The following is a 56379-nucleotide window of genomic DNA, read 5'->3' on the forward strand; positions in this document are numbered from 1 at the left end:
TTTGGAGCTGGGAGCAAACGCTGCGGTCATCGTCGATTCCGACGCGCAACTGGACGAGGTAATCCCGCGCTGCCTGTTTGGCGCGTTTGCCTATTCCGGTCAGGTCTGCACGTCGGTTCAGCGCATGTACGTCGCAGACCGCTTGTACGACGAGTTTCTCAGCCGCTTTGTGGCGCAGACGAAGGCGCTCTGCGGCGGCGACTCGCTTGAGGAGCACGTCGATTTTTCCGCAATGATTCATCCGCGAGAGACCGAGCGGGTACTGGAATGGATTGGCGAGGCGGTGCAACAGGGAGCGCGGCTTGCCTGTGGCGGCGAAGTGGTGGAACGGATGCTGCTGCCGACCGTATTGACCCATGTGCCGCCGGAAGCGAAAATTTCTCGCGAGGAAGTGCTGGGTCCGGTCGTGCTCATTCATCCGGTCGCGTCCATGCAAGAGGCGATTCGGCTGGTCAATGATTCGCGCTACGGTTTGCAGGCAGGGGTGTATACAAATAATCTGGCCTCTGCGCTGGAAGCGGCGGATGAACTGCGGGTTGGCGGCGTCATCATCAACGACATTCCCACTTTTCGGGTCGATCATATGCCGTATGGGGGCGTCAAGGAAAGCGGTCTGGGAAGAGAAGGGGTCAAATATGCCACTGACGAGCTGAGCGAGCTGAAGCTCGTGGTGGTCAAGCGCTGAGTCAGCCCGGCGGCCTCGTTTGGAGGCGCTTGCAAGTACGCTTGGGGCTGTGCTATAGTGGATTTGAATGAAGTAGCAACGCGGAGGGATACCGAAGTGGTCATAACGGGGCGGTCTTGAAAACCGTTAGAGTGCAAGCTCACGCGGGTTCGAATCCTGCTCCCTCCGCCATCTTTTGTCAAGCAGTCTATAAGCGAAGCGGGCACGATCTCTTTTTTGCGGAAGAGGTCTTTTTCTTTTTCAACAGGAAACGGCCAAAAGTCGGGTCCAACAGCACATGACGGCTGCTGGACAGACCAGCCGTTTTTTTCCTGAAAATCCAGAAGAACCAATATCGAAGCTTGGCGCGAGATGAGATATGCTGAACACAAGGACTCGACTGTTTCTTGGGGCCTGCGGCAGCTTCAATAAGGCAGAAGGGGCTGCCGCTTTTTTTATGCGATAAAAAATCAGAAAATAAACAGTAGAGAGAAAATTGCGATATAATAAAAGGAAACGAGGTTGAGGGAGGGGATCATGATGAACGAAGCCCAGCGAGCCAGAAGAAATACGCTTGGTGACATCCTGCGAAGAAGTCGAATGCGTTACCCGGACAAGATCGCCTTGCAGTTCGAAGAGGAAGCGCTTACATACGGTGAACTGGACCAGCTTGTCAATCAGGCGACTCACACCTTCCTCGCCCATGGTCTGCAAAAAGGCGAGAGAGTGGCGGTGCTGTCCAGAAACTCGATGGACTTTGTCATTCTCAATTTCGCGCTGGCCAAAGCGGGGCTGATTCTGGTGCCGATCAACTTCATGCTGACGACTGACGATGTGGCGTTTATTCTGGGGCATGCCGAGGTGAGCGCCTGCTTTGTGGCGCCGGAGTTTCTCGCCGTGGCGCAAGCGGCCATCGGCCAGGCCAAGCTTTCGCCGAAGCTGCTGTCGCTTATCTCCAGACCGGCGAAGCCGGAAGGGGAGTGGGTGCCGTTTCGCACGTTGATTCAGGATGCGCGCACGGACGAGCCGGAGCAGGAGCTTTTCGACGACGATGTCGCCCACATTTTGTACACGAGCGGTACGGAGTCGCGGCCAAAAGGGGTCATGCTGACGCACGGCAGCATTTTGTCCGAGTACGTGAGCACGATTATTGACGGGAACATGTCCCACGACGACGTGGCGATCCACGCGCTTCCGTTGTTCCACAGCGCACAGCTGCACTGCTTCCTCGGCCCCTATATTTATTTGGGCGGTACCGGCATTATTTTGGAGCAGGCGACTCCCGGCCTGATGCTGGAAATGGTCGAGACGCATAAGGCGACGCAGCTGTTTTGTCCGCCGACGGTTTGGATTGCCTTGCTGCGCTCGCCCGATTTTGCCTCCCGCGATCTTTCCTCCCTCCAAAAGTGTTACTACGGAGCGGCGATTATGCCTGTGGAAGTGCTGAAGGAGCTGGGGACGCGTCTGCCGAACGCACAGTTCTACAACTTTTACGGACAGACAGAGGTAGCCCCGCTGGCGACCGTGTTGCCGCCGAGAGACCAGATCCGCAAAGCAGGCTCGGCAGGCAAGCCGGCGCTGAACGTGGAGACAAAGATTGTCGATGAGGAGGGCATCGAGGTGCCAAGAGGCAGCATCGGTGAGATTGTGCACCGGACCAGCCACGCCATGATCGGCTACTTCCGCGACGAAGAGAAGACGCGCGCTGCCTTCCAGGGAGGCTGGTTTCACAGCGGTGATCTGGGGATCATGGACGAGGAAGGGTACATCACGGTCGTTGACCGCAAAAAGGACATGATTAAATCGGGGGGCGAAAACGTAGCGAGCAGGGAAGTGGAAGAGTTGATCTATCAGCATCCAAGCGTATCGGAAGTGGCCGTAATCGGCATTCCGCACCCGTACTGGATCGAGGCGGTAACGGCGGTCGTGGTGCCGAAGGAGGGCGAGACCGTGACGTCAGAGGAACTGCTTGCATTTTGCAAGGAACGGCTCGCCCCGTTCAAAGCGCCGAAGTACGTCTTTATCACCGACACCCTGCCGCGCAACCCTAGCGGGAAAATACTAAAACGCGAACTGCGCCTTCGCTACGACACGCTTCCGACCACCTAGCTGAAAAACCCGCCCGACCCCGGATGAACCGGTTCGTCGAGCGGGTTTTTCCTGTTTATCCTACTTCACATGGGAGACCGTTGGATGGTCAGGGCTGATGGCTGCGAAGCGATAGCCTTTTGCCTGTAAAAAGGCGATGACTTCCGGAAGGGCTTGTGCAGTAGGCGATTTGGTGCTGGCATCGTGCATCAGCACGACAATTTCTTTCTGCGATTTCACCTGCTGCTTGATGTTGGCGAGCGCCTGTTGGGCCGTGTAATGGTTGCTGCGGGCGTCTCCGTTGGTGACATTCCAGTCGATGAACGTATAGCCTTTCTTGTTCGCTTCGGCTTTAATGGCGCTCATGACTGTTTTTTGGTTGTTGTACCGTTTCGGATCCTGGTATTTGAGACTGACGGTATTGGTGCTGCCGCCCGGATAGCGGAACAGCACGGGCTTCGTCCCGATCGCTTTTTCAATCAGCTGGTTGCCTTTTTCCAAGTCGGCGAAAAAGGCCTCGGTGCTTTTGTAAACCACCTGGTAATCGTGCGAGTACGTATGTCCGCCGATGGCGTGGCCTTCTGCAACCGCCCGTTTCAGGATCGCTTCGTTTCCGGGGACATGCCTGCCCACGATAAAGAAGGTGGCTTTCACCTGGTATTTTTTCAGCGTATCGAGTATATGCGGCGTGACAGGTGAAGGACCGTCGTCAAACGTCAAGTAAGCGATTTTCTCGCCCGGCTTCGGCGCTGGCGAAGCTGGCGGCTTGGGAGCCGGAGCAGTCGTGCCAGGCGGTTGGGTAGTCCCGGGCTTGGGAGCCGGAGCGGTCGTGCCGGGCGGCTGGGCAGTCCCGGGCTTGGGAGCCGGAGCGGTCGTGCCGGGCGGCTGGGCAGTCCCGGGCTTGGGAGCCGGAGCGGCCGTGCCGGGCGGCTGGGCAGTCCCGGGCTTGGGAGCCGGAGTAGCCGTGCCGGGCGGTTGGGCAGTTCCGGGCTTGGGAGCCGGAGTAGCCGTGTCAGGCGGTTGGGCAGTTCCGGGCTTGGGAGCCGGAGTAGCCGTGTCAGGCGGTTGGGCAGTTCCGGGCTTGGGAGCTGGAGTAGCCGTGTCAGGCGTCTGCGTTGTTCCGGGCACCGCAGGCTGGCTGTGGATAGCTGCGACAGGAACGAACGGTACGTCGTTATAGATCAAAAAGCGTTTGCGCAGCTCCGTGAATTTGTTCAGGGCGTCTGCATAGGAGTCAACGATTTCGTGCGGGCTCTTCCCTTGCGCAAGCAGCTGGCCGATTTTGTTGGTGCCCATCATCTGCTCGAACAGTGTCATTTCCTTGTCTGTGCCGAGCGGTACGGGAAACGGCTGGAGCTGTCTCGCATAGGCGAGCGCGTACATCCCGGTTTGGACCGGACGGAAGCTGCGCGGGTCGTAAATATGCAGCCGTACGCCGCCTGCCTTCTCCTTTTTCTCCGGGAGAAACAATACGCCAGGCAGCAAGCTTCCGTTCATGAGATCGGCGTATTGCACAGAATCGATGCCTTCTGCGCCCACCCAGGTGAAATAGTCTCTCGGGGTAACAGGCGTGCCTGCCCCAAGTCCTGTTGCCATATAGCCATAGACAGAAGTCAGATCAGGAAGGGGCGGGGAGGGCGGAACCCAGTTCAGCCCGGTTTCCGGGTAGAGCATCGTCCGGGTGTAGCCTTGCATCGGAACAACGTACAGGTCAACGCCAATGGAACGGTTGAAAAACAGAGCCAACTCGCCGATGGTCATTCCATGAGCCAAAGGCAGCTCGTCTACGCCGATGGAGGACTGATACGGCTTTTCCAACACGGGCCCTTCCACGATGGTGCCGCCTAGCGGATTGGGACGGTCAAGGATGATGACTTGCTTTCCCTGCTCCTTGGCAGCCGTCATGGCGTATTGCAGCGCCGATAGGTAGGGAGAGGTTCGAGCGCCTATGTCTTGCAAATCGACGAGAAGCGTATCAACCTGCCGCCACATGTCCGCAGTCGGCTGACGGGTCGGGTCATCCAGGCTGAAAACCGGAATGCCGTACACCGGGTGAAGGAACGTATCGGTGTGCGTTCCCCCTTGCGCCCTGCCATCCAACCCGTACGGGGGAGCGAACAAGGCGGTGAGGGTGACGGAGCGATCCCGGCGCAAAAGGTCGATCGTGCTCGTTCCCTGACTGTTGACGCCGGTTTGATTGGTCAGCAATCCGACTTTTTTCCCCTCGATGAGTGGATGAAAGCGGTCGAACAGCACGTCGCTACCCAATTGAATGGCAGCGGTGTTGGCAGAGCTGCCCCCAGGGGGAAGCAAGGTCAAGATGAGTGCCAGAATCAGGAAGGGAATCAACTTTTTCATCAGCATTGCCTCTTTCGAAGAAAAGTACTGTCGTTTCTTGTTCATTGTAACGGTTTTTGCCAGCAATTTGGTTGTATTTTTGTAACAATTTGAAATTGGGTCTAAAGGCAGAGGAACCCCGTACTTTTCTAACCGATTTCCAGCTGATTCCTGCTTGTCCAAGCGGCTTGCTTCCTTCTACAATGACAGTGCGATCCTGGCAGGCCATTGCAGGAATGGCTTGAAACGGCCCCAAGCCTATAGTAGATTAGGAATCGTGTGAATCTTATTCGGAAACGGAGTGAACCTTTTTGCTGAAAAAACTCGCATCATTCGTGCTGGCACTTGCTTTGGTGCCGATGGCCGCCTTCTCTGCCGCGGCAGCGCCCGTCGCTGCGCAGACGGCTGTCAAGGTGACGTACAATAAAAAAGCGATTGTATTTCCCGATCAAAAGCCTTTGATCCGCGACAGCCGGACATTGGTGCCGATTCGTCCCATTGCGGAAACATTGGGCTTCCAAGTCGACTGGAACGAAAAAACGAGAACCGTGACGATTGACAAAGGAAACGACAATATCCGCCTGGTCATCTCGCAAAAAATTGCCAAGCGCAATGGACAAACCATCCATCTGGATGTGCCTGCGCAAATCGTCAACCAGCGCACCGTCGTGCCTGTACGCTTCATTGCCGAGGCGCTGAACTACAAGGTCGACTGGGACCCGGCTACGCAAACGGTTTTGATTGCGGATCAAGCCGCTTCGAACCCAAATGGGACAGAAGGAAAACCTCAGGAGCAGACCAAGCCTGCGGAAGAGGGCAAACAGCAGGATACGGTGAGTCTGATCGACAAGGAAAGCGTCCGAGGCCAATATTTTCTCTTGTCGCCAATGGGGATCTATAAAGTAGCAGGGAAAGTAGACCCGAAGGCAGAGGTTGTCGTGGAATTGGAAGGAACCTCCTATTCTGTCGATGTGAACGCAGACGGAACCTTTGAGTTTTTCCAAACGACGCACGATGGCATTCGCCAGTTCACGGTGAAGGCAGAAGTAGCCGGTAAAGCGGATACGTTTGAAGGCGAATTCCAGCCCGTAAACTAAGCCAGCCACTTCCTGAGTAAGAACACCTCCCGCGCACCACACTATGCGCAAGGAGGTGTTTTTTGTTGAAGCGAATAGGTGTAAGCGTATGCGCGTCGATTTTGCTTGTCGGTCTGATGACAGGCTGCTCGCCAAACAAAGAACAAGGCACCGAGGATCGCAACGGAAGCCCGGCCAAATTCGATGCGTACGGGATTAATGTTCGCAATGACAACGTAGGAAGGGACAAAGGTCCCGCCGCGATGATGAGCCAGAAAATGGTCCATAACCGCGAGCCGCATCTCGTCGCCCTGCTGGAGCGGCATGCGGAAAGGTTGCCGGGCGTAGTCGATATCAAGGTGCTGGCATACAAGGACAATCTGCTGGTCGGTGTATGGCCAACAGATACGCCAAAACCCGATGAAGTCAATCCCCGTCCGTCGATCCCGTATACCCCTGGAAAAATCATTCGCAACGACAATGGCCATACAGATGCGCTGCAAAAGCGCGTGGTCGACCGTCTGCGCAGCAGGTTGCAGAGCGAGTCGCGTTTCAATCTGATGTACGTGTCCACAAACAAGGCGATATACGATCGTCTGGCCGATATGCACCAGCGCATCCTTCGCGGCGAGGAAGTCAGCAACGAGGAGTTCCAGGTGCTGGTCAATGACATCGGCTATACAGTGAAAGGCTACAATCTCGTCGATTGACAAAAGACCACCTGGATGCCCGGGTGGGCTTTTTGTCGAGCGGGGCATGTGGCAGGAGTTTTGCCGAAAATGGGGAAAATAGTCTGGAAGAGTAGGTGAACGGCAAGGAGTGCAACCGATGAGTCAATTCCAGGTACCCATTTCCAAAATCACTCTTCCTTCGCACAAGCCTTACGTGCTGCGGCGTCCTGCGCTGGCGAGGAAGCTGCGGCTCCTGGCGCATGCCCAGCTCTGTCTGATCCACGCCGGAGCGGGCTACGGCAAAACCACATCCTTTGCCACGTTTTTGCACGATGAAGCGCGTCCTGCCTCCTGGTATTTGATTGCCGAGGAAGATGCGACTGTAGGCGATTTTTTACGGTGTCTTCTGGCGAGCATCCGGCGTGTGGTGCCCGGCTTTGGACAGTCGCTGGATGCCGTATTGAAGCCGGGACAGGGGCAGGAGTATCCGGCGGAAGCCAAGCGGCTCGCGGAATGGTTTGCCCAGGAATGCGTCCTGCTTCCGGACGATTTTGTGATCGTCCTGGACAACTATCACCGGATTGCCGCCGGAAGTGCAGCCGACTGTTTCGTTTCCCGGCTGGTTGAACTGTTGCCGCATCGCGTCAAGCTGGCGATCTTGACGCGCGTCCGTCCCGATTGGACTCAGCTGGAGCTGCTCGCCGCGCGCGGCGAATGTCTGGAGCTTGCGGCGGACGACTTGGCGTTTACGCTGGAAGAGAGCGAAGCCTTGTACGCGGATCAGTACGATATCGCGCTTACTGACGATGAATGGAAGCAGGTAGAGGAGGTCACGCGTGGCTGGGTGATCGCGCTGCGCTCGATCGGTGAAAAAATGGCCCGGGGCTTCAAACTCTCTGACAGCCTGCACGAGCTGTCCCGCCTGCTGCATTTGCTGGAAGCGGACGTATGGGTCGGACTGGACGAGGGCATGCAGCAGTTCTTGATGGAGGCGGCAGTATTGGAATCGTTTACGCGCGAAGACTGCCAGCAGGTCTTGGGCGCGGGGGCGGAGGACATGCTGCTGGAGGCGAGGCGGCGCAATCTGTTTTTGTACGTGGATGAACGGGGCATGTACGTTTTCCATCCGCTGTTTCAGCGGCTGCTGTCGAGCAAGCTGGCCTCGCATCAGGACATGTACCGGCGGGTCAACAAGGGGGCGGCCGTCTGGTACCGCCGCAATGGCGACGAGGAGCGGGCCTTTGAGCGGCTACGCCTGATCGAGCAGTGGGATGTGCTCGGCGCGTGGCTTTGTCTGGCTGCGGAGCGGTTCTTGCGTGCAGGCGTGCTGGACGGTCTGTACAAATGGCTGTCGCTGCTGCCGGATTCGATCAAGGCGCAGGAGCACTGGCTTTGGTTCTATCAAGGAGAGGTGGAGCGATACCGCTGTCTGTACGCCAAGGCATTCGCCTCCTACGAGCAGTTTCTTGCTTTTTGCGAGGAAAAGCAGGATCGGATCGGCCTGTGCCGGGGGCTGGAAGGCAAAGCGAGAGTCCATCTCGACAGCGTGCAGGGCGTCCGGGCGGAGGAACTGCTCAAGCGGGCGATTCAGCTGCTGCCGCCGCAAGAGCAGGAAAGCGAGATGGCGCCAAGGCTGTATCGCTTGCTGGCCGAAATTTATACGAATCGGGGAGACTCCAGGCAGGCGGCGGCCTGGTATGAGAAAAGTCAGGAGCTGGAGCAGCAGACAGAGGTAGAATTGGAGTCGCGGCTTTTGTTTCGCACGGGGCGGCTGAAGTCCTCTATCCAGCTTTTGGAGAACAAATGGCAGCTGGAGCAGACCAGGCATCCGACGTTGACGCGCTCGTATCGGGAAACGTCGCTGCTCTTGTCCTTTGTCTACGCGCTGAACGGCGAGTGGGAGCGCGGGCTGGAGGCGGCGGAGACGGCCATTCAGCTGGGGCGTGCGGCGCATTCCCCGTTCGTGGAGGCGAATGGCTACGTCCGCAAAGCGCATGCGGCGCTCATCAGCCAGGGACTGCCTGTCGATGAAATTCGTCAGCTGTACGAAAAAGGCTTGCAGATGATGGAGGAATTGCAGTCCACGCGCGGAAAATCGGAGACGCTGCTCGGTCTGACGTTGTTCCACGCCAGTCAAAAGGCACTCGATCAGGCGCTCTCCCACGGCAAGCGAGGCATCCACGAGACGGAAGCCATGCGCGACGACTGGCTGGGCAGCCTGGTGCGGATGGCGATGGGAATTGCCTACGCCAAATGCGGCAAAGACGAAGAGGCGCTGGAGACGTTTCGCGAATGCTCGGAGCGGCTGAGTCATTGCGGCGACAGCTATCATGTGGCGATTTGCCAGCTGTGGCAAAGCTTTCTCGCGTATCGCAGCAAGCGGTGGGAGCTGTTCGTCCCCGCGGTGACGCAGGCGCTGTCGCTGATGCAGACAGGGGAATACTCCTTTTTGCTGCAGCGTCCGACCTTGCTTACCCCTTACGACGTCCAGCAGCTGATGCCGATTCTGCTGGAAGCGGAGCGGCGAAAAGTATCGCCGGAGTACGTTTCCCAGCTGTTGAACGACCTCGGCCTGCAAAATGTCACGTTTCATCCCGGCTATACGCTGCGTATCCAGACGCTGGGGGCGTTTCGCGTCTGGCTGGGGGAGCGTGAGCTGAGTGAGAAGGCATGGCAGCGCGGAACCGCCAAGCTGCTCTTCCAGCTGCTGCTGACGAAGCGCCACCACCTGCTGACTCGGGAGGAAATCATGCATCGCTTGTGGCCGGACAGCGTCGAGGAGGCGGCGATCCGCGATTTCAAGGTCGCGCTCAATGCCTTGAACAAAGCGCTGGAGCCGGACAGGGCAGCGAGGACCGACACCTTTTTTATCCAGCGGCACGGAAGCTCCTACGGATTCAATCTCGCATCGGGCTATCACCTGGATGTCGAGGAGTTTGAGAAGCTGGTCACCTTGGGATTGGCCGAACAGGACGAACGCCAGGCCGCGCTGTTGCTGGAAAAAGGTCTCAGTTACTACCAGGGCGAGTACATGCCCGAGTGCCGCTACGAGGAGTGGTGCGTGGACGAACGGGAGCGAGTCCAGGCGCTGTTTTTGCGGGGAGCGGAGAGGCTGGCGAAAATCCGGCTGGAGCAGCGAGAGCTGGAAAAGGCAATTCGCTGGTGCGAGGCGATTTTGCGGGTGGACGATTGCTGGGAGGAAGCGTATCGGCTGCTGATGACGGCTTACTACGAGCAAAACAACCGGACGCAGGCGATTCGCTGGTACAAAAAATGCGTCGCCAAGCTGCAGGAACAGCTCGGGGTCGCGCCGATGCCAGCGACAGAGGAGACGTACAACCGCATCCGGGAAAAATGAAAGACCGTGTAAAAGCGGTCTTTTTTTTCTGCCCAGCACAAGGGCAGCGAAAAGGCTCCGCCATCGCCCAGGGCCAACGATTGGCTGTGTTGCCTGACAAAAAAACGCCAGCGGATGATGCGCAGACGGTTGACAAAACGAGGATGGTTTCGTACACTGATTTTTGTACTGACCAGTCAGTTCAAAACAGGTAAGGGGGACGGGAGTGATGGCACCATCCAAAAAAGATCAAATTGCCCAAGGAGCGCTTACCGCGTTCGCCCAGCTGGGGTATAGCGAAACGACGATGGACGCGATTGCGGAGATGGCACAGGTAGCAAAAGGAACGCTGTACTATCATTTCTCGACAAAAGAGGAGCTATTTTTGTACGTGATTGAAAAAGGCGTGAAGATGCTGATTTATCATGTGGATCGTGTGATGCAGAACGAAGAGCTGTCGTTGGAGGATCGCATGCTGCATGTGCTGGATGAGCATCTTCGCTTCTTTTCCGAAAATCGTGAGCTTTGCTTCCTCCTGCTCAGCGTCTTTACGGGCGACGAACAGCGCGATTTGACGGTCGCCAAGCTGCTGACGGGGTATTTTACGATGATGGAAGGCTATCTGAAACACATGCAGGAGCAAGGCTACATACGCCCGGATATCGAAATCGGGACACTTGCTTCGGGATTGTTCGGCATGGTCGGGTTTACGGCGATCCGCAAGCAATATCGCAAGGAGCCGTTGGACACAAGGGAAAACCGGCATACGCTGCGCTGCTTTTTGGCAGGCATGCTGCAAGCGAACCAAGCGAATCAACCAAACCAATCGTAAGGTGCATACAGAAACAACACAGAGGAGAAATCGACAATGAATAAACGTGCATGGATCGGAGTGACCGGTTTTGTGACCGGAATCGCAGTGCTGGGAACCGTTTTGTTCGCATCCGGCGGAAGCAGTCTGGCCGGGCATACATCGACACAACTGACAGGTGTCATCGAAGGAACGGAAGTGGACCTGTCGTTTAAAATGGGTGGCTCCATCGAACAGATCGCGTTTCAGGAAGGTGATGAAGTGAAGGCAGGGCAAGTGGTCGCTACCCTGAACAGCGAAGAGTTGCTGGCGAAAAAGGAACAGGCGGAAGCAGCCTACCGACTGGCGCAGGTGAAGCTCGAGCAGGCGAAAAAAGGCGTGTCGATTGCGGATGACTCAAGCAGTGCCCAGGTAGACCAGGCGCAAGCGGTAGTCAGCTCGGCCGAGGCCCAGCTTGCGGCAAACAAAAACGGGGCGCGCAGCGAAGAAATCGCCCAATTGAAAGCGAAGCTGCACGCGGCCCAAACGTCGAATGAGATTGCGATGGCGAATCTGGAGCGGATGAAAAAGCTGCTGGCAGAGGGAGCCGTTCCCCAGGTAAAGGTGGAGGAAGCGCAATTGCAGGCGGAAAAAGCGCAAGCGGAGCTGAAAGCCGCTGACGAACAGCTGAAAATGGCCCAGTCCGGAGCGCGCCGCGAGCAGGTCGATGCCGCGCAGGCACAACTTGAGCAGGCCAAGGCAGCCTACAAGCAAGCGGTGGCTGCACGCGGCCAGGTAGGCTTGAAGGAGCTGGATGTGAAATCAGCCGAGGCGGGTGTGCGGCAAGCCAAAGGCGCCCTGGATGAAATCGAGGCGTATCTGAACAATACGAAGCTGGTAGCGCCAGTGGACGGCGTGGTCAAATCCGTGGCCGTGCAAAAAGGCGAACTGGTCGCGCAAGGGTTTACCGTCCTTACCCTGCAAGCGAAATCCGACCACTATGTGAAGCTGTACGTCAGCGAATATGCCTTGAGTCAGATCAAGCCAGGCGACACCGTCAAGCTGTTTGTCCCTGCGCTCAAGCGGGAAGTAGAGGCCCGTATTGCCACGATTGCCCCGGCGGCTGATTTTGCCGTCAAAAAGGCAACCCAGGAGCTGGGCGATCGCGACATCCGTTCGTTCCAGGTGAAGCTGCTCGTATCTGATCCGGAGCTTCGGCCAGGCTTGACGGTCGAATGGAAGCTCGAAGGAGCTGTTGAAGGTGAGTGAGTTCCCCCGGCTCTTCTGGAGCGAATGGCAAAATTTGTTTGCCAATAAAACAATTCGCAATGTCCTGTTTATCGTGCCCATCCTTTACTTGACGTTGTTCGGCTTTTTGTACAGCGAAAAGAAAGTGATGAACATCCCGACTGTCATGGTCGATGCGGACCAGTCAGAGCTGAGCCGCGAGCTGTACCGTGCGTTTGAGGTCGATCAGACGTTCCGGATTACGTCTATTGTCGGATCGGAAGAGGAAGCCATGCGTCTGGTGGATCAGGGCGAGGCCCATATCGCTCTGATCATTCCGGCCGAGCTGGAGAAAAATATCAAAGCCGGACGGCCCGCAGAGGTTTTGACGGTCATTGACGGCAGTAACATCATGATCTCGAACACCGCTGTCCGCGCCGCAAGCACCGTAGTCAAATCCGTGTCCGCAGGCGCAACGCTGAAGAAAATGGAAGCGAAGGGCAGCTGGGGAGAGGAAGGGAAAAACCTGTTCACCGGGATTGACTACCGCTACCGCGTCCTGTACAATCCAACGTTCAGCTACATGTCCTTCATGGTCTTCGGCTTGACGGGAACCGTGCTGCAACAAGTTTTGTTCCTCGGCATTGTCCTGTCGGTGGCCCAGCAAAAAGAAGCGGGAACCTGGAAGGAAACATTGGCATCCCACAGCTTTTTCGCCATTACCGCAAGCAAGCTGTTGCCGTACTTTTTGGCGGGCACGCTGAATGTGTTCCTGGGCTTCACCCTGCTGCTGAAAGGGTTCGAAATTCCTTATTACGGCAGCACGGTTGACCTGATGCTGGTCGCAACGGCCTTTAACCTGGCAGTGCTCGCCATCGGCTACGCGATTTCCTTCTTCGCCAAAGACCAGCTGCAAGCTACCCAGACGGCGATGATGATTGCCGTTCCCTCGTTTATGCTCTCCGGCTTCACATGGCCGCTGGCGTCGATGCCGACGGCGGTTGCCGCGATTGGGAAATCGTTGCCATTGACCTACTTCCTGGACAGCGTGCGGGAGATCTTGAGCAAAGGGCATGACCTGTCCTACGTCACCCACGATTTGGCGGTGTTAGGCTTCATGACCGTGTTAGGCCTGTTCTTCGCGTACGTCCTATACTTGTTACAGGCAAGGGAAAAAAAGGAAGTAACTGCTGAAACGACAACGGTTTAGCGAGATTTGCAGAAAAGAAACCCTTGTGTTGTAAAGAATCTATCCTATATACTTACTTAAAAAAGGCAGATTCTTCAACGCAAGGGGGACACTATGTCAGCGACTCATCTGAAACAATTGTGCGAAGAAACGTACACCAAATTGAAAAAGGTAAGCATGGAGTTGGAGCGTTATCTCAATCAGGTTACGTTGCCTAGTCTAGTATCTGCATCGGGCGATCCGGAGGAGTATGAAGCTTATTATCGAACGTACCTTTCCGATCTGCGCCACCTTTTGGTTTACTGTGAAAATGCGTACGACAGGCTGGGGGTATCCCTGCGCCGAGCACGATTTAACGAAGAGTTTGCCGAGGAAGTCCTGTATCAGGTGTACCACACCTGTGTCAATTACTTTTATTATCCCAAAGGCGAGGTTTATGAGGAAGACGGCCGCTATGCCTACACGGGTCAGGACTGCATCATTTTCCGCAAGCAGGTAACGCCCGAGTTGCAACAGCTGACCTTGTCCTTGTCGAAAGTGTTTGAACAAATGCGCGATGAATTGCAATACTACGAAAATGACTATATAGCCAAAAAACGGCGGCATACCGAACAAGCACAGGTGTAAACCCTGTGCTTGTTTTTTTGCGAGACCCGGCCTCATGCCGCATGCGAGCAAGGAAGCTTGCGTCAAGCTGTTGACGCAAGCCCGGTTTTTTTATCCGGGGCTACACGCCGAGCGGCTGATGCACACTCGCAGCGATTTTCTCGACTTCGGCAAGCATCTGTTCGCGATCTGCGCTGTCCACGTAAGGAACGGCGGCGAAATGACGATAAGTGACATCGTAGCCGATCATGGCGAGCGTGCCGTCCACAATCTGTTTCTTCACTACATCGCCCAGCCCGCTCGCCTTCATGTCTGCTTCGGACTCCCGGGTGGTCGTAAGGACGATGGCCTGCTTGTTTGCCAAAAGGCCGACCGGGCCGTCGGAGTCGTAGCGGAAGGCAAAGTTGTTGGTAAACACACGGTCGATATAGCCTTTGAGGATCGCGGGAGCAGACCACCACCAGACAGGGTAAATCATCACCAGCAAATCGGCTTCCGAGATCAGCTCTTGTTCTGTCGCAACATCCTGGGAGGCAGATCCGTTCGACACGTTTTGCATGTCTGCCGCATCGAAGACAGGCTGGAATTTCATCTGATACAAGTCGCGCACGGTAAAGTCTACATGCTGTTTTTGCAGCGAGCGGGTAACGCGTTCAAGAATAGCATGGCAGAAGCTCTCTTTTCCTTCGTGGGCAAATACGATGCAGGCTTTCATCAATCCATCCCTTTCGTCAGTTCGTCGTGTGGTACGCTTATTCGAAGCCAAAGCGCAGGCGCATAAAAAATTTGTTGAGAAGCCCGCCGACCGAATGCGGCGTTTTTTCTGTGCGGGCTGGCTCTGCCGGCTTGATTTGCCGCAACGTCTGACGGACGTCGATCATCCCGTAGCCGTACAGCTGATCGTGCCCGGGAGCGCCGAGGTCTGTGGCCGATTGCCGGATGAGCTCCATCACATCCCGGTTTGACATGGCGGGATGGACGGAACGCACAAGCGAAGCGAGCGCTGCCACGTGCGGGCAAGCCATGGAAGTGCCGGAGAGCGAGGCGTAATCGCTGTAGATGTACGTGCTTGGAATATCGACACCGGGAGCGGCGACATCCACGTAATCGCCAAAGTTGGAAAAATCGGCGCGCTCCTTGCGATGGTCGACAGCGGCGACCGCGAGTACCTCCTCATAGGCAGCGGGGTAGCTCGGCTGGTTGGTGGCGTCGTTTCCGGCTGCCGCAACGAGAACGACGTTTTTCTCATACGCATAGCGGCACGCTTCCCGCAAAGCGGCGGATGAGGTGTAATTGCCGACACTGAGATTAATCACGTCGGCTCCGTGATCGGTCGCCCAGTAGATCCCTTGCGCAATATCGACAGCGGAGCCGGAGCCGTCCGCCCCGATCGCTTTGATCGGCATGAGCTTGCTGTTCCACGACATGCCGGCAATGCCGTCTCGGTTGTTTGTTTTGGCGGCAATCACCCCGGAGACGTGTGTGCCATGCCCGTTGTCGTCCTCTGGATGATGGGAGTCGTCCAGAACGTTGTAGCCTTCCACGAGCTTTCCGGCAAACTCCGGATGTTGGAGATCAATCCCGGTGTCAATGACAGCGACGGTGACGTCACTGCTGCCTTCGCTCACATCCCAGCTCTCTTCCATGCCGATCAGCGGCAAATTCCACTGGTACTCCGCATAGTACGTATCGTTTGGCTTGCGGTTGGGAAGGAGTAGGTAGTTCGGCTCGGCAAATACCGAGTCGGGATGCTCGGCCAGCTTTTTCATCAGCTGCTTCGTCGTCAGGCTGTTGGACTTGATGATGAGGAATTGCTCAAAATCGCGTTTGATCTTGGCATCCATGGAAGCGATGAGCTGATCCATTTTTTTTCGCTCGGGGCGAGGGGAGAAACGAACGACTACTTCATGCTCGACATAATGGCTGCGGTCACGCGGATTGTGGTGCAGCGTCTCGACATGGCTGCTTTTTTCCAGATCCCTGCGCATGTCTTTGACCTGCTCGATATAGTTGATCCGCGGTATGGTCGCCTCGATGGAAGTGACGCGGGGGTGAGGTTCGCGCATTTCCTGCTCAGCGTGTTGCTGATAGCGAAAAGGGATAACGACCAGACCGACCAAGGCAAGAGCGACGATGATCGGGGGCAAGACGCGCAAAAAAAGCTCACTCCCTCCAGTGCTGATACTTATAGCGTGCACAGGGAGGGAGTGATTATGAAGGAAATAGCTTACATTCGGTTGTCAGAAGGGCGAACCGGGACGGCACGAAGCGAGCGGCGCGGCAGCTTCCAGCCTTGATGATAGGAAATCATCCGGCAAACGATGATGACGGAAAACAAGGTGTACAGTTCGCCAACGGTCGTCGCCCACTTGAGACCGACAGCCAGCCCGGCGACCATGGCCCAGACGGCGTAGATTTCTTCTTTGAACACGAGCGGCTTGCGTCCGGCGAGAACATCGCGGATGATTCCGCCGCCGATTCCGGTCAGAACGGCTGCCACGATCGTAGCGCTGACCGGGTAGTTCATCTGGGTGGCGTAAATCGCGCCCTGGATAGCAAAGGCAGAAAGCCCCACTGCGTCAAAAAACATCCCCCAGCGATTCCAGTAGTCCAGGTATTTGTGTGGGAGGACAAAAACGATCAGCATGGAAACGAGCGCAATGGTAAACAGCGTTCCCTGATTCCAAAAAGCGGTGAGCGGAATCCCGAGCAAGATATTGCGCATGATTCCGCCGCCAAAAGCGGTAGCCATTCCGAGAACGATGACTCCCCAGATGTCGTATTCTTCCTCCATGGCAATGATCGCACCGCTGATGACAAACGCTACGGTGCCGATGATGTTAAAATATTCCCAAGACATGTATCCTTCAGCGTCCTTCCTAGTTGATGAGTCCAAGTTGCAGCAAGCCGTGCCGGATGCCATCCTCGTTTACGTGACGGGTAACCATCCGGGCAAAAGGTTTCACTTCTTCATGGGCATTTCCCATGGCGACGCCCATCCCGACGTAGGAGAGCATCTCCCTGTCATTGAGTCCATCTCCGAAGGCGACGGCATCTGCGGGTGTAAGCCCCGCGTGCTTGAGGATGGCCTCAATGCCGCGCGCTTTTGAGCCGCCTTTCGGGAGAATGTCCAGGACGTGCCGATGCCAGCGTACGTACGACACTTGCTCGAAGGCTTGCGTATAGATCGCTTCTTCTTCGGCGGTGCAATACAGAAACGCCTGGTAGATCGGGGCGACCTCCCAATAGCGATGGTGATGGGCAGGCGCGGGCAAGCGCAGAAAGTCGAACGAGTCGAGGACATGCGGGTGATCTTCTGTATTCGCATAGCACTCTTCATGGCTTAAAAACACCATCGGATGCGCGTTCCCTTTTGCCAGCTGTTCCAGTTCGGCCAGGGTCGTTGCGGCAAACGGGGTATGGTGGATGACCCGATTTTCGCTCACGACATACGAGCCGTTGAACCCGACGAACGTATCGATCCCGAGCTGCTCGGCAATCGGCATCAGGTGGTACGGCGCGCGGCCCGTTGCGATCGCAACCCGAATGCCGTTTTGCTTGAGCTTCTGTACGGCGTCGACGGTTGAGGGCGGGATCGTGTGCGCGGTGTTCAAGAGAGTACCGTCAATGTCAAAAAAGACAATTTTGTAGCTCATTTTGTTCTCTCCACTCTTTTCTCTATTTGCATAAAAAAGCAGCGGCAGTACAGAAGCCGCCACGTTTGCGCACAACAGAAAAAGGAATGCCGGAAAAGGCATTCCTTTTCACTTCGCTATTAGAATACAGCCACTTCCGTCTCGCTGTCAAATAGATGACATTTGGAAAGATCCATGGCGAGCTTGACCGCCATGTGCGGCTTCAGATTCTCGCGGGCATCCACGCGGGCGACCATTTGGGTTTGGCCGATATTGTGGAAGTACACGTACAGCTCGGAGCCCATGTTTTCCACCACTTCGATCTGGGCTGTCAGCGTGCTTTCGAACGGATTGGCCTCCATAAAAGCGGCATCGCTGTAGATGTCCTCGGGACGGATGCCGAAGATCGCCGGCTTGTTCACATAGCCGGTGTCGCGCAACACTTTCGCCTTGTCCTCGGGGAAGCGGACGTGGAGATTGTCGGCAGCGAAATACAGGGCGCCGTCCTTTTCCGTAACCTGCCCTTTGATGAAGTTCATCGCAGGGGAGCCGATGAAGCTCGCCACAAACAGATTGACGGGATGGTTGTAAATCTCGCTCGGCGTCGCCACTTGCTGGATCAGGCCGTCCTTCATGACGACAATCCGATCGCCCATGGTCATGGCTTCCGTCTGGTCGTGGGTAACGTAGATGATGGTCGTATTCAGCCGCTGGTGCAGCTTGAGGATTTCCGTCCGCATCTGGACGCGCAGCTTGGCATCGAGGTTGGACAAAGGCTCGTCCATCAAGAAGACCTGCGGCTCCCGCACGATGGCGCGACCAAGGGCCACACGCTGGCGTTGACCGCCGGAAAGCGCCTTGGGCTTTCGATCCAGCAGGTGGGAAATATCGAGGATGCGCGCCGCTTCCTGTATCCGCTTGTCGATATCGCTCTTGGAAAATTTGCGCAGCTTCAAGCCGAACGCCATATTTTCATAGACATTCATATGCGGATAGAGAGCGTAGCTCTGAAACACCATCGCGATGTCCCGATCCTTGGGAGGGACATCGTTGACGCGACGATCACCTATGTACAAATCGCCCTCGGAAATTTCTTCCAGTCCGGCAATCATCCGCAGCGTCGTCGATTTTCCGCAGCCGGATGGCCCAACGAGAACGAGAAACTCCCGGTCCTGAATCTCCAGGTGAAAATCATGGACCGCCGTTATATTGCCGCCATACCGTTTGTATAGATGGTTCAGGGTCACTTTTGCCATGGAAGAGGCACCTCCTAGAATGGTGGGGGCGAATTCTCGGGTGACTTTTTTGCAAGAGTACCAATTTTTAGACAGTATGGCTATGGACGACCTGTACAAAATGTTTTGTTAATGCTGCCGAAACAGCAAGTACAACTGAAGCAAAACGGCGTCAGCGAACTGGCGGGGATCAAGCCCGGTTTGCTCCGTCAGTTTGTCGAGTCGGTACAAGAGTGTGTTGCGGTGCAAAAAAAGCTGGCGTGCCGTCTCGCTGACATTTAGCTGCTGGGCGAACAGCGTTTCCAAGGTTTCAAGCTGCTCCGTGCTGATTTGCGGTACGGACATGTGGGCGGCCAACTCGCGGGCAATCGCTTTCGCCGCTTCCGCAGGCAGCGAGGCGGCCCAGCGCTCCAGCGGGTACATCCAGTCGCCCGCCACCATCACCTGTGCCCGATATTGTTGCAGGGCGCGAGACAGCAGCAGTTGGCCTGCAAGCGTTTGTTCCAGGGAGGACGGCGCGTCCACAGGCGTGCTGACAATGATGCGGACTGGCTCCATCCATTCGGTCGAGATCAGGTCGTGCAGACCGGATGCCCATTCCAGCAAGTCCGCTCGTTCCCTTGCACCGCCCAGGATAGAAACGGGGAGCAGCAGGACAGAATAAGCGTAACCTAACGGAAAAAAGGCGAGGCGGAGATCATGCGGCGCGCAGGCAGTCGTTTCGCGGAAAAACGGGTACAAGCAGCTTTGCAGCGCTTCCCATGTGCCGGTGCCCTCCGTCCGGTTTCGCTCGATCAAAAAGGAGAGGCGTTCTTCCTTCCACGGCCAGAGGGCATCCAGGCGTTCAGGGGGAGCCTGGCGCGGCCCCGTCACCATGGATTGCAGCCACACGGCAATCCGCTCGTACCGTGTCGAAGGCGGCTTTTCTTCCGAACGGGAAAAAAACAGACGCAGCAAGGAACGGGCAGAGGCGGGCCACTGTTTTGCTTCAATCAGCACGAGATAGGCGATATCGCGTTCAGACGCAAACGTAACAAGCTCCCAGCCTTTTTGCTCCCATTCTTGTTGGGTCTGGCTTCTATCGTGTTCCTTTGTTTTGACGCATACGATCGGCAAATGCGTGACCTGCCTGATTTGCTCGATTTCTTTCATCCATTTTTCCACAGTGTAGACCTCCGTCACAAACAGCTCACGTAAGTCTATTATACCTTACTCCAGCGCAAGCGTGGCGGCGCTTTCCTGCAATACCGACGACTCTCTCCTCCTCGCTTCGGCGAGCGCAAGCTGGCTTGCGCCTCCAAGCGTGTGCAGCGTGATTTCCGGACGGGAGCGGAGGCGGACATTCAGTCCGGTTTGCCCCAAGCCTTCGCTGATGTAAAAAGGCCGTCCGTTCATCTGATGAAGCCCCTTGACCATATTCAGCCGCGGCAGCTTTCCCATTTTGGCCAGATGGTAGGGACGCGGCCAATGAATTTGCCCGCCGTGGAAATGTCCCGCCAGCAAGTAATCGTAGGCGTAATCGTTCATATGCAAGACGATATTCGGGTCGTGCGTGAGAACGAGGCGCGCGCCTGTCGCGGGAACGGCTTGAAACGCCTTCTCCAGTTGGCTGCGGCGCGTGCTGTAATCGTCGACGCCGATGATGTGCAGCGGCTGGCCTTTATGGTCGACCGTCACGTGCTCGTTGACGAGGACGCGGCAGCCGATTCGCGCAAGCTCCGCTTTCAGCTGGGCCAGCTTTGGCGGCGCGAGAACGTAGTCGTGGTTGCCGAAAACGACGAACGTCCCGAGCGTCGGCTGCAACTGCATCAGCTTCTCGATGTACGCGACGGCCTTCGGAATGTTTTTATGGCGATCTAGCAAATCTCCGGTAATGGCGATCAGATCGACCGATTGTCCGGAAAAATCGCGGACGATTCGCATCGGGTCAATCGACAAATTTTCCATGTGCAAATCGGACAGATGCAAGATAGAGAGCGGCTCGAAGTCTTGCCGATCCTCTCTATGCTGCGACGAGTGCAGCGGGATTGAGACATAGTTGGTACGGAGGTCAAACGTATTGCGATAGGCTTTTCCATAGAGCAAGGCGACAGCGACCATCAGCAAAACCCACAGCATTTCTTCCGGCCATCTCCTTTCCTCTCTTGAGGTAGTGTCATTATACTCGATTTCTGCGCGTTTCGAATAAGTAGGTTCTGGCAGAAGGAATTTAGCGAAAAGTGCAGAAATATTATGAATGTTGCGTAGTGAAAGAATCCATTGAGGGGTTTAGGAGAGTGAGAGCATGAACGTAGAAAAAATTCCGGCGACAGAAGGCCGATTCAACCTGGAGAATTACGACGAGACGTACGCCCGTTTTGACTGGAAGGATGTCGAAAAGCAATTTTCCTGGTATGAGACCGGAAAAGTGAACATGGCTTATGAAGCCATTGATCGCCATCTTTCTACCGAGCGCAAGGACAAGGTCGCGCTTTTGTACAGCGATTTGACCCGCGAAGAATCTTACACCTTTGCCCAACTGAGTGAGTTGTCCAATAAATTCGGAAATGTACTGCGCGATCTGGGGATCAAAAAAGGCGACCGCGTGTTCGTCTTCATGCCGCGCACCCCAGAGCTTTATGTAAGCGTTTTAGGAACGTTGAAGGTCGGCGCGATCGTCGGGCCTTTGTTCGAGGCATTCATGGAAGCGGCGGTACGCGACCGTCTGGAAAACAGCGAAGCGACCGCGATTGTGACGACTCCTGCTCTTTTGCCGCGCATTCCGGTATCCGAGCTGCCTGCGCTCAAGCATGTCATTCTTGTCGGGGCCAAAGAGGAGCTTGCGGAAGGGCAAATCAGCTTTGAAGAAGCGATGGCCACAGCATCCTCCGAGCTTGAGATCGAGTGGGTGGATCGCGAAGACGGGATGATTCTGCACTACACGTCCGGCTCGACCGGAAAGCCAAAGGGCGTGCTGCACGTTCACAACGCGATGATTCAGCACTATCAGACGGGAAAATGGGTGCTGGATTTGCAAGAGGACGATGTGTACTGGTGTACAGCTGACCCGGGCTGGGTGACAGGGACCTCGTACGGCATTTTCGCTCCGTGGCTGAACGGCGTCACGAACGTCATTCGCGGCGGCCGCTTCACGCCGGAAGACTGGTATAAAACGATTGAAAAATATAAAGTAACGGTCTGGTACAGCGCACCGACCGCGTTCCGCATGCTGATGGGAGCAGGCGACGAGGTCGTGAAGCGCTTCGATCTTTCCAGCCTGCGTCACGTGCTGAGCGTTGGCGAGCCACTCAATCCGGAGGTCGTGTATTGGGGGTTGCGCGTATTCAACCAACGCATACACGACAACTGGTGGATGACCGAGACGGGCGGCCAGCTGATTTCGAACTTCCGCAGCATGGCGATCAAGCCAGGCTCGATGGGCAAGCCAATCCCGGGCGTCTACGCGGCGATTATCGACGATCAAGGCAACGAACTGCCGCCCAACCGGATGGGCAACCTCGCCATACGCGTCGGCTGGCCGTCGATGATGCGGCAAATCTGGAACAATCCGGCGAAATACGCCGAGTATTTCAGCATCCCGGGCTGGTACGTCTCGGGCGACTCCGCTTACAAGGACGAGGAAGGCTACTTCTGGTTCCAGGGCCGGATCGACGATGTTATCAACACGTCCGGCGAGCGCGTCGGGCCGTTCGAGGTCGAGAGCAAGCTGGTCGAGCATCCGGCAGTGGCCGAAGCAGGGGTGATCGGCAAGCCCGATCCGCTGCGGGGTGAGATTATCAAGGCGTTCATCTCGCTGCGTGCAGGCTATGAGCCAAGCGAAGCGCTGATGGACGACATTCGCAAGTTCGTGAAGGAAGGGCTTGCTGCCCATGCCGCCCCGCGCGAAATCGAGTTCCGCGACAAACTGCCAAAAACGCGCTCCGGCAAAATCATGCGCCGTGTGCTCAAGGCGTGGGAACTGGGGTTGCCGACAGGCGATCTGTCCACGATGGAAGACTAGACGAACAGACGAAGAACCACCTCTCTTGGCTAAGGGAGATGGTTCTTTTTTTGCTCAGTGGGGGAGAGACTTGGGAATGGGCGCTCGTATGCAGGAGAGGGCGTGAATGAGTGCGTTCGCGTGCTTAGTGCGAATGCCCGTGCTCATGCGCATGCCCGTGTTCATGCTCCGGCTCTCCGCCCTGACAATGCAGCTTGCCGTGCGAGATCGAAGAGTTCTCAATCTGGATCGTAGCGTGCGTGATGCCAAATTCCTTTTGCAAAAGATTCAGCGCCGCATCCAGAACAGGGTAGCTGGGCACGTTGTCTTCCACGATGAGATGGCACGTCAGCGAGTCAAAGCCGGAAGTGACCGTCCAGATGTGCAGATCGTGCACCTTGCGCACGCCGCCAAGCTGGCCGAGGCGCGCTTCCACCTTTGTCGTATCGAGCCGGGACGGCGCTCCTTCCAGCAAGATATTGACCGATTCCTTGGTGACACGCCAGGCGCTGAGCAGGATCAGAAACGCGACGATGAGGCTGATGATCGGGTCGGCGATATACCAGCCGAAAGCGAGCATCAGGATGCCGCCGAGAATCGCGCCGACAGACCCGAGCATGTCGCCCAGAACGTGCAGGTAGGCACTCTTCACGTTCACGTTGTCCTTGTAGTCGCCGCGCATGAGGACGAGGGCCGCGGCGATATTGGCCAGCAGACCGATTGTGGCAATGATGATCATTTTTCCGCTGGCTACCTCAGGGGGGTCGAGCAGACGCTGAAAGCCTTCCCAGAAAATAAACAAGGAAATCAGGACAAGCGTGACGCCGTTTGTCAGTGCTGCGAGAATTTCAAAGCGCTGCATCCCGAACGTTTTTTGCGCCGATGGGGGACGTGCGGCGAAATGCATGGCAACGAGACTGAGCAGAAGCGCCAAGGCATCACTGAGCATGTGGCCGGCATCGGACAACAGCGCAAGACTGTTGGTCAAAAAGCCGCCGATCGTCTCGACGATGAAAAAGACGCTGATGATGAGTAAAGAAGCGAGCAGCGCTTTTTTGCTGGCTCCTTTTCCATGGTGGTGATGAGCGTGTCCATCTCCGTGGTCATGATGATGGAATCCCATAGTGGTATCCTCCTCTAGCGGACGCTTTCGCGAACGCGTTATTCATGGCGAGTAGGGTCGTTACATAGACCCGTGCACAGCATGCCGTCCGACCTATTTTTCCCCAAAACGGCCAAAGGAAAAGGGGCATGCAGCAGCCCGCTGGAAAGCACGAAAGGCCGATGCATTGCCTTGACTTCCAGGTCACGCAGGGGAGAACCTTCATTCGGCTGAGCGTGTACCTCCATCATACCACAATCATTCTTATATTCAAACAAACGTTTGAATGATGGGTAAAAAATAAAAAGCCGCCACAAAAGTGACGAGCCAGAAGGGGACCGCTCAAGAACGGGCTGTCTTTTTCGATTGCTTTAACTCGGATGCGTGTTCGATTCCGCACATAATCAGATGGCGAACGTGGTCGTCGTCCAGGGCGTAGTAGACGAGCTTTCCGTCTTTGCGGTGCCGGGCCAGCCCCATATTGCGCAGCAGGCGCAGGTGGTGGGAGGTGTTGGCAATCGAGCTGTTGATCGTGGCCGCGACATCGCACACGCACAGCTCGCCCTCCAGCGCCAGGGCGTAAATGATTTTTGCGCGCGTGTCGTCAGCCAACGCCTTGAACAGGGGGGCGACGCCTTCTGTTTCGCTCATTTTCGGTCGCAGCCTGTTCACCTTCGCTTCATCGACCGCCTGGATCTCGCAAACATCTCCTTCTTCTTCCGCAGCACGCTGAAATTCCAGCTCCATGTTCTTCCCTCCGCACAGTCGGTTTTATCCATTATAAAACGGATAGGGACGGAAAAAAAGGCGCGCAGCAGAAGGAAAGTGTCGACCTCGCGTCTAATTAGGGACCCTGCATCTAATAGGAATGATGACGATTTACAAAAGGAGTGAACACCATACGTGCTTGCAAACATTCGTCATTTCCTCATAGAGATCATAGGGGCCGTCCTTCTTGGATTGTGTGTAGTCTGGCTTACCGCTGGAAGCCAGCGTAGCTGGTTTTCCGACTTTCACATCGAATGGTCGCCGCGCTGGCTCGATGTCAAAACGTTTTTTCTCGGAATAGCAGGTCAGGCGCTGGATGCTGAAGCATCCGCTCGTCGCGCTGCCGATTGCTGGACTGCTCGGCTTTTTGTTTCCGGTGTGCGAGTGTGCGATTGTCCCGGTTGTCCGCCACCTGATTAAAAAGGCAGGGGAGAGCTTCCCCTGCCTGATGGTGTATCGGGACTATTTTTTGGGCGCACCGGATTGTTCGTCTTCATAAAACCAGAGCGGATCGTCGCAATCTTCCTCGCCGTTGTAGTTAATCAATATCTCTTCGCCCGCCTGAATGTCGCGATAGGCGTAGAAATCGAAGGTGTGGTTGTCGAAGTTGATGCTGTACGTGGCGTTTGGCGTGTAGGAATGGTTGAATAGCATGCCGTAGCCGAGCAAAAACGCGGTATGGTTGGCACCGTATTCAAAGGCGTAATCCGCCAAAAGCGTTTTTTCAATATGTTCGTGCTCCTCGTTCAAATAAGGAAGAACCGGGGCTTCGTGGAGCAATTCGCCTTTTGCGAAAGCCCGCATGGCAAAAACGCCTCTGTTTAATTCTCCGTTGCTCAGCTTGGAGGTCTTGACTTCAAGCATGGGGTTCACCTGCCATTCTAATGTCTTGGATCGTTACATGGTCCTTCTAAGGATGACAGTGGTTGGGGCGGAAAGCAACTGTTTTTGCGTCGGCGGAACATTATTTTTTCATGACCAGATGGTGGCGAACCGCGTAGGCGGCGAGCTGTACGCGATTGGCGAGCTGTAGCTTTTCCAGGATGTTTTTCAGGTGGTTTTTCACCGTGTTTTCGGCGATCGTCAACGCCTCGCTGATCTCCCGGTTCGTTTTTCCCGCGCCGACGTACATGACGATTTCCCGTTCGCGCGGCGTCAGCACATCCGGGACCAGATCGTCCACGTGCTCCTCCTGCCTGAACCGGTACATCAGTCGGGTGGCCATTTCCCGCGTCAGCTCGCTGTCTTCGCCAAGCAACGCGTGCAAGTAGTTGATCCAGTCGTCCGGCTCCAGGTTTTTCAGCAGGTAGCCTTGCGCGCCGAATTGAATCGCGGTAATCAGGTCTGCGACGTCATCCGAGACGCTCAGGATAACGACCTTGATATGCGGGTACGCTTTTTTTACCTCGCGGGTCGCTTCCAGGCCGCTCCATTTCGGCATGTTGATGTCCATCAACACCAGATCGGGCTGCAACTGTCCACAGAGCAAAAAAGCCTCCTCGCCGTTTTCCGCCTCGCCGATCACCTCAAACGAAGGGTCCGGGTCCAGAAGCGAGCGAATCGCCATGCGGGCCATCGGGTGGTCATCGGCGATCAGCACACGGTATGCGTTCATGGTCTAACACCTCCAGAAGGGGCGGTCAGGCGAATGATGGTACCGCCGTCTGCCCGTTTTTGAATGTCGATGGCGGCGTTCAGTTGGCGCGCCCGCTCGCGCATCATCGACAGGCCGTATTTTTTCGTGTCGGGTTGGGTGTGGGCAATTCCCACGCCATCATCCTCGATCACGAGTTGCCAGCTGCGCGGCTCGTCTGTCGTCAGTCGAATCCAGGAATGCTTGGCCTGCGCATGCTTGCGGATGTTGGCAAAAGCTTCCTGGATGATTCCGAACAGCTGGACCTCCTCCGCGGGGGTGAAAAAGCTTTCCTTCACGCGCAGGTCCAAGGCAACATCCACGCCGGACAGCGCGCTCCACTGCGTCAGCCATTTTTCCAGCCGCTGGTCGAAGCTGCCTTCCTCGGGCAAGGAGCGCAGGTTGAAAATCGCCTGGCGCACGTGGTTGTCGATGGCAGTGACGGCTACTCTGGCATCATCGATGTGCCCCTGCTTCAGCTTGACATTGAGAAAAAACAAAGACTGCGCGATTCCGTCATGCAGCTCGCGGGCCAGACGCTCGCGTTCCTCGTAGACGGCCCGTCTGGCTTGCTCCTCGACGATCCGCGCGTTCATCTGCTTGATCGTGCGAAACATCCAGGTAGCGAACAAATAGGACAGGAAGAGCGTCAATAGCGTGATGTAGACGTTGCCCGTTTCCATGGACATATAAGGCAGCAAAAAATCGTGGCGGATAAATTCGAAGCCGCCGATAATGATGGCGGGAATCAGCACGGTCAGCCAGTAAAACAAGCGGTACGACATCGGAAATCCCTTCTTTGCGGTTGGTCATCACTCCTAAGTATACCGAATGGGACAAGCGGATGATATACTCGTAGGAGAAATGGTGGGAAGAGCAGGAGGGAGATTCATGCATACAGTTGCGAAAGCATTGACGATAGCAGGATCAGACAGCGGGGGAGGAGCAGGCATCCAGGCCGATTTAAAGACGTTTCACCAGTTTGGCGTCTACGGTATGAGCGCGATTACGGCGATTACGGCGCAAAATACGTTGGGCGTGTCCGCGGTGTATCCGCTGCCGACAGAAGCGGTGGCCCAGCAGATGCGCGAGGTGCTGCGCGACCTGGGGGCAGACGCGGCGAAGACCGGGATGCTGTTTGATGCGGAGATCATTCGGGCGGTAGCGGCAGAGGTCCGCGCCGCAGGTCTGGAAAAGCTGGTCGTCGACCCGGTGATGGTCGCCAAGGGCGGGGCCAAGCTGCTGCAAGACGAGGCGATCGACGCGCTGAAAACAGAGTTGCTGCCGCTCGCAGAGGTCGTGACGCCGAATGTGCCGGAGGCGGAGTGCCTGACGGGCATGACGATTCGCACCCCGGACGATATGCGCGAAGGCGCCCGCGCCATTCATGCGCTGGGGGCGCGCAACGTCTTGATGAAGGGCGGCCACCTCGACGGAGACACGGTCATCGACATCTTGTTTGACGGCCGCGACTTTTTCGAGCTGTCGCATGCGCGCATCCAGACCCGGCATACGCACGGAACGGGATGCACGTTCTCGGCTGCGCTGACGGCGGAGCTTGCGAAACATACGCCGCTTACGGCTGCGGTCGAAAAAGCGAACCGCTTTATTTTTGCCGCGATCAAGACCGCTCCGCAATTGGGCGGCGGTCATGGTCCGACCAACCATTGGGCGGTTGTGGATTAACGGACGAGAAGAGACGAACAGGCAGACGGCTCCGCAGGCTGGAAAAGCACTTTGCGGGGCCGTTTGCTTTTTTTATTTGGTCCGGTAAACTACGTAAACGCATCCACGTAAACGAAGCGGAACGTCCAAAAGGGGGCCTGCGGGCTTGCTTTTTTCGAAGCAGCTTTTTTGAACCAACTGCCTGCCGGCTGCTTACAGTAAAGCAAGAAGCACGGTAGGGGGGGAAGGCATGTGGACCAAGTGGGTAACGATTCATGAATCGTACGGGCTCCCCAGGGTGGCGAGCGAGTGCCGACGCTACCTGGAGATGAAAGGAATCCGGGTCAGGCTGCTGGCCAGAGAAACGAAAAAAGGCGGGTATGTGTACACGCTACAGGTGCCGTCCAGTCAGGTGGCGGAAGCGCGACAGTGGCTGCGCGAGTTCAAAAGCACGCTGTAGAGCGGATGCGCTCTCCCCGCAACCAGTGATCCCCTTGGAGCTTGTCCGGCTGTGTCGGCCATACTACACACGGGGAGGGATCACGCGCTTATGGTAACGAAACTGCTGGACACACCCGAGAAAAAAGCGGGGCTGTTCGTGCCCGACTATGTTTTCGTCGAGCCGAACGCACTGAACTACCCGCTCGGTCAGGACTTGTACCATCGTTTGAAAGCAGAAGGCATTCCGTTGCAGATGACCACCAGCCACAATCAGGTTCGCGGCATTCCCGGGGAGACCGACGTGGAGAAGTACCGCAATGCCAAGCGAACGCTGGTCATCGGGGTGCGCAAAACGTTGAAGTTCGAGACCTCCAAGCCGTCTGCCGAATACGCGATTCCGCTGGCTACAGGCTGTGCGGCGCATTGTCACTACTGCTATTTGAATACGAACATCGGGTCCAAGCCGTACATTCGCGTCTACGTCAATACGGATGAAATTTTGGCCCAGGCGAAAACATACATCGAGGAGCGGCGGGGAGAGATCACCCGCTTCGAGGCCGCCTGTACGTCCGATCCGGTCAGCATCGAGCATCTGACAGGCAACCTCAAGCGCGCGATCGAATTCATGGGGGAGCAGGAATACGGACGCCTGCGGTTCGTCACCAAGTTTCACCACGTCGATTCGTTGCTTGACGCAAAGCATAACAAACATACCCGTTTTCGCTTCAGCATGAATGCCGATTACGTCATCAAAAACTTCGAGCCTGGCACCTCCAGCTTTGCGCAAAGATTGGAAGCGGCAGGCAAAGTGGCCCAGGCCGGGTATCCGCTCGGGTTTATTTTGGCTCCCTTGTACTGGTTTGACGGATGGGAGGCAGGCTACACCGATTTGCTGGAACGGCTGCAAGGCCAGCTCGTCCCGGAAGCAACGGCTGACCTCACCTTCGAGCTGATTCAGCACCGCTTCACCAAAATTGCCAAAAGCTTGATTTTGCAGCGGTATCCAAAGACCAAGCTGGCGATGAACGAAGAGGAACGCAAGTACAAATGGGGCAAGTACGGCAAAGGCAAGTACGTCTACCCGGACGTGCAGGCCAAAGCCTTGCAGGCTCATCTGGAGAAGGAGATTGCCAGACTGTTTCCGCAGGCGAAGATCGAGTATTTTACGTAACGCCAAAGCCCCGTCTCTCTACTGCTCTTACACATCACAAGAGCAGTTTTTTTGCTGGAAAAAAACGGCGCGCGACAGAAAACGAATGGTTTCGACAAATGGAAGTACGCGTGCTAAAATATGGAGTGCTCTCATTTTGGCGAAAGGAACAGAAGCGTATATGAAGTCCATCTTGATAACCGTTGAGGGGCCGATCGGAATCGGAAAAACCTCGTTGGCACGGGAACTGCACCGCACATGCGATTTGCAATTATTGGAAGAAATTGTCTATGAAAATCCGTTTCTCGGAAAATTTTACGAAAACATCGCAGAGTGGAGTTTTCAGCTGGAGATGTTTTTTCTGTGCAACCGCTACAAGCAATTGCAGGATATTCACGCCCACTATCTTAACCAGGGCATTTCTGTCGTATCCGATTACAATATTTTCAAAAATACGATTTTTGCCAAACGAACGTTGTCAGACAACAATCTCCCGAAGTATCTCAAAATTTATGAGATCCTGACAGAGGATTTGCCCCAGGCTCATTTGGTCATCTACTTGACGGCGTCCCTCGACACGGTCATGAAGCGGATCGCCATGCGCGATCGCGAGGTGGAACGGAGGATGGATGCAGGGTATATGAAGAATCTGATCGCCGACTACAACGAATTCATGGACGAGTTTGAGAAGCACCACCCCGATACGCCTGTCATCAAATTTGACTGTGACGAGCTGGATTTCGTGCATCGGCCCGAGGATCGGCAGTATATGCTCGACCTCATCCTGCCGCGCATCCAGGAGTTGCGCGGGTAAAGAGGCGTAACGAGCACGCGTGAATGGCAATAATTGGATAAGGAGTTGCGTACATGTCTAGGTTTCAACACAGCCATCTTCGTGAAAAATACGGCATACCGAGCAATGCGGTCATCACCATCGGCGGAACGGTAGGCGTCGGAAAATCGACGTTCACGCACGCCTTGGCCGATCAGCTTGGGTTTCGCGTGTCCGTGGAAAAAGTGGACAACAACCCGTACCTGAGCCGTTATTACAACGATTTGTCCCGCTGGGGCTTTCACTTGCAAATCTTTTTCCTCGCGGAGCGTTTCAAGGAGCAAAAGCGGATGTTCGACTACGGCGGCGGCTTCGTGCAGGATCGCTCGATTTACGAGGATACCGGTATTTTTGCCCGCATGCTGTATGAGCAGGGCAACATGACCGAGGAAGACTACCGCACGTACACAGAGCTGTTCGAAGCGATGGTGATGACCCCGTACTTCCCGCATCCCGATATTTTGATCTATCTCGAAGGAAGCTTTGACGATATTATCGAACGCGTCAAAGAGCGGGGACGTCCGATGGAGCAGCAGACCCCGATTGACTACTGGCGCGATTTGTTCGACCGCTACGAACGCTGGATTCATTCGTTTACCTCTTGTCCTGTTCTGCGCGTGAACATCAACGAGTACGACGCCGTGGACGATCCGGCCTCGGTGGAGAGCATCATTGCCCGTGCGGCGGAAAAAATTCGTCTGGGACGAGCAGCCCGCCTGCCGTAGCCAGCCAGACCATACACAAGCAGCAAAAGAAAAACCCCCTACTTCCGCGCGGCGGCAAGACGAGACTTGTTGCCAGCAGGAATAGGGGGTTCTTTTTGGGAAACGGCATGCAGGGAATGCGAGTGGAGGGTCTGTCCGTCCAGCCTGATCGAGATACGGGTTGCGCCTTGTCGTGCACTTGCACCGGGGGAAATCGGCTGTGGACTAACCCCGCTGTGGTATAATGAGAGCATCTTGGAATCAAAGGAGCAAGGCAATGGCAGAAGAATGGTTTGAACGCAGCTTTCGCGAAGATTACATACTTGTTTATCAGCATCGGGATGATTCGGCGGCCGACAGCGAGATCGCCAATCTGCTGGAGCGATTGCCGGTAAAGGACACGGGGCGCGTACTTGATCTTTGCTGTGGGAGCGGGCGGCATTCGCGCGCGCTGGCTCGCAGAGGGTACGAAGTCGTGGGTGTCGACCTGTCGCCAGTGCTATTGCAGCTGGCGGAAGAACAGAACACTTATCCGAACCTGAGCTTCGCTCGCTATGACATGCGCCATATTCCGTATCGGGACGAATTTGACATCGTTGTCAACTTGTTTACCAGCTTTGGCTATTTTTCGTCGGATGAGGAAAACGCGCAGGTCATTCGCAATATGGCGCAGGCATTGAAGGTAGACGGGGAAGTCGTCATCGACTACCTGAACCCTGCCTACGTGAAGCAGCATCTTGTCCCGCACTCCACCAAGGAGGTCAACGGAATGCTGATCGAGGAGAAGCGTTGGATAGAGGACGAGGCTGTGAAAAAGCGGATTCTCATTCGCGACGATCCTGCCGCGCAGTCGAGAGAGTACACCGAGCAGGTGCGGCTTTTCTCCATGGAAAAGATGACGGCCATGCTGGAGCTGGCCGGATTCGGACACATTCAGGTATATGGCAATTACCAATTTGAACCGTACAGAGCCAGTCAGTCGCCGCGGATGATTTTTTACGCCATCAAGCGATAAGGGGCGCGGATCAGCGTGACTAACCTTTCTGTCCGCTGAATATGATGGTGGTACCACCGATTCATCGGACAAAAGGGGGGCGATGTGAGTGAGCAAGCTGTCTTTGGAGCAGGTCAAACTGTATTTGGGCAAGGTTCCGGGCTGGAAGCTGGTCGAAGACAGGATGGCGCTGTCGCGCACCTACTACTGTAGGGATTTCGCCACGGCCGTGAGTTTTGTAAACCGCGTGGCGGAAATGCTTGAGCATGACAGTCAGCATGTCGAGATTCACCTGTCTGGCGCAACCGTCACGTTTACACTCGCGACCCGCGAGGAAAAAGGGCTGACGGGCAAAGATTTTGCCCTCGCCCAGACGATCAGCAAAGTAAGCTAGCGTCAGGACAAAAACAGCCGCTTCGTTTTGTGAAGCGGTTTTCTTTTGGTTTTTTGCCCGCACTTTGCTATGATGGGCAGGAAGGACAGTTTTTCGGAGGGATTAACGATGGAAATTCAACAGCACGAACAGCTTTTGCGCCTGCTTGCGGACGAATTTGTCAAGCAAACGGTGTCCGTCACCTTTACCCAATGGGACACCGAGAGCGAAGAGGATGAAGAAGTGGCGCAGTTTCAGGGGCAGCTGACAGATATGAAGCTCACCGACAACGAATTCGACGAAAAAGACCTCTGGCTGCTGTTTGTGGCAGAGGATGAGGAGAGCGTAGAAATTTTGATGGAAATTCCCGGCGAAGAAGTGGATCTCGCCACCTATGCAGACGGCAAACTGAACATTTTCGGCACGGAAGCGGAGATCGTCCTGGAAAAATGAAGAACAAGTCATCCTATCACTACGTAGGAACACCCGATCCGATGAGTGAAAAAGAAGTGTACAGTTGCAAAATGTACGTGAAAAAAAACAGGCATCGGATGATAAAAGCAGGGCGGTACCTGGTGGACGTACCCGCTCTGCTCGCTTTGTTTCACCTGGACTGCTGGAATTGCCGGGCGGTTCACCGCGAGACGTGTTGTGAGGGGGGACAGCCATACGCTGTCGAGGAGAGCCAAATTCCGCTGCTGGAAAAAGAAGTCCCGGCGATTGCTTCCCGGTTGCAGGCAGCAGGCGAGCGGGAAAATTGGGAGCGCTACGGTGTGTGGGCCCAGGGACAGCTGCCAGGCACGATTCGCATGCGGCATGGCAACTGTCTGTTCTATCAGGAAAACAACGGCCGCTTCGGCTGTGCGATCCACGCCTACGCGGAAGAAACAGGGCAGGATGTCCTGCCGCTCAAGCCGTTTAGCTGTCAGCTGTATCCGCTCGATCTGATCGATACGGGCCAGGAAGTTCTGTTGACCGCCGTGACCGAAGCGACATCGTCCTTTTCCCGCTGGGGAACGGATTACCTGGAGCAGTTTTATTGCGCGAATCGCGAGCGCAGGAAGCTGGCTGCGCACATCGCCGAAAACTGGTTCGCGCTGGACGGCTATCGCCCCGCTTACGAATGGAACGTGCCGCTATTGCGCTATTTTTTGCGGGAAGAGGCGGAAAACGTGCTGGGCCATCTGCGAGAGAGCAGCCAGCGGACAAGTGCCCGTATGGAATTGGAACAACGGATGCCCTTGTGATATGATGGGGAAGGCAAGAAATGATTGACAAAGGAGCAACAGCGATGAACGTCAAGACTACACAAGAATCTCGCACCATCCAGGCATCCTTGGTTCAACCGTCCGATACCAATTACCACGGGACCATCTTTGGCGGGACGATGATGGCCTATATAGATGAGGTAGCAGCGATCGCTGCCATGCGGCATTCGCGCCGACCGGTGGTGACGGCTTCCATAGACTCCATCGATTTTTTGGCGCCCGTGAAAATGGGGCATTCGATCTGCCTGGAAGCGTTTGTTTCCTCGACGGGGCGTACCTCGATGGAGGTCTTTGTGAAAATTGTCTCGGAAAACCTGCAAACAGGAGAACGAGTGCTGACCGCCACTTCCTTTTTGACTTTTGTCGCCCTGGATGAAGCGGGCAATCCTACCGAAGTTCCGGCCATTGTTCCGGAGACGGAAGAAGAGAAAAAGTTGATGGCGACGGCGGAGGAGCGCAAAAAAATGCGCAAGGAACGAAAAGACAGCCTGCAAGCGTTCGTCAGCCAGTTAAATATCGAAAAGACGATTTGATAGGCGTGTAGGTTCACCCTGAGCGACGGTTCGCTCAGGGCCTTTTCTACATAGAGACGTGAGGAGGAATCGACGATGAAGTACCGCAGATTGGGGAAAACGGAACTGATTGTTTCCGTGATTGGCGTGGGGACGTGGCAATTTGGCGGAGAGTGGGGGCAAGACTTCTCGCAGCCGGAAGTCGATCGGATTTTGGACACGGCGCATGAACTGGGCATCAACCTGATTGACACCGCAGAGTGCTACGGCGATCACTTGTCCGAGCAGCTGATCGGAGGCTATTTGAAAAAGAACCGCCGTACCGATTGGATCATCGCGACGAAGTTCGGACACCATTTCCACGACAAGTTTTCGCGGACCAACGAGTATAGCGCTGCCGCCGTGCAGGAGCAACTGGAAAAATCGTTGCGGGCCTTGCAGACGGACTACATCGACCTGTACCAGTTCCATTCCGGGCCGGACGAAGCGTTTGACAACGACGAGCTGTGGACGTATCTGGACAAGCAGGTGCAGGCAGGAACGATTCGCCATCTGGGCTTGTCGATTGCCAAAAACGACAACCTGCATCAGGTCGGCGGAGCCTCCCGCGTCAACGCGCAGACGATCCAGGTCGTCTACAACCGGCTGGATCGCAAGCCGGAGGAAGCGGTGTTTGCTTCATGCGTGGAGCAGGATTTGGGCGTGCTCGCCCGCGTGCCGCTGGCGAGCGGTTATTTGAGCGGCAAATACAAGCCAGGAGCCGTATTTGCCGGAAACGATGTGCGCCACCGCCACGATCCGCAGCACGTCTCCCGCCTCTTGGAAGAGGTGGCCCGCATCAAGGAAAGCGAGGTTCCGGAGGGCATGGACATGGCGCAGTGGGCGCTGGCGTGGTGCCTGAAGCACCCGGCCGTCACGACGGTCATCCCGGGCAGCAAAAGCCCCGCACAGGTGGAGGCAAACGCCAAAGCCGCTGCCTACGCAAGCGACGATCATCCGCAAGCGCGGGTCAAATAGCAAAAAGAGGAGCCGACGAATCGCGACGGCTCCTCTTTTTTGGTATGAATCTGCCCGATCAGTCAGTCCAGAAAGCGGGACTTGATCGCGGGCGTAGGCAGCATGCACTGCTCCTGTTTGCCAAACCAGCGGTAACGGTTTTTCGCCACCCAGTCGTAAGCGAAATCACGGACGGGACGGGGGATGAGACGGCCGAGGTAAAAGCACAGCGGCCAGGCCCCGGACAGCTTGCGCGTCACGCGCAAAATCGCATCTGACTTGGTGTACAGCCGTCCATGGGCGATCAGGACGACAGATGGCAGCCCGCTTTGGTCATACGAGTAGCGAGACAAAATGTGCTGCGCTGTTTCCGACTGCAAGGAAGCGAAGGTAATGCTGCCGGACGGATCGCGCTTGAGGATGAATCGAACGGCGCTGTTGCACAAATGGCAAACACCGTCGAACAACAAGAGATAGTCCGGGTGTTGCAGCGGCTCAGATGCTGGCTTCATCGGGCAGCCCTCCATGCTCTCCGGCGAATCGAATGGTCGTGCGGGTCGTACTGCCTTCGCTTTCATCATAGCAGAGAAGGGAGGGCTTTCCCAGCGCGAATCGCTACCCGAGAATGACAAGCGCCCCTTTTTGGATCAGTTCCTCTGCTTTCACCAGGTCGGGGTGCATTTCCCGGTCCTCGTGCAGCCGGGGAATGACGCGGCGCAGCTCATCGTATGCTTGTTTCGTACCTGCGCCCAGCTCCCCGCTTCCGAAGTCAATCGCCTGCGCGGCCGCCACATACTCGATGGCGAGCACCTTTGCCACATTGGAGACGACGGTGCGCAGCTTGCGGGCAGCGGTTGTCCCCATGCTGACGTGGTCCTCCTGGTTTGCCGAAGACGGGATGGAATCGACAGACGCAGGATGACACAGCCCTTTGTTTTCCGAGACGATGGAAGCGGCTACATATTGCGTAATCATAAAGCCGGAATGGAGACCGCCATTTTCGGTCAAAAAGCCGGGCAGGCCGCTCAGTTGCGGGTTGACGAGCCTCTCTGTGCGGCGCTCGGAGATGTTGGCCAGCTCGGCCATGGCAATCGCCAAAAAATCGGCGGCAAAGGCCATCGGCTGCCCGTGGAAGTTCCCGCCGGAGATGACGTCGCCTGTTTCCGTGAATAAAATCGGGTTGTCGGTCACGCTATTGCACTCCCGGGTGACGGTCGCCCAGACGTACTCCAGCGTATCGCGTGTCGCCCCGTGGACTTGCGGGAGGCAGCGCAGGCTGTACGGGTCCTGGACGCGCGGTTCGCCCTGCTCAGAGGTTCGTTCGCTGCCGGACAGGTGTGCGAGCAGTCGCCTCGCCGATTCCTGCTGTCCGGGATGCGGGCGGACGAGGTGCAACTGCGGATCAAACGCTTTCGGAATGCCGCGCAAGGCTTCCACTGTCATAGCGGCGATCAGCTCCGCGCTTTCCAGGACGACGCGGGAATCGTACAAGGCCAGGCAGAGCAAGGCGGTCATGGCCTGCGTGCCGTTAATCAAGGCCAGACCTTCTTTTGCCTGGAGACGAATGGGGGAGAGTCCGACCTCTTGGAGGGCAGCGGCTCCGCTCATCCGCTGTCCGTGGACGAACGCTTCGCCCTTGCCCAGCATGACGAGCACCATGTGCGCGAGCGGGGCCAAATCGCCGCTGGCGCCAAGCGAGCCTTGCTGCGGAATGACCGGATGGACGCCGCGGTTGCACAGCTCCGCCAGATGAAGCAGCGTTTCTTCCCGGATGCCGGAATAGCCTTTTGCCAGCGCATTGATGCGCAGTGCCATCATGGCGCGGACGACTTCCGCCGGATAAGGCTCTCCCATTCCGCAGGCGTGGCTCATAATCAGGTTTTCCTGGAGCTTGCTGACATCTTCGCCCTGAATCATGACATCGGAAAATTTGCCGAAGCCTGTGGTGATGCCGTAGACGACTTTTTGCTCCTGAACCATCTTTTCGACCATCGCTCGCGAGCGGCGCACATTTTCCAGCGCTTCGGGGGTCAACTCGATCCGGTAGGCATTTCTGGCAATCAGGACGACATCTTCAATGCGCAGCTGATTTCCATTCATTTGGATGACAGGGGATTGTGGATTCACGGGCAGTTTCCTCCTTTAGCAGAGCAGAGAACGAAAAGAGCGAGGGTGTAGGACACTTGATCCTACACCCTCGCTCCCGGGTTCTATGTGATTGGATAAAACGTGCAAGCCTGGTAGTCGGCGCATACGTCTGTCCTCACTTTCGTTTTCGCAACTGTCAGATGATTATGGTGATTAGTATTATTGTAACGGAAGTCAGCGCGCAGTCAAGATCAAGATTGGCACGGCTCCTTCCCTATAGGGGAAAAAACGGGCTCAATCCATTTTGGGAAACTGGGCGAGTGTCGTTTCTTGAGCGGGATAAATGTCATACCATGTACTGTGTGATTTCATCAGAAAGGACGTGTTCAATTCCGTGGAAAAGCGACGCAAGATGCCGCCCGTGCCTCCATCGTCTCCAAGGCGTCCCAAAGAAATGCCGAAACCGCCTTCCTCGATAATGCCATTGCCGTCACCAAACGTACCTTCGCCGAACCTCCCTTCACCGAATGTACCGTCACCGTCGAAGCCCAAAACGCCGCAAAGCTCGGAGAATCCGCAGCACAACGTCCCGGCGCGCCCGATGCCGCAGCGGCCGAACGTGCCTTCTCCTAACCAGATTTTGCCGAATACACCAAACCCGATGCCGCCAAAACCGATGCCGTCTAATCCGATGCCGCCAAACCGAATGCCAGCGAATCCGATGCCGCCAAACCGAATGCCAGCGAACCCGATGCCGCCAAACCGGATGCCGGCGAACCCGATGCCGCCGAACCGCAGGCCGGCCAATCCGATGCCGCCGAATGCCATGCCGAATCGCCGTCCGCCAAACGCTTCGCCAAACATGAGGCCGCCGTCGTCGGAAAATGTCCGACCAGGCTCCGAAATCGAGCTTTACCTGTTCAAGTTCCATTTCCATATGGACCGGATGCAGTATTTCCGCCACAAATGCGAACAATACAAGGATCATCGCCGCAAATACAGCGAATACCGCAGACATTACAAGCACCATCAGCGGAGAATGAAACATTACCACGATCGATGCCAGGTCTGGCATCATAGGGGCAGCAGCTCATTTGGTCGCAGCAGTTCCTCGTCTCACGGACATAGAGGCTCATCCTCCGGGCATGGTTGCGACTGTGGCTGCGGGTGCGATTAAGCCAAAAGCCTCACAAAGGACGCCTGTTTCGTGCGGGCGTCCTTTTGCTGTGGGGTGATTTGCATGAGCGAATCGCAACGGTCGGCATCAAGCGATCAAGGGGCAGCGGCAAACGCCTCGACCTCAACCCCGCGCTTTTTCAAATCCCGGCGCAGGGTCAACAGCGCATCGTCTTTATTTTTGCATTCCAGCACAATATCGACATCCGCATCCCCGAGAGCGTTGACAAAAGCGATAAAATCGTCCGGATCGATGTTGTCCGCATGGGAACGAAATTCTTTGGGCGACTTCGGAGAGGACATGTGCATCTTCGGGAGGCGATCCCCCCATGTCCGGAGGATGCGGGGCAGGTACTCTGTCCAGTCCTCGCCGTTCGAGTGGCACTGGTGGTGATGGATGTCGAACACCATCGGCACCCCAATCCGCTCGCACAGCTCCAGCACCTCGCGCATGGTGAAGGAAGTGTCGTCATTTTCCACGACCAGTCGGCGCTTGACCGACTCGGGAAGCCGCGCGAAGTTCGCCGCAAACCGTTCCAGGGAAGTGGCCTTGTCCTCGAACACCCCGCCGACATGCGTGACCAGCACGGAATTGTCGTCCAGCCCAAGCAGATCAAACACTTTGGCGTGATAGGAGAAATCCGCGATGGTCGCCTCGACCACGGATAGCTTGTCGCTGTTCAAAATACTGTAGTGCCCCGGATGCGCTGTCAGGCGAATGCCGTTGTTGCGGATGAATTCTCCGGCTTTCTGAAAGTCCCAGGAAAACTCCTTGGCCCAGTCCCAATTTGCCGTGACCGGGTGGGTAGCCAGCGGCACGAATTCGGAGGGGAGGCGATACAAAAAAATCCGGTTTTCCACGTTGTAGGCAAGCAAATCCATCAGATTGAAAAAATTCGTCTGCAACACGTGCCGCAGCTTTTTCAGGCGCGCCTGCGGCTCCAGTTTATTGATTTGCGCAACGGTCGTCTTTTTGTTCGGATTGTTTTTCAGCTTCACGCTGATGCAGGCATAGCCCAAACGGATCAAGGAAATCACCCCCGGGATCGTCGTCTTCCCGTAGTATCTCCCAATCCGAAAGCTGGTCTGGAATGAAAACTTCCCAGTTCGTCGTTCGTTTGCGTGGACTTTTTTGAGAAAAAATTCTAAAATAACAAATAATTGGACAAAAGGGAGGCGGAATCGACAAGCGGGAACATGTACCAACAGCCGATTGGTTCCACGACAGATAGGGAACGGAATGGGCGAAAGGGGAAACGAATGGGGGCTGTGAGTTTGGAGACGAAGCGATTGGCGGACGAATTGGCGGCGGAGGTAGTGGCGTGGCGCAGACATTTGCACCAGCATCCCGAGCTGTCGTTTGAAGAAGAAAAGACGTCCCGGTATGTGTATGAAACCTTGCAATCGTTTGGGAATCTGGTGTTGTCCCGTCCGACGAAAACGAGTGTGGTCGCTCGCCTGATCGGCTCCCAGCCGGGAAAAGTGCTGGGGATGCGCGCAGATATGGACGCTTTGCCGATTCACGAGGAAAACGATGTGCCGTACGCTTCCCGTCATGCAGGCGTGATGCATGCGTGCGGACACGACGGACATACGGCGATGCTGCTTGGAGCGGCGAAAATCTTGTCGCAGTACAAAGACCGCATCAAAGGAGAGGTGCGCTTCTTTTTCCAGCACGCAGAGGAGCTTCCGCCAGGCGGCGCTGTCGAGATTGTCCGGGCAGGAGCGGCGGACGGCCTGGATTCGATTATCGGGATCCATCTGGCTTCCTCCATGCCAGTCGGAAAATTCGGCCTTTTATACGGCGCGCTCACTTCTTCCACGGATCGATTTGATCTGAAGATCCAGGGCAAGGGCGGACGCAGCAGGTTGATCTTGGCAATCGCTGCGGCCGTGTACTCGCTTCCCGAATCGTCGTCGTATCCCTCGTCGTTTTCACCGGGACGTTCCTGTTCGCGACCTTGTTTGCGGAGATCGTGTTCCAAATCCAAGGGAAGTTTTAAGCCAACGGTATGGGCGAAAACCTTCGCGGCGCGCAACTGGCCACGAAGGTTTTTTCCGTCGTGCCCGGAAGGACAAAAGAATTGATCGATCAAGAATAGACAGGTATACTCTAAATAATCAGAAAGCGGACGGCTTCCGACAAAGAAAGACAGGAATGGGGAGAGCCAATGATTCTTGATGTAGAGCAAGTCATGTGGCAAAGGGACGATACGGTCATTTTGCGCGACGTCAGCTGGCAGGTGCGGGAAAACGAGCACTGGTGCCTGGTCGGTTTGAATGGTTCCGGCAAAACGAGCCTGTTGAAAATCATCTGTGGCTATACATGGCCGACAAAAGGGCGGGTCAGCGTTCTCGGACAGGAATATGGAACGGTTGATTTGCGCGAGGTAAGAAAAGCGATCGGCTGGGTCAGCACGGCTTTGCTCGCGCAGCTTCACGAGCACGAGACGGCCTTTCGCGTCATTTTGAGCGGAAGAGAAGCGACCATTGGGCTGTATTCCGTCCCGGCGGAGGAAGATGTGCAAAAAGCGTCCGAGCTGCTCGAAACGTTTGGCTGCACGGCGCTGAGGGACCGGCCGTTCGGAGCGCTTTCGCAAGGAGAGCGGCAAAAGGTGCTGATTGCGCGGGCGCTGATGGCGTCTCCCCGGCTGCTTATTTTGGACGAGCCCTGTACCGGGCTGGATTTGCTGGCAAGAGAGCAGCTGTTGGCGATGATTGAGCAGATTGCCAGGCAGCCGGATGGGCCGACCTTGCTGTATGTCACGCATCATATCGAGGAGATTCTGCCCTGCTTTACCCATACCCTGCTGTTGAAGGCGGGCGAGGTAGAACAGGCCGGAAAAACGGACGAGGTGCTGACGGCAGCGGGGTTGAGCCGCTTTTTCGGGGTTCCGGTCCAGATTGCCCGTGTACGGGGCCGCTCGTGGGTCAGCCTGGGGGAAGAGGCATCGGTGCGGTAACAGCCGATCTTTTGGCAAGAGTCGGCAACCTTGTGTATCATTGTGTATAATAGCAGTAGGAAGAAAAGCTGGGAGGAGAGGAGAGATGGAGGCATGAACAACGTGATTGCACCAATCACAGACTCCACCTGGGCGATCATCACCTACGAGGAGGCGTGGCAGAGCTACGTCAACAGCTACGTCATCAAACAAGGTGAATCGTTTGTTGTCATCGATTCCCACTTGCGCAAGCAGCGTACGTACTTTCAGCAGGCGCTGGAGGGAATCGGTGCCAAGCCGGAGCGGATTGAATACGTTTACTTTACCCATCGGCACGCGGACCATATCGGGAATGCCGACATGTTTCCATCCCGAAACAACTGGATTCATCTCGACGATTACTACGAGCTGGACGATTTCTCGCAGACGCTGTTCGGGCACACCTTCACGGGGAGCGGGGGAGACCTTCCGTCGCTGCGGTTTCGCCAGTTGTCCTTTCATACGGAAGGGTCCGTGGCGTTTTTCGACCCGCAGAGCAAAATTTGTTTTGTCGGGGATTATATCTGTTTTGAAAAAGCCGAGCTGGGCCAAATCGTCGGAAAAGAAAGCGAGTGTCGGGCGGCGTACAAGGCGCATGTACAAAGCTGGGCGATCAACGAGCCTGATCGCGTCGCGGAGTACGTGGAGGGGCTGGAAGCCTTGCTTGATTGGCCCATCGAATTTTTGGCGACGGGACACGGCCCGATTTTGCAGGGCGACATCGCCGACTTTTTGCAGGAACTGCTCGCGATTTTACGCCCGTAGCTTTTGGGCGGCAAAAGAAAAGACTTGTGCACCGAAAAAACGGGCGACACAAGTCTTTTGGCATTAGGCGTGCGGGTGGATCAAGCGCGACTATTCCTTTTGCTGCTCCACCAGAACCGGGTCCATGACCTGGACGTTGTATTTTTTCTTCATTTGCTCCAGCCATTCGTCCGAATATTTGCGTCTGTTTCGCTCCTGCAGCTTCTCTGTGATCTCCGGACGCGCTTCTTCGTAGGTTTTTCCAAGCTTTTCCTTGTTCTTCTCGTAGTATTCCTTGATTTGCTCCTCTGTCACCGGATAGGCCTTTGCGAACACTTTGTCGCGCAGCAAAAGCATGCCGAACCGCTCGCGCAGCTCTTTTTCGTTCATGTTTCGTTCCTGCAAATATTCCTGGAATTTCTCCGGTGTTTTCAATTTATCCTTGATCGGGTTGATCTTCGCGTCGATCTCCTGCTCGGTTACTTTGATGCCTTGCGCGGCCGCTTCCTGCTTGCACAGCTCGATGGCAATCAGGTCGGTCAAGACTTTGGCGCCGGCCTCTTTTTTCATCTGTTCATAGAGCGCGGATTGCGTAATCGGGGTGTTGCCGACCGTAGCTACGGCACCTGTATGGGCGGCAGTCGAATCTTTTGCCTGCGATACGCCGATCACGGCCAGTCCCGTCAGGAGCACGGCGACTGTCAGCAGGGAGATGTCAAACTTTTTCATGGTAAGAACCTCGCTTTCTTGCCTACATCTGTGGTATTCGTCGAGAGCAGCGATCCAGAAGGGAAACGGCCACATTCCCGCCACATATGCCGCTTTTCCGGAAGGCGGCGGCAATAGAAAACCGCACACCAGAAAGTCATGTGCGGTGTCATGGGAATGGGGAAAAGCGGGCAAACGATTTAACTGACGTGGGTCGAAGCCTTTTGCCATTCCTCCAGGCGCTTTTCCAGCTCGGAGCGGCTGAGGTGCAGCGAGTTGGCCGACTTGTTCAGCAACTGGCGAAGATGGGTCAACGCATACTCGTAATTGCCTTTGGCGGCTTCAATCTCCGCCAGGCAAAACAGCTTCCACTCTTTGGCGGAACGTTTGGCGGCCATCAGCCGATAAGCTTCGAGCGCGCTTTCGATTTCACCCAGTCGAGCGTGCGAGCAGGCGATGAGCGCGAGCGAATCCGTCATCCCCTGGTCGCGCTGGTAAATGCGGAAGGCGACTTCCAGCGATTCGTTGTAGCGGCCGGACGAGTAGTAGACGATCGCCAGGTTGTAAAACAGATAGTGAATCATGGCCTGGTTGAACAGGGAAGGGCGTTCCTTGCAGACGTTGATGCCCGATACAATGAACCTTTCCGCCCGTTCGTAATTGCCGATCATGATTTCATGTGTCGATTTATCGAGCATGGCTACCGCACGTGAACGATTTTTTCGATAGGATGCTTCCAGCCAGCTAAGCCGTACATCCAATCGGCGCTTGTACAGATTCGCCATATATTGAAAGCGGAAGGGCCAGTGCAGGCGAATGAACATGACCAACAGCACGGCAGCCAGTCCCGCCAGTGTTGAAGTCCAAGTAAGACTCAAATACTCCACGTTAATGACACCCTCTCTTTGCGCTGCCTCTATTCCCCCATCTTAGCACAGAACCCGTCCGCGTGACAGACCATTCCCTTTATTTTGTCAATGGCAAGGTCTTCTCTTCTTTTGGCCCTTGGAGCTGCCGGGCTTTGACGAAGTCGTCGGAGACGGTGTAGAGCGTATGGTCGATGGTCAGGATTCGCTTGATGTTTTTCGAGCTGTCGTACCAGCCTTCCCCGGCCTTGTTTTGGTCTTCTTGTTCCAGATGAGTAATTTTGTCGGTCAAGGTAAAGCCTTTTTCCAGGTCGAGACGGTAGACGTACGCGCCCTGGAATGTGAAGCGTCCGTATCCGCGAATGTCTTGCTTGGCCTTTTGCTCCTCGGACCATTCGTAGACGGTGACCGGGAAGGCGAGCAGTTCCTTTTCCCTGGAAAACAGCAGGGCTTTGTGGTTGTGCAATAGCTCGGAGTCCGTTCCGCGGTCGCCGATGACGGTTTTGAATTTTTCTTTCGGCTGGGTCACGTCGCTGACGTCAAATAGCGCGATTTTCATGCCCTGGTAGAACGCCATGTCCTTGTCTGACTCTGCTTCCTTGCCGAATCCGATGATGTGATTTTCGTCATACGGATGGAGGTAATCGCTGTAGCCCGGAATTTTCAGCGCTCCCAGAATACGCGGGGCAGCGGGCTTTGCCAAATCGAGCACGAACAGCGGGTCTACGTTGCGGAAGGTCACCATGTAGGCGCGGTTTCCCATGAAGCGGACGGAGTAGATGCGCTCCGTGGGGGCGATGCCTTCCAGCTTGCCGTGGATGCGGAGCTTGCTGTCGAGGACGTACACGTTGTTTTTCGAAGTGTCCGCATCGGTGCGCCACATGTTTCCGCTCGTTGTCGCGATGCGCAAATAGCCGTCGTATTCGTCCAGAGAGAACTGGTTGAGAATGCGGCCCGGCACTCTGCCCTTGGCCGAGAAGGCGATCTTGCCGTCGTTCATGGCGAAACGGTAGATCGTCGTGTCGGTGGCAGGAAGCGACGGGGGAACCAGCCCAGGGGCAAACGACTCGCTCGGCTTCTGCTTGACCGGCTCCGCCTTTTGCTCCGTGACGGCTACGTACAAATGGGTTGGGGAGGCATACACGTTTTCTCCGGCGCCCAAATACGTGGCAAGCGACAGCTTTTGCTTCGGATCGTCCAGATTGACCCCGGCCACCATCAGGTAATTCGGCTGCAAGCTTTCCGGAAAATAGCGAATGTCGCTGTACGGAACGGTTTGATACTGCTCGTCGAAGGCACTGTCGCGATAGGCGGGGCCAGGAAGCTCTGCTTTCTCCTGCAAAATCCGGTAGGTGTCGACGTAGTGGTTGGCCGTCACATACAGGTTGGAGCCGATTTTGCGGGAAGACAGGTACTGGCCTTCCACCTCCAGCTGTCTGACGAGGCGGGGCTGCGTTTTGTCCGCGATGTCGTAGACGAGCGCTTTTGTCAGCTGGTTGTTTCGGTAGTACGGGATGCCGCGCTTGGAAGCAGGCAAGGGAGCAAGGTCGACGAGGTTGTTCGCCTGACCGATGACGACCAGCCGCTTGTCGTCGACGAACATCTCCACTGGCGTGAACAGGCCGTCGTCATAGCTGATCCTGCTCGTAAGGCGCATATCCGAAGCCGGGTAAGCTTTGACGATACGCACTTCCCGCGCCGTCGCCTGATACAGGTAGGTGCCGTCCGTTTTGACGATGTCCGCTTCATCGACGCCTTGCACCTGCGTGTTTGTCGCCGAAAAATCAGGGGCTGCTGCGCTTTTGCTGGCTGTGCCTCCTGAGGTGGCAAGAGCGGACGCGGGTCGGGCCCATTCGGCTTCGGGTATGGCGTAGTGGGTCTGCGCTTTTTCCAGTAGCTTCTTGAACTGCTCGTAGGAACCGACGACAGGCAACCCGTCTTGCTCGCCGGCAGCTGTGACAGTCGGCTCCTTGACCGGGCCTGCCGGCAGCAGGAACGGCAAAGCGCACAGCACGACGGCCGTCACGATCAGTCCCGCTGTTTTTTTGTTCATCTCGATCCCCTCGGCTCTCTATTTTGGCTGGATGTGTATTCAGTCATAGGACGCAGGAGGCTGCCTGAACGTTTCACGCGTCTTTGGTCAGCAATCTACGGACAGGGGGGAGAGCGTGTGCTATAATAATAGGCGGTTTAAGCTACCATTCACATTTACGTCAAAAGGGGCGTCCTAGATGGAAAACTTGAAGCAAAGCATTCTGGAACTCATCACGGATACGTCAACGAATCTGCCGCCAGACGTGCGTCGCGCCGTCAATGCAGCCAAGCTGAAAGAAGATTTGGGCACGCGTGCCGCGCTGTCTTTGTCCACGATTGCACAAAACATCGTGATGGCCGAGGAAAACGTCTCCCCGATCTGTCAAGATACGGGGATGCCGACATTTGAGGTGAAAACGCCGGTTGGCGTCAACCAGCTCATCATCAAGCAAGCGATCAAGGAAGCGATTGCGGAGGCGACCAAGACAGGCAAGCTGCGCCCCAACTCCGTCGACTCCCTGACAGGAGCAAACAGCGGGGATAACCTGGGACCAGGGACTCCGGTCATTCACTTCGAGCAATGGGAAGAGGATGAAATCGAGATCAAGCTCATCTTGAAAGGCGGCGGCTGTGAGAACAAGAACATTCAGTACTCGCTGCCCTGTGAGCTGGAAGGTCTGGGCAAAGCGGGCCGCAACCTCGATGGCGTGCGCAAATGCATTTTGCATGCCGTCTACCAGGCGCAAGGCCAAGGCTGTAGCGCCGGCTTCATCGGCGTAGGCATCGGCGGCGATCGCACCTCGGGCTATGCGCTGGCGAAGCATCAGCTGTTCCGTCCAGTGGATGATGTCAATCCGAATCCGGACCTGGCTGCGCTGGAAAACTACATTATGGAAACGGCGAACCAACTGGGAATCGGGACAATGGGCTTCGGCGGAAACTCGACCTTGCTCGGCTGTAAAGTGGGCGTGGAAAACCGCCTGCCCGCAAGCTTTTTCGTTTCCGTTGCCTACAACTGCTGGGCGTTCCGCCGTCAAGGCGTGCGTCTGAACGCCGAAACAGGCGAAATCATCCGGTACCTGTACAAGGACGAGAAAGTCGAGATGGACGTGGCTCCTGCGGCAGCAGCGAGCGAGGAAGGCGAAAGCCGTCGCGAGGTTGTGCTCGAAGCGCCGATCTCGGAAGAACAAATCCGCAGCCTGAAAGTAGGCGACGTCGTCATCATCAACGGCATCATGCACACAGGCCGCGATGCGTTGCACAGCTACCTCATGGATCACGACTGTCCTGTGGACCTCAATGGGGGAATCATCTACCATTGCGGTCCGGTTATGTTGAAGGATGAAGCGGGCGAGTGGCATGTAAAAGCGGCTGGACCGACGACTTCTATCCGCGAGGAGCCATACCAGGGCGAGATTATCAAGAAATTCGGAATCCGTGCCGTAATCGGAAAAGGCGGAATGGGCGCAAAAACGTTGAAAGCGCTGAACGAGCATGGCGCTGTGTACCTGAATGCCATCGGGGGTGCCGCTCAATACTACGCACAGTGCCTGGAAAAAGTAGAGGGCGTGGACTTCCTGGAATTCGGCATTCCGGAAGCGATGTGGCATTTGCGTGTCAAAGGCTTCGCCGCCATCGTGACGATGGATTCCCACGGCAACAGCTTGCATGCGGATGTCGAGAAATCGTCCCTGGAAAAATTGGCGCAGTTTGCCGATCCCGTATTTCAATAAGCCTCACAAGTTTTCCAGATGAACAGCCTCTGGCGCCTCATGTGCGCCGGAGGCTTTTTTTCGCGCCTTGGCGATGCGCGTCTGCAACGGCGAATAGACTGGGTGTCTACCTATCTTTGTAAAAATGGGTATTGGTTTATCTCCCCTATCTCCGGGCGGGCATAGGCTAGTAACGAACAAGAAACGACAAAGGGAGGGAGCCTCGTGAACTATACAGTCCGTGCCGGAGATACCCTGAACAGTATTGCTGCTCGTTTTGGCGTGCCCGTTCAGGAATTGATCCGCGTAAACAATATCGCGTACCCGTATTACATTTACGTCGGTCAAAACCTGTACATCCCGGTCGCTGCCACGCCAGCGCCGACGAGTGATGTGGAACGGAGATTGAATCGTCTGGAAAACCGGGTGGACGCCCTGCGGGAAGACTATACCAAAGTAGATGATCGCGTGGATCGCCTGGAAACGCGCATCAACCGTCTGGAGGGACGTGTGACCCAGCTGGAACGTGGCGTTCCCGGTCCGTTGCCCATTCCGACTCCTCGACCACGGCCGACCACCACTCCGCGTCCGCGTTAAGCGGCCGAATGGCCGGGCCTGTCTTTTCCGTTTGCCAGGGGCAAAGAATTTTCCCCGCCGCCATTGCCTCTTGGCCCCTAGCTGCATAAAGTGGTACGAGAGGATTACGAGGAGGTGCGGCCATGCTAGGGTTTAACGGCAAAAACGTCAGACACCATTTCATGGGCGTCTATGGAAAAGTGGTCCAGATTCGCGAACTGGTGGAAGTCATCGACCAGGTATTCGATTCCTTTCACAAAGTGAACAACATCAGCAAGTCGATGCTGGGACCACGCAAGCCGAGTGCGAAAAATCTCGACAAACTCAAATGATGGGCCAAACAGCAAAAAACCGCCTCCAAAATCTTCGGGGCGGTTTTTGTATGGGCGCTGCTGCCGATTGGCTTTATTTTGGCTTCATGGCTTGCGCGGCCATTCGCACCATTTCCTTTACCATGCTGCCGCCCAGTCGTCCGCCGATCCGGCCGGCGTCGTGCGAGCTGAGCTGGCCGTTGTAGCCGCGCTGCAGCGGGACGTGAAGCTCGGAAGCCACTTCGTACTTCGCCTGGTTCGGATCGGAGACATGGGCGACTTGCGCTTTCAAGGCATCGAGCCCTTCTCTGGCACCTGGGACGAGAGGGCGCTTTCGTCTGCTCATGGAGATCACCTCTCGGCTTAGTGTGCCCACTAGACGAGTGCCTTGCGCAATGTGAAGTTCGTCTCCGGATAGTAAGTGTTGGCAACGAGCAGGTTCGGTCCGGCGCACTTGGCCGCCGGACAGAAGCAGTTGATCTTCTGGTTCAGGGAATGGCGCTGCCAGGTGTCAAACATCGTTTGCAGCTGGTCATGCCGGATATTGCCGAGCGGCTCGACGTCGCCGAAGTCTGTCACGATCACATCGCCTGTAAAAATGTTGATATTCAAGCGATTCCGACCGTCCGGATCATTGCGGGTCGTCACATTTTTCGCATTTCGCAGTCTTTGGATCAGCTCTCTGTCCGCCGGATCGGGGCTGCAGGCGAAAAAGGGGAGAGTCCCGAACAGCATCCACACGTTTTCGTTGCGAATGTCGAGCATCCGGTGGATGGCCTGGCGCAGCTCATCCAGCGACAGCACGTTGAGATCGCGGGCAAAGTCGCTGGCGTACATCGGGTGAACCTCGTGCCGGCGGCAGCCCATCTCCTGAATTTGCCGATGCAGCGTATCGAGCTTCGGCCATGTCCGGTGATTGAGCATCGTTTCCGCAGAGACGAACACGCCTGCCTCGGCGAGCTTGCGGGAATTGTCCATGATGCGCGCAAACTGCGCTTCTGCCTGTTTCGGTGAAACCGATTGCCTTGCTTTTGCGTACACAATAGCATGAAATTCCTCGGGCGTAGACCAGTTCCAGGAAATATGCAGCACATCCAGATACGGCAAAATCAGCTCGTAACGGGAAAACGGCATGGTCATGTTCGAGTTGATCTGTGTGCGCAGCCCGCGGTCCGCCGCGTAGCGCAGGATCGGCAGGATGACTTCCTTGACCGTTCGTTCGCTGTACATCGGTTCTCCGCCTGTTATACTTAGCGTAAGCAAATCTTTCGCTTCGTCCAGACGGCGCAGGATCAGATCGACTGGCAGGGCAGGATCGTCCTTGTATCGCAATGTATCACCAACCGCGCAATGCTCGCAGCGGAGATTGCACAGATTCGTTACCGTAAACTCCACGCTGGTCAATTTGTAAGCGGGGGGTGTCGCATTAAACAACGGCTCCCATGGATCGTGAATCGGTGTGAGTGGGGTTGTTGGAACCATGCGGATCAATGGTGGAAACCTCCTTCATTCTGCGTACAACTCAACCTATTATAACGACATTAGAGCGGAAGGAGAATAGCTAACGGCATGATTATGGGGATGTCTTTTGGACGCGGTGTGCTTTTTCATGATCGAAACGTGCTTGCTTGTGCAGAAGTAAAAAACGGCGTCATCCATACGTGGGCGGAAAAAATTACGCTCAAGACGATCGGAAAGCTGTGGTATCGTATTTTGTTCTCCTTTCCCTGGTATTATCAGCTTTTTCACCTCCTGCTGGCTGGTTATGCGGTTGCAGCCCTGGTCAATCCGGCATGGGCGATGGTCGACCCGCTGTGGGTAGCGGTGTATATCGCCGGCTTCCATTTTGTGTTTCCAAGAATGATGAAAAAGTTTCACGGTGCTGAACACAAAGTCTTTAGCTATCCGGGCAGAAAGTCGCTGGCGGCCTTGCCGCAAATCGCCAAAGCCGATATCGTCAACGACGGCTGCTCGACCAATCTGGTCGTCTGGTTTTTTGTCGGATTTTTGCTCGCGGTCTGGTGGTTGCCGCTGGAGTGGAGCGTGGTCTGCGGCGTGGGCGGTCTTTTGGTCGGCATGTTCGGAGATCGCTACGTGCGCAAATATTGCGGCGCGCTTTACAAGCTGTCCGCCTTTTTTCAAAAGCACTTCACGACAAAAGAGCCGGATCGCCTGCACCTGGAGACGGCGATTCGCTCCTATCTGCTGTTTGAGCACATTCGCGAGGTGGAGCGGCAGCGTTCCGCTTGAATGCGAGCGGGCAGGCAGGAAAAGAGCAGGGTGTCCTTTTATGGATACGCTGCTTTTTTTCTGTCCATGTCAGCAGGCCCCTTTTTTCTGGGCAGCGGGCAGCGGGTAAGCGGATAAACGGGTACGAAGGAAAAGGCCGGGGCACGCTTGGCCTCGACCTTTCTCCATTACCGCTCCAGCGGGCTTTCTTCCAGCTTGCGGTACATTTTTCCTTTGTCCACATACGACTGGCGAATGCGCACCAGCTCTTGGAAGTCTGCTTCGGTCAGCTCCCGCTTGACCTTCGCTGGGTTGCCGACCACGAGCGTGCGGGGCGGCACTTTCATGCCGGGCGGGACGAGTGCGCCAGCCGCGACCATCGCTTCTTCGCCGATCTCGGCGCGGTCCAGCACAATCGCGCCCATGCCGATCAAAGCGCCGCGGCGGACGATGCAGCTGTGCAGCACGGCGTTGTGGCCGACCGTTACTTCGTCTTCGAGAATCAACGGATTGTTCGGGCTTTGGTGCAGCGTGCTATTGTCCTGCACGCTCACGCGCTTGCCGATGATGGTCGGCGCGATGTCGCCGCGAATGACGGTGTTGTACCAAATGGAAGAATCCTCGCCGATTTCCACGTCACCTGATACGACGGAGCCTTTGGCGAGGAAAACGGTTGGATGAATCCTGGGCTTGATGTTTTCGAACGAAAGCAGTAGCATAATAACCTCCTGGTCAGTGAGTATGCGGGCAATGTGCCTCTTGCGGCCGGGGATGGAGAATGGAAAACCGCCCCGTGACAGGATCGCAATCGATGACAGTTCCGAGCAGCTTGTCTACGTCTTGCGGCTGGTACAAAAAGCGTATCTCGTTGATGAGCTGTACCTGGTCGTGTTTTTCCGCCTCGGTGATGGCAATGCTGTAGGTAAAGCTGCCGCAGCCTGTCGTTGTCGGAACGAGCTTGATCCCCAGCTTGTCTGCGTCACGCTCTTCCGCGATCATCAGAGCCAGGCGTGCTGCTGCCTGCGGAGTAATGGTTATCACGGTCATCCCTCCTTGTAGCTTCTTTATTGTACTACAGGTTGGCTACAGGATCGAATGGGAACGTTCCGGTTTTTGCCGATTGACTGCTTATCGGGTATATGCTAGACTAGACAGTACTGATTCTGAACAAGCAGGAAATGCGGGTAGCCGCTGCCGCCATCGTTTCGGCGATGGGCGGTAGAGGAAAGTCCAGGCTCGCCCAAGCTGAGATGCTTGGAGTGTTCGTACCTGGCGCAAGCCAGGGCAGCGAGGTTTGGCCTCGCTGACGGCGTGGAAAGGGCTCTCTCTGAGGCCCGAGTACGCTGAAAGTGCCACAGAAACGTAGCTTTTCTGGCGACAGAAAAGATGGAACGCGGTAAACCCTGCGAGCGAGAAACCCAAATTTGGTAGGGGAACCGTCCTGAAGGAATCAAACGGAAGGGACGGATGGTATCTTCGGATGCCATAGATAGATGGCTACCGCTCTTGGTGCGAGGGATGCGTCCCGCTTGCAGCACGGGAGAGACAGAACCTGGCTTATAGCATTTCCTGCTGGATAAGAGAACAAGAGGAGCTGTCCCATCCGTAGATGTTTCTACGGAAGGGCAGCTTCTTTTCGCTTCTATCGCGCTTTTCCCGTTTCTGTTCGGTTCGAGAGGGAAAGGGACACGAGAAGGAGGCAGCAGCGTTTTTGCTAGCGAAAATGTTCACCGCTCGTGCTACAATACAAAAAAAGGATTGTTACTTGATCTGGTTACATGGAATTACAAAGCAAAAGACGAAAGAGGGAACCTACCGTGACCTTCACGACAGAGGAAAATGGCGTATTTCCGGCCGTCTGCTCCCTGGATTGCCCGGATCAGTGCGGCCTGTTGCTTCATAAGCAGGATGGCAAGCTGGTGAAAGTCGAGGGCGATCCGAACCATCCGGTGACGAGAGGGAACATTTGCAACAAGGTGCGCAACATGGCCGCGCGCCTGTACGATCCAAAGCGGCTGGCCTATCCGCTCAAGCGCGTCGGCAAAAAAGGCAGCGGCGAATTTGTCCGCATCAGCTGGGAGGAAGCGATCGAGACGATTGCTTCGCGCTGGCGCAGCTTGATTGCGACAGACGGCCCCGAGGCGATCTTGCCGTACAGCTTTTACGGAAACATGGGCCGGATCAATGTGGAGGGAATGGATCGGCGCTTTTTCCACCGCATGGGCGCGAGCATTCTCGACCGCACGATTTGCAACAGCGCCGGAGCGGTCGGCTACAACTTCACGATGGGCGGCGCCTTCGGGACAGACCCCGAGGACACGGTACACGCCAAGCTGCTCATCATGTGGGGAATCAATACTGTCAGCACGAACATGCACCAGGTCGTGCTGGCCGAGCAGGCGCGGAAAAACGGCGCGAAAATCGTCGTCATCGACGTCCATAAAAACCAGACAGGACGCTGGGCCGACTGGTTCATTCCGATATTGCCCGGGACAGATACCGCCTTGGCGCTCGGACTCATGCACGTGTTGTTCGCAGAAAACCTGGTCGATTCCACCTTTTTGCAAGCGTACACGGTCGGCCACGAAGAACTGAGGGAGCATGTAAAAGCGTACGACCCGGCTACCGTATCGAAGATCACCGGCGTCCCGGTTGACGATATTTACAAGCTGGCGCGCATGTACGGACAGACATCGCCAGCCTTTATCCGCATCGGCAACGGCATTCAGCATCACGACAATGGCGGCATGTGCGTGCGAACGATCGCCTGTCTGCCCGCGCTCACCGGACAGTGGCTCGTGCGCGGCGGGGGCGCGATCAAAGGCAACAAAGGCTATTTGGAGCACAACAAAAACGCCCTCCAGCGACCGGACCTGCTCGCGAACAAAAACACGCGCGTCATCAACATGAACGAGCTGGGCAAAGCGCTTCTTACGGCCGACCCGCCCGTGAAGTCGCTGTTTGTGTACACGAGCAACCCCGCGATTGTCGCCCCGGACGGCAACAAAGTCAGACAGGGGCTGGCGCGGGAAGATTTGTTCACGGTTGTCCACGATCTGTTTGTAACCGAGACGGCGCGTTATGCCGACATCGTTCTGCCTGCTACGTCCTCGTACGAAAACATGGACTTTTACACAAGCTACTGGCATCACTACATTCACCTGCAAAAGCCGGTGCTTCCCCCTTACGGCGAGAGCAAGTCCAACACGGAAGTATTTCGCTTGCTCGCTGCCGCCATGGGCTACGACGAGCCGGCCTTCCGCGATTCTGACGAGGAGATGATTCGCCAGGCGCTGCAAGGACACGGCAATCCGCATCTGGAAGGAATCGACTTCGAGACGCTCGCGGAACGAAACTTCATGAAAGCGAAAGTCGGCTCGTACTTTACCGGCCGCCTGAATACCCCGAGCGGAAAAATCGAGCTGTACTCGCAAGCGATGGCAGACAGAGGATACCCGGCTTTGCCGACCTATACGCCTCTGGTGAAGGACGGCGATTATCCGTACCAATTCGTGCCCGGTCCGAATCACAACTTTTTGAACTCGACGTTTTCCAACAATGACAAGCACGTCAAGATGGAGAAAGTTCCTCGCCTGCATATGAACAGCGCGGATGCTCGCGCCGCAGGCATAGAGGATGGCGATACGGTGCGCGTCTGGAACGATCGGGGAGAATGCGAGCTGGTCGTATCGGTGGGGGACCATGTTCTGCCGGGCGTGGTGGTCAGCCAGGGCTTGTGGGCAGATGCCCCGGATGCCAGGCATTATGTGAATGCGCTCACCCCTGATCGCATGGCCGACATGGGCGGCGGCGCGACTTTTTTCTCCGGGCGAGTGGACGTTGCAAGGCTCGCCAAATAAAAAGGGCGTACTAGCATAAGCCCTTCTCCATACGGTTTATGGAGGGGGTGAAATTCTTGGATGAATGGCGCATGTTCAAGCAATTAATCAGCTCGGCCGAGCAAGTCTGGACGCAGATTGCCACCTCGCCGCGCGGGAAGGTCGTCTACACCGTCAATGGTGTCGATTACACGCCTTTGCCCGACCAATACAACACGAAGCGGAAAATCTCCCGCATTTTTCGCAGGTATTGGGGAAAGCAACTGACCGAGACGATGATTCGCAACCTCCAACTTCGGACGCTAAAAGGAAAGCTGTGCATCCCGTATGGCAGGGTCCCGACGTTCCCTTGCATCGTACAGTCCATACAGGTAAAAGCGAACCGCCCCAACCAGCGAGTGGTGGCAGCGATCCTCGTCGGGGGCGAACAGAAGACGAGAGTGGATTACCGCTTGATTCGCGCGGGAGAAACCGATGCCTTTACGATCATGAAGCGGTCCGGCCGTGAAGGTGACGTGCGATACCGTCCGCTTGCCGCGGCTGTGCAGACGCTGCCGAAGCCCGCTGCGAAGCCAGTGCCGAAGCCTATGCCGAAGCCGATCCTGCATCCGGCGGCGAAGCCCGAAGCCAGATCGACCAAAAAGACAAAGGGCAAAGGGAAGAAAAAGCTCCTCAAAACCCCATAACCATGGGGTCGAGGAGCTTGCTTTTTGCCATCGGCACGCTACGCCTTGATCGTGACGCGATATTCGCGCAGCCAGTAGTCCAGCTGGCCCAGGTACGCGAACAGTTGCGGCGTGCTCATCAGCTGACCGAAGAACGGAATGCTGGAAGCCTGGGCGTCCGACTCGGCAATCTTGCGGATGACCGGGACATCGACCAGTTGCAGCAGCGGGGAGCTTGGGTCGTTCAAAATCGCAAGCAGCCAGGTGCGGACGGCTTCGGTGTAGGACGGGTTGTGCGTTTTCGGATACGGGCTTTTTTTGCGGTAGAGCACTTCGGCGGGGAGAATGCCCTCCATCGCTTTGCGCAAGATCCCTTTTTCACGATTGCCGTGCGTTTTCATTTCCCAGGGGATATTCCAGACGTACTCGACGATCCGGTGGTCGCAAAAAGGCACGCGCGCCTCCAGACTGGCTGCCATACTCATCCGGTCCTTGCGATCGAGCAGCGTGTTCATGAACCACGTCAGATTGAGGTAAAACATTTCCCGGCGACGCGCTTCCAGCGGGTCCTCACCCGGCAAGTGCGGCACTTCGTTGAGCGATTCCGCATAGCGCCTCGCGACGTATTCCTCCGGTTTGACCCAGGCGCGCAGTTCGGGCGCAAGCCACGAGGCCCGTTCCTTTACCGCCCGCGACCAAGGGAAGGTTCCCGCCTGGAGCAGCTCTTCCCGGTGAAACCACGGGTAGCCGCCAAACACTTCATCTGCGCATTCGCCGGAGAGGACCACGGTCGTCTCTTTTTTGATCTCGCGGCAAAACAGGTAGAGCGAAGCGTCCACGTCCGCCATCCCCGGCAGGTCGCGGGCGAGTGTCGCTTTTTTCAAGGCATCGACCAGGTCAGCTGTATCGAATTCGATTCGATGGTGCTGCGTGCCCAAAAAGGTGGAAACGAGCTGCACATAAGGCGCGTCCTCATTCGGCTGAAAGGCGCTCGCTTTGAAATGCTTGTCGTTGTCTACATAGTCGATGGAGTAGCTGTGGAGCGTTCCGCGGCCTTCTTTTTTGAAAGAGTCGGCGGCCACAGCCGTAATGACGCTGGAATCAAGCCCGCCGGACAAGAGGGTCGCGACCGGGACGTCCGCCACCAGTTGGCGTTTGATGGCATCGACGACCAGTTC

At 56.0% G+C, this 56379-nt stretch carries 55 protein-coding genes, 1 tRNA gene, 1 other RNA gene and 1 pseudogene (2 of these 58 cut by a window edge); 33 read left to right on the forward strand and 25 right to left on the reverse strand.

Annotation, left to right across the window (positions count from 1 at the left end; all coding sequences use genetic code 11):
- The 3 genes from ACTHO6_RS01530 to ACTHO6_RS01540 form a co-directional block, all read left to right on the forward strand.
- Positions 1 to 685 carry the final stretch of an aldehyde dehydrogenase family protein gene (locus ACTHO6_RS01530; RefSeq protein WP_440238615.1) on the forward strand. The gene continues 734 nt to the left of window position 1, outside the view, so the window shows 685 of its 1419 coding nt (coding positions 735-1419); its start codon lies beyond the left edge, outside the window; the stop codon is at positions 683 to 685.
- A gap of 82 nt (positions 686 to 767) precedes the next feature.
- Positions 768 to 856 (forward strand) — tRNA-Ser (locus ACTHO6_RS01535).
- Positions 857 to 1204: 348 nt separating this feature from the next.
- Complete coding sequence (locus tag ACTHO6_RS01540; RefSeq protein WP_440239389.1) at positions 1205 to 2773, forward strand: acyl-CoA synthetase; 1569 nt, start codon at positions 1205 to 1207, stop codon at positions 2771 to 2773.
- A 60-nt stretch (positions 2774 to 2833) separates the two neighbouring features.
- On the opposite strand, the gene ACTHO6_RS01545 is transcribed toward ACTHO6_RS01540, so the two are convergent.
- The gene (locus ACTHO6_RS01545) at positions 2834 to 5110 is read right to left on the reverse strand and encodes an exo-beta-N-acetylmuramidase NamZ domain-containing protein (protein WP_440238617.1); all 2277 of its coding nucleotides are present in this window, start codon (positions 5108 to 5110) and stop codon (positions 2834 to 2836) included.
- Between the two features lie 290 nt (positions 5111 to 5400).
- Between ACTHO6_RS01545 and ACTHO6_RS01550 the strand changes: the two genes are divergently transcribed.
- The 7 genes from ACTHO6_RS01550 to ACTHO6_RS01580 all read left to right on the forward strand — a co-directional run bounded on the left by ACTHO6_RS01550 (position 5401) and on the right by ACTHO6_RS01580 (position 14006).
- On the forward strand, positions 5401 to 6186 hold the full coding sequence (locus ACTHO6_RS01550; protein ID WP_440238619.1) for a copper amine oxidase N-terminal domain-containing protein: 786 nt from the start codon (positions 5401 to 5403) through the stop codon (positions 6184 to 6186).
- A 65-nt stretch (positions 6187 to 6251) separates the two neighbouring features.
- Positions 6252 to 6875 (forward strand): sporulation protein, encoded by a 624-nt coding sequence (locus ACTHO6_RS01555; RefSeq protein WP_440238621.1) that lies wholly within the window; start codon positions 6252 to 6254, stop codon positions 6873 to 6875.
- Between the two features lie 118 nt (positions 6876 to 6993).
- Complete coding sequence (locus ACTHO6_RS01560; protein WP_440238623.1) at positions 6994 to 10194, forward strand: BTAD domain-containing putative transcriptional regulator; 3201 nt, start codon at positions 6994 to 6996, stop codon at positions 10192 to 10194.
- A gap of 208 nt (positions 10195 to 10402) precedes the next feature.
- The gene (locus ACTHO6_RS01565; RefSeq protein ID WP_440238625.1) at positions 10403 to 11005 is read left to right on the forward strand and encodes a TetR/AcrR family transcriptional regulator; all 603 of its coding nucleotides are present in this window, start codon (positions 10403 to 10405) and stop codon (positions 11003 to 11005) included.
- Positions 11006 to 11041: 36 nt separating this feature from the next.
- A complete protein-coding gene (locus tag ACTHO6_RS01570; protein WP_440238627.1) occupies positions 11042 to 12232 on the forward strand; it encodes an HlyD family secretion protein in 1191 nt (396 codons plus the stop codon).
- Positions 12225 to 13400: an ABC transporter permease gene (locus ACTHO6_RS01575; RefSeq protein WP_440238629.1), complete on the forward strand. Its 1176-nt coding sequence runs from the start codon at positions 12225 to 12227 to the stop codon at positions 13398 to 13400. The genes ACTHO6_RS01570 and ACTHO6_RS01575 overlap by 8 nt, the downstream gene beginning before the upstream one ends.
- Positions 13401 to 13493: 93 nt before the next feature.
- Positions 13494 to 14006 (forward strand): DUF3907 family protein, encoded by a 513-nt coding sequence (locus ACTHO6_RS01580; RefSeq protein WP_440238631.1) that lies wholly within the window; start codon positions 13494 to 13496, stop codon positions 14004 to 14006.
- A 100-nt stretch (positions 14007 to 14106) separates the two neighbouring features.
- Here the strand turns inward: ACTHO6_RS01580 and ACTHO6_RS01585 are convergent, their stop codons facing one another.
- The 7 genes from ACTHO6_RS01585 to ACTHO6_RS01615 form a co-directional block, all read right to left on the reverse strand.
- Positions 14107 to 14700, reverse strand: a complete 594-nt coding sequence (locus tag ACTHO6_RS01585) for an NAD(P)H-dependent oxidoreductase (protein ID WP_440238633.1) — start codon at positions 14698 to 14700, stop codon at positions 14107 to 14109.
- A 37-nt stretch (positions 14701 to 14737) separates the two neighbouring features.
- On the reverse strand, positions 14738 to 16141 hold the full coding sequence (locus tag ACTHO6_RS01590; protein ID WP_440238635.1) for a S8 family peptidase: 1404 nt from the start codon (positions 16139 to 16141) through the stop codon (positions 14738 to 14740).
- A 71-nt stretch (positions 16142 to 16212) separates the two neighbouring features.
- Positions 16213 to 16845, reverse strand: a complete 633-nt coding sequence (locus ACTHO6_RS01595) for a trimeric intracellular cation channel family protein (RefSeq protein ID WP_440238637.1) — start codon at positions 16843 to 16845, stop codon at positions 16213 to 16215.
- 19 nt (positions 16846 to 16864) lie between these two features.
- Complete coding sequence (locus tag ACTHO6_RS01600; protein WP_440238639.1) at positions 16865 to 17641, reverse strand: Cof-type HAD-IIB family hydrolase; 777 nt, start codon at positions 17639 to 17641, stop codon at positions 16865 to 16867.
- Between the two features lie 119 nt (positions 17642 to 17760).
- Positions 17761 to 18876, reverse strand: coding sequence for an ABC transporter ATP-binding protein (locus tag ACTHO6_RS01605; protein WP_440238641.1), 1116 nt, complete (start codon positions 18874 to 18876; stop codon positions 17761 to 17763).
- A gap of 108 nt (positions 18877 to 18984) precedes the next feature.
- Positions 18985 to 20019: a PucR family transcriptional regulator gene (locus tag ACTHO6_RS01610; RefSeq protein WP_440238643.1), complete on the reverse strand. Its 1035-nt coding sequence runs from the start codon at positions 20017 to 20019 to the stop codon at positions 18985 to 18987.
- 45 nt (positions 20020 to 20064) lie between these two features.
- Complete coding sequence (locus ACTHO6_RS01615) at positions 20065 to 20973, reverse strand: metallophosphoesterase (protein WP_440238645.1); 909 nt, start codon at positions 20971 to 20973, stop codon at positions 20065 to 20067.
- Between the two features lie 166 nt (positions 20974 to 21139).
- Between ACTHO6_RS01615 and acsA the strand changes: the two genes are divergently transcribed.
- A complete protein-coding gene (gene acsA / locus ACTHO6_RS01620; RefSeq protein WP_440238647.1) occupies positions 21140 to 22855 on the forward strand; it encodes an acetate--CoA ligase in 1716 nt (571 codons plus the stop codon).
- Between the two features lie 124 nt (positions 22856 to 22979).
- Here the strand turns inward: acsA and ACTHO6_RS01625 are convergent, their stop codons facing one another.
- Both ACTHO6_RS01625 and ACTHO6_RS01630 read right to left on the reverse strand, forming a co-directional pair.
- Positions 22980 to 23957, reverse strand: a complete 978-nt coding sequence (locus tag ACTHO6_RS01625; protein ID WP_440238649.1) for a cation diffusion facilitator family transporter — start codon at positions 23955 to 23957, stop codon at positions 22980 to 22982.
- 321 nt (positions 23958 to 24278) lie between these two features.
- Positions 24279 to 24683, reverse strand: a complete 405-nt coding sequence (locus ACTHO6_RS01630) for an ArsR/SmtB family transcription factor (RefSeq protein ID WP_440238651.1) — start codon at positions 24681 to 24683, stop codon at positions 24279 to 24281.
- A 337-nt stretch (positions 24684 to 25020) separates the two neighbouring features.
- On the opposite strand from ACTHO6_RS01630, the gene ACTHO6_RS01635 reads away from it, so the two are divergent.
- Complete coding sequence (locus tag ACTHO6_RS01635; protein ID WP_440238653.1) at positions 25021 to 25203, forward strand: permease; 183 nt, start codon at positions 25021 to 25023, stop codon at positions 25201 to 25203.
- On the opposite strand, the gene ACTHO6_RS01640 is transcribed toward ACTHO6_RS01635, so the two are convergent.
- From ACTHO6_RS01640 to ACTHO6_RS01650, 3 genes are all read right to left on the reverse strand, one after another.
- Positions 25167 to 25568 (reverse strand): SET domain-containing protein, encoded by a 402-nt coding sequence (locus tag ACTHO6_RS01640; protein ID WP_440238655.1) that lies wholly within the window; start codon positions 25566 to 25568, stop codon positions 25167 to 25169. The two genes, ACTHO6_RS01635 and ACTHO6_RS01640, sit on opposite strands and share 37 nt — an antisense overlap.
- A gap of 100 nt (positions 25569 to 25668) precedes the next feature.
- Positions 25669 to 26319, reverse strand: a complete 651-nt coding sequence (locus ACTHO6_RS01645; RefSeq protein ID WP_440238657.1) for a response regulator — start codon at positions 26317 to 26319, stop codon at positions 25669 to 25671.
- Entirely contained in the window at positions 26316 to 27122 is an 807-nt protein-coding gene (locus ACTHO6_RS01650; RefSeq protein WP_440238659.1) for a sensor histidine kinase, read from the reverse strand. Before ACTHO6_RS01650 ends, ACTHO6_RS01645 begins: the two co-directional genes overlap by 4 nt.
- 106 nt (positions 27123 to 27228) lie before the next feature.
- Between ACTHO6_RS01650 and thiD the strand changes: the two genes are divergently transcribed.
- The 11 genes from thiD to ACTHO6_RS01705 all read left to right on the forward strand — a co-directional run bounded on the left by thiD (position 27229) and on the right by ACTHO6_RS01705 (position 35293).
- Entirely contained in the window at positions 27229 to 28023 is a 795-nt protein-coding gene (gene thiD / locus ACTHO6_RS01655) for a bifunctional hydroxymethylpyrimidine kinase/phosphomethylpyrimidine kinase (protein WP_440238661.1), read from the forward strand.
- Between the two features lie 229 nt (positions 28024 to 28252).
- Complete coding sequence (locus tag ACTHO6_RS01660; RefSeq protein ID WP_440238663.1) at positions 28253 to 28462, forward strand: hypothetical protein; 210 nt, start codon at positions 28253 to 28255, stop codon at positions 28460 to 28462.
- 90 nt (positions 28463 to 28552) lie between these two features.
- On the forward strand, positions 28553 to 29614 hold the full coding sequence (gene splB, locus ACTHO6_RS01665; protein WP_440238665.1) for a spore photoproduct lyase: 1062 nt from the start codon (positions 28553 to 28555) through the stop codon (positions 29612 to 29614).
- Positions 29615 to 29774: 160 nt separating this feature from the next.
- Positions 29775 to 30407: a deoxynucleoside kinase gene (locus tag ACTHO6_RS01670; protein ID WP_440239392.1), complete on the forward strand. Its 633-nt coding sequence runs from the start codon at positions 29775 to 29777 to the stop codon at positions 30405 to 30407.
- A gap of 53 nt (positions 30408 to 30460) precedes the next feature.
- Entirely contained in the window at positions 30461 to 31150 is a 690-nt protein-coding gene (locus tag ACTHO6_RS01675; protein WP_440238667.1) for a deoxynucleoside kinase, read from the forward strand.
- 256 nt (positions 31151 to 31406) lie between these two features.
- Positions 31407 to 32144, forward strand: a complete 738-nt coding sequence (locus ACTHO6_RS01680) for a class I SAM-dependent methyltransferase (protein ID WP_440238669.1) — start codon at positions 31407 to 31409, stop codon at positions 32142 to 32144.
- An 88-nt stretch (positions 32145 to 32232) separates the two neighbouring features.
- Positions 32233 to 32517: a 4a-hydroxytetrahydrobiopterin dehydratase gene (locus tag ACTHO6_RS01685; protein ID WP_440238671.1), complete on the forward strand. Its 285-nt coding sequence runs from the start codon at positions 32233 to 32235 to the stop codon at positions 32515 to 32517.
- A 108-nt stretch (positions 32518 to 32625) separates the two neighbouring features.
- Positions 32626 to 32949 (forward strand): hypothetical protein, encoded by a 324-nt coding sequence (locus ACTHO6_RS01690; protein ID WP_440238673.1) that lies wholly within the window; start codon positions 32626 to 32628, stop codon positions 32947 to 32949.
- Complete coding sequence (locus ACTHO6_RS01695) at positions 32946 to 33743, forward strand: DUF3109 family protein (RefSeq protein WP_440238675.1); 798 nt, start codon at positions 32946 to 32948, stop codon at positions 33741 to 33743. The genes ACTHO6_RS01690 and ACTHO6_RS01695 overlap by 4 nt, the downstream gene beginning before the upstream one ends.
- Before the next feature lie 44 nt (positions 33744 to 33787).
- Positions 33788 to 34297 (forward strand): acyl-CoA thioesterase, encoded by a 510-nt coding sequence (locus tag ACTHO6_RS01700; RefSeq protein ID WP_440239394.1) that lies wholly within the window; start codon positions 33788 to 33790, stop codon positions 34295 to 34297.
- Positions 34298 to 34372: 75 nt separating this feature from the next.
- Positions 34373 to 35293 carry an aldo/keto reductase gene (locus ACTHO6_RS01705; protein WP_440238677.1) on the forward strand — a complete coding sequence of 307 codons (921 nt, stop codon included), beginning with the start codon at positions 34373 to 34375 and terminating at the stop codon, positions 35291 to 35293.
- A 62-nt stretch (positions 35294 to 35355) separates the two neighbouring features.
- Here ACTHO6_RS01705 and ACTHO6_RS01710 read toward each other — a convergent pair whose 3' ends face one another.
- The 4 genes from ACTHO6_RS01710 to uvsE form a co-directional block, all read right to left on the reverse strand.
- Complete coding sequence (locus ACTHO6_RS01710) at positions 35356 to 35784, reverse strand: thiol-disulfide oxidoreductase DCC family protein (protein WP_440238679.1); 429 nt, start codon at positions 35782 to 35784, stop codon at positions 35356 to 35358.
- A gap of 103 nt (positions 35785 to 35887) precedes the next feature.
- On the reverse strand, positions 35888 to 37372 hold the full coding sequence (gene hutH, locus ACTHO6_RS01715; protein ID WP_440239396.1) for a histidine ammonia-lyase: 1485 nt from the start codon (positions 37370 to 37372) through the stop codon (positions 35888 to 35890).
- 282 nt (positions 37373 to 37654) lie between these two features.
- Positions 37655 to 38224 (reverse strand): hypothetical protein, encoded by a 570-nt coding sequence (locus ACTHO6_RS01720; RefSeq protein ID WP_440238681.1) that lies wholly within the window; start codon positions 38222 to 38224, stop codon positions 37655 to 37657.
- Positions 38225 to 38632: 408 nt separating this feature from the next.
- The gene (gene uvsE, locus ACTHO6_RS01725; protein ID WP_440238683.1) at positions 38633 to 39565 is read right to left on the reverse strand and encodes a UV DNA damage repair endonuclease UvsE; all 933 of its coding nucleotides are present in this window, start codon (positions 39563 to 39565) and stop codon (positions 38633 to 38635) included.
- Between the two features lie 240 nt (positions 39566 to 39805).
- Here uvsE and ACTHO6_RS01730 point away from each other — a divergent pair.
- From ACTHO6_RS01730 to ACTHO6_RS01740, 3 genes and pseudogenes are all read left to right on the forward strand, one after another.
- Positions 39806 to 40402: pseudogene (locus ACTHO6_RS01730) on the forward strand (amidohydrolase); the annotation flags it as partial.
- A 305-nt stretch (positions 40403 to 40707) separates the two neighbouring features.
- On the forward strand, positions 40708 to 41499 hold the full coding sequence (locus tag ACTHO6_RS01735; protein WP_440238685.1) for an ABC transporter ATP-binding protein: 792 nt from the start codon (positions 40708 to 40710) through the stop codon (positions 41497 to 41499).
- 93 nt (positions 41500 to 41592) lie between these two features.
- Positions 41593 to 42282 (forward strand): MBL fold metallo-hydrolase, encoded by a 690-nt coding sequence (locus tag ACTHO6_RS01740; protein WP_440238687.1) that lies wholly within the window; start codon positions 41593 to 41595, stop codon positions 42280 to 42282.
- A 90-nt stretch (positions 42283 to 42372) separates the two neighbouring features.
- Here ACTHO6_RS01740 and ACTHO6_RS01745 read toward each other — a convergent pair whose 3' ends face one another.
- The 3 genes from ACTHO6_RS01745 to ACTHO6_RS01755 form a co-directional block, all read right to left on the reverse strand.
- Complete coding sequence (locus tag ACTHO6_RS01745) at positions 42373 to 42990, reverse strand: SurA N-terminal domain-containing protein (RefSeq protein ID WP_440238689.1); 618 nt, start codon at positions 42988 to 42990, stop codon at positions 42373 to 42375.
- Between the two features lie 179 nt (positions 42991 to 43169).
- Entirely contained in the window at positions 43170 to 43856 is a 687-nt protein-coding gene (locus ACTHO6_RS01750; protein ID WP_440238691.1) for a tetratricopeptide repeat protein, read from the reverse strand.
- Positions 43857 to 43935: 79 nt separating this feature from the next.
- Positions 43936 to 45888: a beta-propeller domain-containing protein gene (locus ACTHO6_RS01755; RefSeq protein WP_440238693.1), complete on the reverse strand. Its 1953-nt coding sequence runs from the start codon at positions 45886 to 45888 to the stop codon at positions 43936 to 43938.
- Positions 45889 to 46066: 178 nt separating this feature from the next.
- Between ACTHO6_RS01755 and ACTHO6_RS01760 the strand changes: the two genes are divergently transcribed.
- From ACTHO6_RS01760 to ACTHO6_RS01770, 3 genes are all read left to right on the forward strand, one after another.
- Positions 46067 to 47602 carry a fumarate hydratase gene (locus tag ACTHO6_RS01760; protein WP_440238695.1) on the forward strand — a complete coding sequence of 512 codons (1536 nt, stop codon included), beginning with the start codon at positions 46067 to 46069 and terminating at the stop codon, positions 47600 to 47602.
- 204 nt (positions 47603 to 47806) lie between these two features.
- A complete protein-coding gene (locus ACTHO6_RS01765) occupies positions 47807 to 48178 on the forward strand; it encodes a LysM peptidoglycan-binding domain-containing protein (RefSeq protein WP_440238697.1) in 372 nt (123 codons plus the stop codon).
- Between the two features lie 122 nt (positions 48179 to 48300).
- Positions 48301 to 48489, forward strand: a complete 189-nt coding sequence (locus ACTHO6_RS01770) for a hypothetical protein (protein WP_440238699.1) — start codon at positions 48301 to 48303, stop codon at positions 48487 to 48489.
- A gap of 73 nt (positions 48490 to 48562) precedes the next feature.
- Here ACTHO6_RS01770 and ACTHO6_RS01775 read toward each other — a convergent pair whose 3' ends face one another.
- Complete coding sequence (locus ACTHO6_RS01775; protein ID WP_440238701.1) at positions 48563 to 48814, reverse strand: small, acid-soluble spore protein, alpha/beta type; 252 nt, start codon at positions 48812 to 48814, stop codon at positions 48563 to 48565.
- Between the two features lie 29 nt (positions 48815 to 48843).
- Complete coding sequence (gene yfkAB / locus ACTHO6_RS01780; protein WP_440238703.1) at positions 48844 to 49959, reverse strand: radical SAM/CxCxxxxC motif protein YfkAB; 1116 nt, start codon at positions 49957 to 49959, stop codon at positions 48844 to 48846.
- 78 nt (positions 49960 to 50037) lie between these two features.
- On the opposite strand from yfkAB, the gene ACTHO6_RS01785 reads away from it, so the two are divergent.
- Complete coding sequence (locus tag ACTHO6_RS01785; RefSeq protein ID WP_440238705.1) at positions 50038 to 50718, forward strand: DUF1385 domain-containing protein; 681 nt, start codon at positions 50038 to 50040, stop codon at positions 50716 to 50718.
- A 167-nt stretch (positions 50719 to 50885) separates the two neighbouring features.
- On the opposite strand, the gene ACTHO6_RS01790 is transcribed toward ACTHO6_RS01785, so the two are convergent.
- Together ACTHO6_RS01790 and ACTHO6_RS01795 are read right to left on the reverse strand one after the other, a co-directional pair.
- Positions 50886 to 51416 (reverse strand): gamma carbonic anhydrase, encoded by a 531-nt coding sequence (locus ACTHO6_RS01790; protein WP_440238707.1) that lies wholly within the window; start codon positions 51414 to 51416, stop codon positions 50886 to 50888.
- A 13-nt stretch (positions 51417 to 51429) separates the two neighbouring features.
- Positions 51430 to 51738, reverse strand: coding sequence for an iron-sulfur cluster biosynthesis family protein (locus tag ACTHO6_RS01795; protein WP_440238709.1), 309 nt, complete (start codon positions 51736 to 51738; stop codon positions 51430 to 51432).
- A 135-nt stretch (positions 51739 to 51873) separates the two neighbouring features.
- Here ACTHO6_RS01795 and rnpB point away from each other — a divergent pair.
- The 3 genes from rnpB to ACTHO6_RS01810 all read left to right on the forward strand — a co-directional run bounded on the left by rnpB (position 51874) and on the right by ACTHO6_RS01810 (position 55222).
- Positions 51874 to 52262: RNase P RNA component class B (gene rnpB / locus ACTHO6_RS01800), an RNA gene on the forward strand.
- Positions 52263 to 52475: 213 nt separating this feature from the next.
- Positions 52476 to 54557 carry a molybdopterin-containing oxidoreductase family protein gene (locus tag ACTHO6_RS01805; protein WP_440238711.1) on the forward strand — a complete coding sequence of 694 codons (2082 nt, stop codon included), beginning with the start codon at positions 52476 to 52478 and terminating at the stop codon, positions 54555 to 54557.
- A gap of 47 nt (positions 54558 to 54604) precedes the next feature.
- Complete coding sequence (locus tag ACTHO6_RS01810) at positions 54605 to 55222, forward strand: DL-endopeptidase inhibitor IseA family protein (RefSeq protein WP_440238713.1); 618 nt, start codon at positions 54605 to 54607, stop codon at positions 55220 to 55222.
- A 38-nt stretch (positions 55223 to 55260) separates the two neighbouring features.
- Here ACTHO6_RS01810 and asnB read toward each other — a convergent pair whose 3' ends face one another.
- Positions 55261 to 56379, reverse strand: the 3' portion of a protein-coding gene (gene asnB / locus ACTHO6_RS01815; protein ID WP_440238715.1) for an asparagine synthase (glutamine-hydrolyzing). Its footprint extends 729 nt past the window's final position; only the last 1119 of its 1848 coding nucleotides appear in the window; its start codon lies off the right edge, out of view; its stop codon occupies positions 55261 to 55263.

This window comes from Brevibacillus sp. SAFN-007a, from assembly GCF_051967035.1.
GTDB lineage: Bacteria > Bacillota > Bacilli > Brevibacillales > Brevibacillaceae > Brevibacillus.

Excerpts from the sequence above, each read along its gene's own strand:
- ACTHO6_RS01650 (WP_440238659.1), bottom strand. The coding sequence starts at position 27,122 with ATGTCGTACCGCTTGTTTTACTGGCTGACCGTGCTGATTCCCGCCATC.
- ACTHO6_RS01565 (WP_440238625.1), top strand. The coding sequence starts at position 10,403 with ATGGCACCATCCAAAAAAGATCAAATTGCCCAAGGAGCGCTTACCGCG.
- ACTHO6_RS01580 (WP_440238631.1), top strand. The coding sequence starts at position 13,494 with ATGTCAGCGACTCATCTGAAACAATTGTGCGAAGAAACGTACACCAAA.
- ACTHO6_RS01630 (WP_440238651.1), bottom strand. The coding sequence starts at position 24,683 with ATGGAGCTGGAATTTCAGCGTGCTGCGGAAGAAGAAGGAGATGTTTGC.
- hutH (WP_440239396.1), bottom strand. The coding sequence starts at position 37,372 with ATGAATGGAAATCAGCTGCGCATTGAAGATGTCGTCCTGATTGCCAGA.
- ACTHO6_RS01745 (WP_440238689.1), bottom strand. The coding sequence starts at position 42,990 with ATGAAAAAGTTTGACATCTCCCTGCTGACAGTCGCCGTGCTCCTGACG.
- ACTHO6_RS01770 (WP_440238699.1), top strand. The coding sequence starts at position 48,301 with ATGCTAGGGTTTAACGGCAAAAACGTCAGACACCATTTCATGGGCGTC.
- ACTHO6_RS01600 (WP_440238639.1), bottom strand. The coding sequence starts at position 17,641 with ATGAGCTACAAAATTGTCTTTTTTGACATTGACGGTACTCTCTTGAAC.
- ACTHO6_RS01705 (WP_440238677.1), top strand. The coding sequence starts at position 34,373 with ATGAAGTACCGCAGATTGGGGAAAACGGAACTGATTGTTTCCGTGATT.
- ACTHO6_RS01540 (WP_440239389.1), top strand. The coding sequence starts at position 1,205 with ATGAACGAAGCCCAGCGAGCCAGAAGAAATACGCTTGGTGACATCCTG.
- ACTHO6_RS01720 (WP_440238681.1), bottom strand. The coding sequence starts at position 38,224 with ATGTTTGGCGAAGCGTTTGGCGGACGGCGATTCGGCATGGCATTCGGC.
- ACTHO6_RS01560 (WP_440238623.1), top strand. The coding sequence starts at position 6,994 with ATGAGTCAATTCCAGGTACCCATTTCCAAAATCACTCTTCCTTCGCAC.
- ACTHO6_RS01615 (WP_440238645.1), bottom strand. The coding sequence starts at position 20,973 with ATGCTGTGGGTTTTGCTGATGGTCGCTGTCGCCTTGCTCTATGGAAAA.
- splB (WP_440238665.1), top strand. The coding sequence starts at position 28,553 with ATGGTAACGAAACTGCTGGACACACCCGAGAAAAAAGCGGGGCTGTTC.
- ACTHO6_RS01740 (WP_440238687.1), top strand. The coding sequence starts at position 41,593 with ATGAACAACGTGATTGCACCAATCACAGACTCCACCTGGGCGATCATC.
- ACTHO6_RS01755 (WP_440238693.1), bottom strand. The coding sequence starts at position 45,888 with ATGAACAAAAAAACAGCGGGACTGATCGTGACGGCCGTCGTGCTGTGC.
- ACTHO6_RS01760 (WP_440238695.1), top strand. The coding sequence starts at position 46,067 with ATGGAAAACTTGAAGCAAAGCATTCTGGAACTCATCACGGATACGTCA.
- ACTHO6_RS01595 (WP_440238637.1), bottom strand. The coding sequence starts at position 16,845 with ATGTCTTGGGAATATTTTAACATCATCGGCACCGTAGCGTTTGTCATC.
- ACTHO6_RS01700 (WP_440239394.1), top strand. The coding sequence starts at position 33,788 with ATGAACGTCAAGACTACACAAGAATCTCGCACCATCCAGGCATCCTTG.
- ACTHO6_RS01805 (WP_440238711.1), top strand. The coding sequence starts at position 52,476 with ATGGAATTACAAAGCAAAAGACGAAAGAGGGAACCTACCGTGACCTTC.
- ACTHO6_RS01660 (WP_440238663.1), top strand. The coding sequence starts at position 28,253 with ATGTGGACCAAGTGGGTAACGATTCATGAATCGTACGGGCTCCCCAGG.
- thiD (WP_440238661.1), top strand. The coding sequence starts at position 27,229 with ATGCATACAGTTGCGAAAGCATTGACGATAGCAGGATCAGACAGCGGG.
- ACTHO6_RS01695 (WP_440238675.1), top strand. The coding sequence starts at position 32,946 with ATGAAGAACAAGTCATCCTATCACTACGTAGGAACACCCGATCCGATG.
- ACTHO6_RS01690 (WP_440238673.1), top strand. The coding sequence starts at position 32,626 with ATGGAAATTCAACAGCACGAACAGCTTTTGCGCCTGCTTGCGGACGAA.
- ACTHO6_RS01585 (WP_440238633.1), bottom strand. The coding sequence starts at position 14,700 with ATGAAAGCCTGCATCGTATTTGCCCACGAAGGAAAAGAGAGCTTCTGC.
- ACTHO6_RS01645 (WP_440238657.1), bottom strand. The coding sequence starts at position 26,319 with ATGAACGCATACCGTGTGCTGATCGCCGATGACCACCCGATGGCCCGC.
- ACTHO6_RS01635 (WP_440238653.1), top strand. The coding sequence starts at position 25,021 with ATGCTGAAGCATCCGCTCGTCGCGCTGCCGATTGCTGGACTGCTCGGC.
- ACTHO6_RS01735 (WP_440238685.1), top strand. The coding sequence starts at position 40,708 with ATGATTCTTGATGTAGAGCAAGTCATGTGGCAAAGGGACGATACGGTC.
- ACTHO6_RS01790 (WP_440238707.1), bottom strand. The coding sequence starts at position 51,416 with ATGCTACTGCTTTCGTTCGAAAACATCAAGCCCAGGATTCATCCAACC.
- ACTHO6_RS01570 (WP_440238627.1), top strand. The coding sequence starts at position 11,042 with ATGAATAAACGTGCATGGATCGGAGTGACCGGTTTTGTGACCGGAATC.
- ACTHO6_RS01625 (WP_440238649.1), bottom strand. The coding sequence starts at position 23,957 with ATGGGATTCCATCATCATGACCACGGAGATGGACACGCTCATCACCAC.
- ACTHO6_RS01675 (WP_440238667.1), top strand. The coding sequence starts at position 30,461 with ATGTCTAGGTTTCAACACAGCCATCTTCGTGAAAAATACGGCATACCG.
- ACTHO6_RS01605 (WP_440238641.1), bottom strand. The coding sequence starts at position 18,876 with ATGGCAAAAGTGACCCTGAACCATCTATACAAACGGTATGGCGGCAAT.
- ACTHO6_RS01670 (WP_440239392.1), top strand. The coding sequence starts at position 29,775 with ATGAAGTCCATCTTGATAACCGTTGAGGGGCCGATCGGAATCGGAAAA.
- ACTHO6_RS01680 (WP_440238669.1), top strand. The coding sequence starts at position 31,407 with ATGGCAGAAGAATGGTTTGAACGCAGCTTTCGCGAAGATTACATACTT.
- ACTHO6_RS01775 (WP_440238701.1), bottom strand. The coding sequence starts at position 48,814 with ATGAGCAGACGAAAGCGCCCTCTCGTCCCAGGTGCCAGAGAAGGGCTC.
- ACTHO6_RS01545 (WP_440238617.1), bottom strand. The coding sequence starts at position 5,110 with ATGAAAAAGTTGATTCCCTTCCTGATTCTGGCACTCATCTTGACCTTG.
- ACTHO6_RS01785 (WP_440238705.1), top strand. The coding sequence starts at position 50,038 with ATGATTATGGGGATGTCTTTTGGACGCGGTGTGCTTTTTCATGATCGA.
- acsA (WP_440238647.1), top strand. The coding sequence starts at position 21,140 with ATGAACGTAGAAAAAATTCCGGCGACAGAAGGCCGATTCAACCTGGAG.
- ACTHO6_RS01640 (WP_440238655.1), bottom strand. The coding sequence starts at position 25,568 with ATGCTTGAAGTCAAGACCTCCAAGCTGAGCAACGGAGAATTAAACAGA.
- ACTHO6_RS01710 (WP_440238679.1), bottom strand. The coding sequence starts at position 35,784 with ATGAAGCCAGCATCTGAGCCGCTGCAACACCCGGACTATCTCTTGTTG.